This window comes from Paenibacillus sp. FSL R7-0652 (assembly GCF_038595045.1).
Taxonomy (GTDB): Bacteria; Bacillota; Bacilli; order Paenibacillales; family Paenibacillaceae; genus Paenibacillus.
In genome coordinates this window covers 5,661,386-5,719,056 of sequence record NZ_CP152001.1, presented here as the reverse complement: position 1 = coordinate 5,719,056, position 57,671 = coordinate 5,661,386, and the positions used below count along the sequence as shown (strand labels likewise).

The window sequence follows — 57,671 nt, the reverse complement described above, 5'->3', positions numbered from 1 at the left end:
AGCATGGTTGTGATCTGGATGACCCGCTGTGGTCTGCACGTGTGCTGCTGGAGAACCCGGATGTCATCGTGCAGGTGCATGCTGATTATTTCCGTGCTGGAGCAGATTGTGCAATCACCTCCAGTTATCAGGCATCCGTAGAAGGTTTCCGCAAGCGCGGAATCGAAGAGCGACCTGCACTGGACCTGATTCGCAAAACGGTAGAGCTGGCTGCCCAGGCGAGAGATGAGATGTGGGCAGAAGTACAGGCCAGTGGAGCGGGCACCCGGCGTCCGAAGCCGATCGTTGCCGGTTCTGTTGGCCCTTACGGTGCCTATCTGGCGGATGGTTCGGAGTATGTGGGACATTATGGCGTATCGGATGAAACGTTGGCGGCACTCCATCGTCCGCGCATGGCAGCGCTGATTGAAGCGGGAGCAGACATCTTGGCCTTTGAGACCATCCCTTCACTACAGGAAGCACGGGTGCTGGTCGAACTGCTTAAAGAGTTCCCGGATGCGTATGCCTGGCTTTCTTTTTCCTTAAAAGATGGAACAAGCATCAGCGAAGGAACACCGCTTGAGGTATGTGCACAAACCTTCGGCTCCGAGCCGCAGATTGCGGCAATCGGCCTGAATTGCGCTCCGATGGAAGTGGTCACGGAAGCCGTCGGTATACTGCATCGTGCCAGCGATAAACCTGTGATCATATACCCGAATTCGGGTGAGATTTACGATGCTGAGACGAAAACATGGAGCGGCCAGGGTTCCTGCAGCAGTATGAAAGATTCATCTGAGGCATGGGTTGAGGCAGGTGCCCGAATAATTGGAGGATGCTGCCGTACCACACCGCATCAGATTGGCGAACTCGCGAAAAAGTGGCGGGGCCAAGGCTAGGGATAAGATAAGAATTAGGAATTTGCCGTACAGGGCGAGCAGAAGGATATGAATATAGATAAGAACAGAAACAGCCCTTCCTATCTGGTGTGATAGGCAAGGGCTGTTTTAGGTTGTTATCCCTGCAAAGGCCGTAATTGCTACACATGTTCGAGATCATCGATCGGTTCATGCTGTCTCGATCTCTGGTACTCTGCCGGAGATACGCCAAAATGCGCCCGAAACACCCTATGGAAGTAAGAGTAGCTTGCAAAACCGCAGGATTCAGCGATATGCTCCAGTGTCATTTCGCTGTATTTCATACGCTCCAGGGCTGCATTCAGACGGATTTCAATAGCATACTGGATCATGGTTTGATTATAGTGTTCCTTGAATAAACGCACGGCCCGGGACAGACTGAGTCCGGCATAACGGGCAGCCTCCTCCAGTTTAAATGTAACGGTGGCATGTTCTTCGATAAAACGCTTCAGCTTAAGTGCTGAGGAGACGGCCCGGTCCGTCTGGATATTCTCCGTAATGGCCCGGTCAATGTACAGGCATAACCCCCGCAGCAGTGCATCCTTCAGCTCCGCGTTCTCTTCCAGCGGCCCGCGCCGTTTTTCCAGGAGCATATTGCGCCACAGGCTGATTAATTTGTCATCCAGACCAATACGACTTACGGTCGGACGCTGCTGGCGTTTCCACCACTTTTCAATCCAGCGCCCTTCACAGAATAGATAGTAGTCACCGCTGGACAATCGTCCTTCCTTATGCGGTTCATCTACGACAAGGCGGTAATCATCCCCGGGTTTAAGCAAAAGCAAATCACCGCTGCTCATGCGGAATTCCTCTTCCTGTACATATACTTTGCACGAGCCTTCCGTCTGCAAGCGGAACAGATAGGTGGACAGCTCGCCTTTCATATTATGGGTGAATGCCTTGTAATGATAGGAGTAGTCACAGATCAATACGGATGTGTCCAATGTATCCAAAGATGTCGCCTCCCATACGCTCGCGCTGTTAACCAGCGGATGATAGTGCTGCTCATGTGCAGCCATGCCAGAATTCATGAGATAAATCAGGGTCGAAATAAAATTTGATCAGATAGTTCATGTTCTGACTATATTGTATATGTTCATTCTAGCCTGTTTTGCGTTAGGATGATACCAGATAGAGCAATGCAAGCAAATTTGAGAGCAGAGGAGTATCTGTCATGAAAAAATTGAACATTGGTTTGCAACTTTTTACACTCCGTGATGAAACTGCAGCAGATTTTCGTGGTACACTGCGCAAAGTGGCCGCGCTTGGATATGAAGGCGTAGAATTTGCCGGATATGGCGACATTCCAGCAGAGGAAATGAAAGCGCTGCTAGATGAGCTTGGTCTGAAAGGTTTCAGCAGCCACGTGTCCCTTCATGCGATGCGAGAAGACCTGCAAAAACAAATCGACTACCTGAAAACGATTGGTGCACAATATATGATCTGCCCATATCTGATGCCGGAGGATCGCCCGGACAATGCAGAGGGCTGGACAAAGCTGTTTGAAGAACTGCAGCAGTATGGAGCCGAAGCGGCAAAACAAGGTTTGATCTTCGGTTACCACAACCATGACTTTGAATTCCATGGTCGGGTTGGGGACGCAAATGCTTTTGATGCCATGTTTGCTCAAACGACACCTGAAGCAGTACAAGTGGAAATGGATGTATGTTGGGTTCAATTTGCGGGACAAAATCCGATCGAGTATATTAATAAATATGCGGGACGTTTGCCGCTGCTTCACTTGAAAGATTTCAGTAAAGACGAGCAGGGTCAGATGAAAACACTGGAGCTTGGACAAGGCGAAGTGGATCTGCCGGCCGTGATTGAAAGCGCAGCACATGCAGGTGTAGAGTGGTTGATCGTCGAACAGGATGTATGTCAGAATCCGCCGCTTGAAAGCGTGGAGAACAGCCACAACTGGCTGAAACAAAATTACCTGAACCAGTTCTAAGAAGTTAGATACTTAATGCGTCTATTTAAACTGAATCTAATCGTCAAAGGAGACTTTTGTACATGAGTAAAATTAAAGTTGCTGTATTCGGTTGTGGAGCCATCGCTCAGCGCAGACATATTCCAGAGTACGCTGCCAATGAGAACGTAGAACTTGTCGCATTTGCTGATCCGGTTGTGGAGCGGGCGCAGGAAATGGCTGAAATGTACGGCGGTAAAGCGTATTCCAGTTATGAGGAATTGCTTGCAAACGAAACAACAGTAGAAGCGGTGAGCGTATGCACACCGAACTATCTGCATGCACCAATGACGATTGCCGCTGCCAATGCGGGCAAGCATGTGCTGGTTGAGAAGCCGATGGCGGTTTCCACTGAAGAAGGCGAGCAAATGATTGAGGCGGCTAAGAAAAACGGCGTATATCTGATGGTGGGTCACAACCAACGTCTGATGCCTCCTCACGTGAAGGCAAAAGAAATTCTGGATTCCGGCCGACTGGGCAAAGTGCTGAATTTCCGTACTGCTTTTGGTCACCCGGGTCCAGAAGGCTGGAGTTTAGACGGGGCAGGCAGCTGGTTTTTCCGCAAAGAAGAAGCCATTATGGGCGCCATGGGTGACCTCGGCGTGCACAAATCCGACTTTATCCGTTATTTGCTGAATGACGAAGTGTCCGAAGTAGCTGGTTTCATCAGCACGCTGCACAAAGAAGGTACGGATGTAGATGACAATGCCACCTGTCTGCTTCGGATGAAGAGCGGTGCAATCGGTACACTCGTAGCCAGCTGGACACAATACAGAGCGGGCGATAATAGCACGGTACTGTGGTGTGAGAACGGCGTGATGAAAATTGGTACTGTAGATGGTGATGAGGTCATCGTCGAATTGACTAATGGTACGGTTGAAACGTACAAAGTCGGGGCAATGGCAACGAATGAGAAACAAGTACCGAGCGGCGTAATTGACGCATTCGTAGAATCAATCTTAACCAAAACGCCTCCAACCATCTCTGGTGAAGAGGGCTTGCGTTCCCTGCAGGTCATCCTGGCTGCATTTGAATCTCAGAAAACAGGTCAAATTATCAAGCTGTAGTACATTTTTGATTTGATATACAGGTCTTTAAGCTAATCTTTGATTAATTCTGTTCCTGCATATTGTGCAGACAGTCTAAGAATTAACAAGTTAATAATTATATTCAAGGACATTCTCCCGTGCAGTACGTTGGAGGATGTCCTTTTTATATGAGCGTGCTGGATCGGGGAGGTAGACATCTGTTAGTGAGATAGCGGCACACATGGAGATCGATCAGAAAAGCGTACACTTACGGTTAGGTACATAGGTGGGATGCGTTGATTTATTATTTTGCACTGCACTTTTGCTGTGGACTTACACTGTACTTTCCACTCTGGTTAATGCTCCATTCTGGCCCATTCCCGTTCGATTCTTACTTTACTGCACTAACGATCTCAGAGGAGCTTATTTGCTTGATTTAGGGGTCAGAGAAATGTAACGATCCCCAGCGACGCTATTTCCTCCGAAATGCCTCAAAAGGTGCTGATTCGAGCGTAAAATGTGAAAATAACGTTTCTCTGAATTGTTACGTTTCGGAATAGGCTGAAATGGGGCGAATAGCGTTATCTGGAATCGTTAGAAATCTGACGCAAACTTTTGGATGCAGCTGCTGGTTCCAAAAGGTATACATAAGGATTTGTATCCAGATCTCCCTCTTATACAGCACCGTTCAGCACCGCGACTGTGGTGATCGCATCAATAAACAGCGGGACCCAGGCCGATAGTTACCTGCCTGGGTCCCGCTGTTTATTTGCGGCAATCTGCTGCTAAAATTAAACCGTCCATTATTAGAGTGATTGCCCGTTAATTAGTTTGTTCTCTGAATGTTTATCCCGCTGCGTGCTATTTTCCGCCAAGCTGCCGCAAGATGCATCGTCAGATTTGTTCACGGTTATTAATAGACATGAGCTGGAGGGTTTAAAGCCGCAGTATGGGCAGCATATTATAAGCCAGCCGGCTTAACCTCACTCGCCAGATCAATCCATGCGATCTCTTCAGGTGACAGTGTGATGCGGGAGCCTTCGTCACAGGAGAGCAGTTCTGCCTGATTCTGTGCTCCAATCAATGCGCAGGTTGGGAAGGACTGATTCAATACATAAGCCAATGCAATCTGAATCGCTGTTGTTTTCTTGGATGCAGCCAATTCCCCGGCACGGCGCAGTCTCTCCCAGTTACCATCGCTGTAGAATACACGCACCAGGTCTGCGTTGTCCCGTACCTCAGGTGTGAATCGTCCAGTGAAGAAACCGCGGGCCTGGGAGGACCAGGACAGGAGCGGCAGCTTCGTCTGCTCATGCCATGCGAGCGTCTCGGCATCCGCTGATACACAGCCTGCCCAGAATGGCTCGTTCGCTTTGGCGAGACTGAGATTCGGGCTGCTGAACGTGAATCCCTTTAGACCATGGGATGCGGCATAAGCGTTAGCTTCCTCCAGCCGCTGCCAGGTCCAGTTGGAGGCGCCGATGGCGCCGATTTTGCCAGACTCGATATGGTCGTTCAGTGCTTCCAGAATAACAGCGACAGGAACGTTGGGATCATCCCGATGCAGGGCGTACAGCTCGACATGGTCCGTCTGCAGCCGCTCCAGACTATCCGTTAGGTCACTGCGAATAGCGTCGGCATTTACACGGGGGCCGTGTTGATTATGATGCGCTCCTTTCGTCAGAATGACCATCTGATCGCGATTGCCGCGTTCTTTCATGTACCGTCCTAGAACCTCTTCGCTCTGTCCTCCGCAATATATATGTGCTGTATCTACCGTGTTACCGCCAATGGCCAGAAAGGCATCGAGATTTGCTGCGGCCTTCTCATAAGCATCATGCACAAAGTAGTCTGTTCCTTTGATGAGTCGGGAGATACGTTTGCCTGCACCGGCGATTTCAATATATTCCATAGATAAACCATCCTCTCTTATATCAAAGTGAAATCTGCAATGAAGGGTTAGTTAATCGTATTAAAGAGTTAAATTCGTCGTTACTGCTTACCCGCTTCACAGCGTAATTCGTGTACGTTCTTCAGCTGAGCGAAGACAAGCTTCGAGCACTTTCATATTGGCTGCCGCATCGGAAGGAGCGAAACGAAGTTCTTTCCCTTGAAGTACAGCGCGAGCCATATCATCCCCCTGGAGTGCATAGTGATTCACCTGCGGTACCTCCACCTCTCGGCGTTCACCGCCTGCTGTAACAAAGAAATTGGAACTGCTGTCCGGACGAGCAATGTAAGCCGAAGGTACTTCAATAATACCGTCAGAGCCAAGTACCTCCAGCGTATTACGGAAGGCTGCCCACATGCTGCTGTCAAATGTAACACCAACATGGTTATCGAATTCAAGCAATCCGGAAGCCATCATATCGACCTGATCATGCTCTGGTGAGAACATACCGATGACGGTTACCGCCTTAGGCTCATGTCCCAGCAGGAGGCGAGCCGCACTGATGGAATAACAGCCAATATCGTACAGGGCGCCGCCGCCCCATTCCTTACGGAAGCGAACATTGCCGGACGAACCGGAATTGTTAAATGAGAACGTACTGTGGATACCGCGAATTTCACCAATCTCGCCGCTAGCTATAATCTCCCGAATCTGGTCATAACGCGGGTGATGACGGTACATGAACGCTTCAGCCAGATGGACTCCCTTATCATCACACGCCTGGACCATCTCCAGTGCTTCCTTTTCCGTGAGGGCGAGTGGTTTTTCGCATAAAATATGTTTTCCGGCCTCTGCCGCGCGAATCGTCCATTCCCGGTGCAGATGATTGGGCAGTGGAATGTAAACGGCATCAATTGAATCATCTTCCAAGATCGCTTCGTAACTTCCGTAAGCCTTTTCAATACCAAGTTTATCAGCAGTTTGCTGTGCTTTATCGAGGTCCCGGCTGGCAATGGCAGTGACTTCGTTCAATTCCGATTGCTGTAACCCAGGAATGACGGAACCTATTGCAATGTTGGCGCTGCCAAGAATACCCCAGCGTAACTTTTGAACAGAATTCATAACTTGTTTCCTCCTGTATTTGAATGTATATTGTGATTATAATGAATAGATGATTGAATTAAAATGATAATATATTGAATTGAATTAACACAATATTGTTTAATGAGGTGAACGGTAATGATGAGACAGACCGTGCTTCTCACGCTGCAGGATATCCCCTATTTCTGTTACCCGGAGTCTGTCGGACATTATACGAATCATGTGCAGCACGCTGTTCTGCGGGAGGCAGGCGTACTCAATAATTTTAACATTCACTATGTTGCGGCAGGTAAAGGATACGTGGAGGTTGACGGGGTGGTGCATGAGCTTCGGGCAGGCCAAGCGGTGCTGTATTTCCCCCATCAACGGCAGCATTACTACAGCAGTGAAGATGAGCCTTGGGATGTACGTTGGGTTCATTTTTATGGCGAACGGCTTCATGACTATATGCTGGAGAGGGGCCTGCACCGCAATCTGTTATGGACGCTGAGACAGCGGACTTCCTGGGAAGACGCTCATTTGGCACTGCTTGAAGAGGCGGAGCAGAACAGGATGCTTCGTCCAGCCCAGTTATCCACGCTAACCTACGCTTTGCTGGCAGAATTCGTCCAGCATGCCGTGCCGCTCAAGAACACACGAACGACGAGCAAAACGGAGAGCCGTGTGCTTTCGTTACTGCCGCAGATGCAGCAGGAGGCATGTGAACCGTTTCTATTGCAGGACTGGGCGGATCGCGCAGGGGTGAGTACCTATTATTTTTGCAAAATATTTAAAAATGCCGTCGAGATGACTCCGATGGAGTTTATTACTCGTTCACGTCTCCAGATGGCGAAGCAGTGGCTGCTTGAACGCCCGTCGGCCAACATCGGACAGATTGCGGAGGAAGCAGGATATCCGAATGCCAGCTATTTTAACCGTCAGTTTATGGCGCATGAGGGTATGACACCTACAGATTACCGTGGGCTGTATCATAACTGATCATGGTGAAGAGGAAACTTTTAGCGGTTGTAAGAGGTTTGAATCGGTGAAGCAGGTACTTTATTGAGGTCATCACGACTGTATGTATTGCTGTGCTGTGTTTATCCCCGTGTCGCGACCTGTCCCTTTGGGAGCTGTCCCCTTACAGCTTCTAGGATGGAGTCGTTTGACAGAGCGGTTAATCAGGTCTATTATGGATAAATTAAATCCGTATATAATGAGGTGTCCTCTCATGAAATATTCCAAAGCGACAAACTATGCCCTGCATACGATGTTATATCTTGTCAGCACAGCGCCTGAGCAGCTGGTAAGTGTGCATCAACTGGCCGAGTTTCAGAAAGTTTCGCCAACATATCTGTCCAAAATACTAACCAAATTGGTGAAGGCCGGCATGATCGAATCCACTTCCGGTGCCAATGGCGGTTATCGGCTGAGCCGCAGGAACCCTGACCCTTCTTTCCTGGAGATCATTCATGCGATTGAAGGCAGAGCCTCGTTATTTGAGTGCTCGCAGAACCATAACGCAGCCTGTTTGATCCAGCAGGTCATGGTTCAGGCAGAGGAAGCTATGGAGAGTTTCCTGCATCACAAAAAAATGTCAGAGCTGGCTTCTCAAATGAGGGATGCCCATTCCTTGTAATGAAAACAGGATTTCTATCCCCCACGTCTCATTAGAGATCTGGGGGATTTTCGATATGTCCAGGGGGCGATGAACAGATTGATCAACTAGGCCGTACACCACTAAGATAAATTACTTCTTCATAATATTTTTTATGGTATAATAAGTAAATTATTCATTGATAACCCATTTGGAGTTTTGCGTTATGAATATAATATTGAAAAAAGGGGTGACCTATGAAGTACCAACAGCTTACAATCCCGTTAATGCTAATCTCCCTACCGGGTATTTTTCTATGGGTGCTGCTTCCGATTTATATCAAAGAGTTGGGTTATACTACCTTTCAATATTCAATAACCATATCGATTCTATCTTTTACAAAAATTATATTGAAGCTTGTCCTCGGTAAAGTATCAGATCGATACAGCCGTCATCGAATATGTCTGTATGCGCTGGTAAGTTACACAGCGGCCTACTTTATCTACGCAGCAGCCACCACACTATCTACTCTAATTGCTGCAATCATCGTTCATGGAATTGCTGGCATTCTGCTTACTATGGCATTAATCGGGCTTGTTTCGGACAGCAATCACAAGTTAGGTCAGCAGATGGGAGCTTTCGACAGTAAACAGCAAATCGGAAGCCTAGCGGGCGTAGGCATATGTTATCTCGTATTAAGCAGCTTTGGATTTATTCAAGGCTGGGGTGTGTTGTTTCTGATTTGCGGAGCTGCTTCGCTGCTGGGCTGTATCTACATATTTAAATCGCCGGAAGTCCCCAACACAAAAGAGATGGCAATTCAAAAAAAAGAGAAATCCAAACTATCTGTTAAGCAGCGAAAAATATGGGTTTTTAATTTAGGTCTTAGTACCGTATCTGCCATGTCTGGAATCATTTTTATTCCATATATGCAGCAGGTGTATGGAGCCAGCATTGAATTAATAACGGCTGCATTCCTTGTCCCTATGCTTATTTTTCCATTTGTAAGTTCGAAATTGGGGAGGGTAGGGGATCAGAGAGGGTATCGAAAAACCATAATTCAGTACATCCCCGTATTGTGCATGGGTGCTCTCGGTTTGGCTTTCTCACCAAGTCTGCTTTTGTTTGCGATCATCTATACGATCATGGATCTGTTTTCCTCTATTCAGGCGTACGCATTGGATGGGGTATTCATTAAGGGGACACCGCAGTCTCATATTGGGGATGCGTATGGCAAGTTCACGATCAGTGCTAATCTGGGAGGGATGGCTGGTGCAGCGCTGGGAGGATATCTATTTGATGCATTTGGTCCGAGCGTGCCCTACATCGTGTTTGCAGTGAGTATACTTTTATTTTTACCATTGGGATTGTACCTGATTCCTGCGAGTAAAGAGCAGAGTGTTCAGGAGCGCCTGGTCTAGTATTCTATGAAGACTAAATGCTACAATAAGGAAGATGCCGTATATACATACTTAATCGGACTAACATCTCTGGAGGGAATACACATGAGTCAAACGACAACGATGACGGAACTGGAGCAGCTGCTCGCACTCGAAAATATTAGAAATACCAAGGCGCGTTATTGCCGATATATTGATACGAAAGCATGGGATGAGCTTGGTGATGTATTTGCCCCGGATGCTGTCGCCGACTTTAGCACAGAAGGCAACCCGATTCCGGTTTTGACTGGACGTGACACCATAGTACAAGTGTTCCGTGACCTTGTAGACCCAGCGGTAACTGTGCATCATGTACATAGTGCAGAGGTGGAGTTCATATCCGCGACCGAAGCAAAGGTCATTTCCCCGATGGAGGACTGGGTGACGTTTCCTGAAGGTAATGAGAATAAGTCTTTTCACGGATTTGGACATTATCACGAGACATTTGTCAAAATTGAGGGACAATGGTGCATTCAGCATACCAGCTTGAAGCGTCTTCGCCTCGATTTGTTTGAATAAAAAAAATAGAAAAACGTTATAAATCACCTGCAGAAATTTGGGATGCAGGTGATTTTTCTTATCTATTTGGGATGCAGATAGCTGCCTGAGGACCTGACAGAACAAGATATATTTATGTAAATTAAAAGATTAAATTACAAAAAAATGCAATAATAGCATTGACGATCCAATAATTCATGAGTTAAGATAGCAATAATTAAATAATTACAAAAAATTACATGGATTGAAGCGTAGAGTTTTGTTTCTCGATTATGTATTCTTCTGTTCGACTACTCTGCAAATCAAAGGATGACGCGATGAACTGGTACGCATTATTCGTGCATACAGGAAGCGAAGAAGTCATTAGGAGATACCTACATATGTATCTGGGAACTTCCATCCGTGTTTTAATCCCCAAGAGAAAAGTCCCGGAGAAGAAATCAGGTATTTTTAAATCCTCTACCAAAAAAGTCTTCCCTGGTTATGTACTTATCCAAGTCAATATGACCGCCGAAACTTACCACTTGATCTGCTCCATACCTCATATCATCAAGATGTTGGGAACCAATGCAAGCTGCACTCCGATCCCGGATCATGAAATGACCACGCTGCTAAATCTTATTAATCCGGAAGACATTATCGATTATTCAACCGTTTATATGGAAAATACCAAAGTTGTTGTGCTCGACGGTCCCCTGAGGGGCCATGAGGGTATTATTAAGAAAATTGATCGACATACGCGCAGAGCCAAGATTTGGCTTCAGCTAACAGGTGATGAAGAACCTCGGATTATCGATTTAGGTGTAGATATTTTATATGCAAGTCACATGGAAAAGTAATTCTGTAATCTGTAAAAGTACAAAACTGGAGGATCAAAATGAAGCTTAGGCACATTTTGTAACCAAAGGGGCCATACATCTTTTATTATGAAATACACATCGTGGTGTGTATCAACTGGGCGAAGCTGTGTACAGGGTAACGATGCTGACTTTAGATCTTAATACCACTATGCCGATGGCAGTGAAGCGCAAAGGAGCGGCTGAACTGTTTTTTTTGTTGTCTCCAAAGAATCTGGTATCCGCAGATCAGGGAAAGGAAGATGCGAAACATGAGACAAATGATCGTCAAAGGTATGGGTATGTATGTGCCGGATACGGTGCTGACGAATCAAGCGCTTGAGGCTATGGGGATTAACGCTAACGCTGACTGGATTTACCAGAATCTCGGCATACGTGAACGGAGAATTGCAGCGCAGCATGAGCATACCAGTGATCTGGCGGCAGAGGCTGGAAAACGGGCTGTTCAGCAAGCCGGACTGGATCAGGAGGATATCGATCTGATTATTATGGCAACGTTCACACCAGACCGACTGGTTCCTCATTCAGCTGCACTTGTAAAACAGAAGATAGGTGCCAATCAGGCCAGCTGTCTGGATATTCGGGCCGGTTGCGCCGGTTTTAGTTATGGCATCATGAATGCGTATTATACGCTTCAGGCAGAGGAGGATATAAGTAATGTACTGGTCATTGGAGCAGATACTTACTCAAAGGTGACCGATTGGCAGGATCGTGCAGCATGCTCCAGTGTGGGCGACGGTGCAGGAGCTTTTGTTTTACAAGTATTGAATGAGGAGGATAACGCCAGTCACGGCGTTTTTATGGATGGTATTATGCATCATGAAGTAATGGAGGATATCGAACACGGAACGCTGCCGGTGCATTATGGCCGCATCCAAGAAGGGGCTGTTTCTGTTTATACATCCAACGGGAGATATCTGTACGAGCAGCTGGCCAGAGGTATTCCAAGACTCGTTAATCGGCTGCTGCGCAGAATAAAATGGGATATCCGGGACGTTGATCTGTTTGTCTTTCCGCAAACGAACAGCAATCTGATTCGTGAACTCGCAGTTTCTCTTGGTATTTCTCAGGATAAAGCCTATATGGCGATGGAGAAGTTTGGATATACCTCGAATGCCTGCCTGCCGATTGCAGTTAGCGAAGCCGTGCGAGAGGGCGTGTTGAGACCAGGTGCACGTGTAGTCATGGTTGGTGCAGGAGCAGGCACCTATTATTGTGCCACAGCCATCCGATGGGGCGAGATCTTGTAAACCGAGAGGAGATTATATGTCCAAGATTCGACTATATTGTGTTCCATATGCAGGGGGTTCGGCATCCATCTATCACAAATGGAGAAAAGGACTGTCCGAAAGTATTATACTGACTCCTGTTGAATTGGCAGGAAGAGGATTGAAATTTTCTAAACCTTTGTATGAAAGCATTCACCAAAGTGTGGATGACGTTTTTCAGTATATAGCTCAGGATCTGCCGGAGGGTGAGCCTTATGCTTTGTTTGGCCACAGCCTGGGGAGTCTGATTATTTATGAATTGTACAACAAAATGCATAAGCAGGAGTTTCAGAAACCTGTGCATATGTTTTTCTCTGGTCGGGAGACACCGGATTACAAAAAAGAACACGTCTACTATCACCTGCCTGAGGGTCAGTTCATTGATCGAATGAAGGAAATGGGCGGGACGCCGGATGAGTTTTTTGAAAATCGGCAGCTCATGGATATGTTCATTCCTGTCCTGCGGAAAGACCTGGAGATCAATGAGACTTACGTCTATGAAGAGAAACCATTCAAACTGCAGTGTGATGTTACCGTACTGAACGGAGCGGATGATGAAGAATACATTTTGGACAGTGCCGAGCATTGGAGGGATTTTACGCAGCAGGGCAGTGCTTCCCGAATCTACAAGGGAGGTCACTTTTATCTGTTTGAAGGGAGCATGCACCGGGTCGTCAGCATGGTTAATCAGACATTAACGAGTTATACCGAGTAAATCCAAAATCTACACGGAGGTGTCCTATGAATCAACGACAGATCACATCGCCACAGCAGCTGGAAGAGAGCATTTTGGGTGTTTTTCAACAAGTACTGGGAACGGAAGCAGGTATTACAACGACTAAAAATTTCTTCGATCTGGGTAGTGATTCCATGCTTCTTGCCCAAGTATACAATCAACTTGAAAAGTTATTTCCCTCTCAAATTACGTTAACCAATATGTTTGCCTACCCCAGCATTGCCAGATTGGCTCAATTCATCGCTGAACAGGAAGGCATGATCCTGGAGGCATATCCTGTTCCGCCAGAATATATGAAACATTCCGGACAAGCCGTACAGGATAATCGATATGAATTCGTAATCGAGAAGGAGCGGTTGGGTGAGATCAAAACATTCTCTGGGCAGGCAGGCATCACCCCGATGGAATGGTTATGGTCCTTGTTTGCATATCTGCTGACCGAGATTGGCAGCCGTTCGCAGCTCCATGTGTTTACATTAATCTACCGGATGAATCACATTAGTTCCATATCCCTCGATGTACAAAACGTCGGAAACTTTAACGAGCTGTTTGCTGCAGCAAAACAAGCGCTGCGTTCGGTGGACGAGCAGCCGGGGTATCATATTCAGGATTTAATTCGATCAGAAATGAAGTCCAGGCTTGATGCGATCAGGCCTTTATTTTGTGATGCGGATTACTTCAGCGGAGGGAGAATTGCGCTGGAAGAACAGTTTGATATCATCTGTGAAATGCAGCAGGAGAAAAGAAAAATACTGGTAACAATGTATTGTCAACCTATATTGAATGCTTCATTATGGCATACGTTTTTCCGAACCTATGACCGGATGTTAGACAAAGTCATTGAAAATCTCCGTTCAGCGGAAGCGAGGGGATGATCCAGTGAAAAACAAACTGATGGATTTCAGTGAGCTGCACGTTCAGGACACAAGTCAGATGGAAACAGGTGGTCAGCAGACTGCTGCTCCCGTTACATCGCGCGTCCGCTCACAAGATATCGCTATTGTTGGCCTGGGTGTGCGAATGCCGCTTGCAGACAATCCGGAGAAGTTCTGGGATAACCTGCTGCATGGTCTGGACTGTACCCGGGACCTGCCGGAACATCGTCGCCGGGATGCCGATGATTTCGTGTACCGCAAGATGAGCACGGCAGAAGAGGTTAAGTATCTGGATGGATCATATCTGGATCATATAGATACGTTTGATTATCCTTTTTTTCGTTTTTCTCCAAAAGAAGCAAGTTTGATGAATCCGGCACAGCGTATTTTTATGGAAACAGCATGGGCAGCTTTGGAGGACGGCGGATATACCCAAGAAAAACTGGCTGGCAGCAATACAGGGGTATATGTTGGACTGGTCTCCGATCTGGAGGGATACCGGTATAAAGAGATGATACATGAAGTGGACCCGGAGTCTCTTCCCATTTCGGTGACCGGCAATCTGTCCTGCATTTTGCCAAGCCGATTATCGTATTTGCTTGATTTGAGAGGACCAAGTATGGTGGTGGATACGGCTTGTTCCTCGTCTCTTGTTGCTGTCCATCATGCCTGTAATGCGATACGGCTGGGCGAATGTGATATGGCTCTTGCTGGAGGTGTGAAGCTCAATGTCCTTCCGCTGGATAAAGAATATTACCGCATGGGCATCGAGTCTTCGAATGGCATGACCAGACCCTTTGATGACAGTTCGGATGGCTCGGGCATAGGCGAAGGGGCGGCAGTAGTCATGTTGAAATCGCTGCAGGATGCTTTGAGGGACAAGGATCAGGTATATGCTGTTATCAAAGGCAGTGCGATCAATCAGGATGGCAACTCTATGGGGATTACGGCACCTAATGCCAGGGCACAGAGTGAGGTTATCGTAAAAGCATGGAAAGCAGCAGGGGTAGATCCGGAGAGTATTCATTATATTGAAACACATGGTACCGGAACCATATTGGGAGATCCGATTGAAATCGACGGGATTAAAGGTGCCTTCGCACAGTACACCGACAAGAGGCAGTTTTGTGCCATTGGTTCTGTGAAATCGAATATTGGGCATCTCTACGAAAGTGCAGGCATAACCGGGCTGGTAAAGGCAGTCATGTCTCTGAAAAAAGGAATATTACCTGCGATACAGCATTTTGATCGTCCGAATCGAAATATCGATTTCAGCGGTACACCTGTGTATGTGAATACACGCAGCCGGTCGTGGCCTTCTGGCGGAGAGCCGGTTCGTATGGGCATTAGTGCATTCGGATTCAGCGGAACGAACTGTCATGTCATTGTGGAACAGGCCGAAGAGTCCTGGAATGATGAGGTTCAGATTCAGGACACGGACACGGAGAAGGGGACGGGGACGGCAAAACGTGAATATCTCTTTCCTCTTTCAGCCAAAACATCTTCATCCTTGCAAAAGTATATTTCCAAATATATAAATTTTCTGAGCAGCACCCCGCATACGCTGGCCAATATTTGTTATACAGCTGGCACGTCCAGGAATCATTACGAACATCGCATCGTTCTCACTGCTTCGAGCAAAGAAGATCTCCTTGCCCAGTTAATGGAGCTGGAAGCAGATGATCTGGGCTCGCTTCGGGATAAAGCTGTTTCAATGCCCGATCACCCCGACTTGGGGGCACACTGCAGAACGTATCTGGACGGTGGCGAAGTGAACTGGACAAGTCTTTATGTTGGTGAAGAGGTACGGCGGGTCAGCATTCCAACGTATGCCTTTGACGCTCACCGATGCTGGATTGACCTTGGTTCTCGTCAAACTCATGTCGATTCCAATTCTGACATAGGCACTGCCGGAATAGAAGACGTGCATCACTACGAGATGGGCTGGATTCATGATCCGGAACGCAATACGGATCGGAAGAAACCGGAGGGACCTGTGATCATCTTTATAGATGAACAGGAACTTAACCATCCCTTGAAAGAAGCACTGCACAAACAGGGACAGTCCATAATTACGGTGGTTCATGCTTCTTCCTTTGCGTGTGTAACGCCCGAGCAGTACAGGGTCTCACCTGAACGAGAAAGTATGGAAGAGTTATGGTCTCATCTGGGTACATTGAACGTGCAGCGAATAATCTATATCCAAAAAAATCAGCCTGTTGAACCATTCTTCCACCTGCTGCAGCAGCTGCTGCGTGTGTGCTCATCTGCTGCATGTGATCTGGTGCTGCTGAGCGATCCCATCTATGCCATCACAGGCATGGAGGATACGCTGAATCCCGGGCATGCGCTGATGTTTGGTCTGGGGCAGGCTGCGCGGAAAGAAGATGCACGTCTGCAGTGCCGTTCTGTTCAGGTGGACAAACAGACCTCGCTTGAGCAGGTTCTGGCCGAACTGGAGCACGACGGTGAGGATTATGGTACAGCCTACCGCAGTGGAAAAAGATACGTGCAGCAGTTCGGTATACTTGATCCGGCTCAGTATCCAGAACGCCCTCAACCGATTCGCAGCGATAGTCTCTATCTGATTACCGGCGGACTGGGAGGCATCGGACTTGAAGTCGGCAACCGGCTCGCCGAGAGATATCCGGGTATTACACTCGCTCTCGTAAACCGAACTTCGCTTCCGGCACGTAAGGAATGGGATCGGATTATTGCTGTAGATTCGAATCATTCCATCATTCAGAAAATAAAGTCAGTGCAGCAGATGGAAGCACTCGGAGCCCAGGTCCTCGTGTACCAGGCCGATGCTGCGGATGAAGTATCGATGGAAGGCGTGCTTCGTGAACTTCGTCAGCAGCACGGCCGGATTGCTGGAGTTATCCATGGTGCAGGCGTTGCCATTGGAGGGGATCATCCGCTAATGGACAGAACGATTACAGAGGCTGAGCAGGTCTTTCGCTCCAAAGTACAGGGAACGCAGGTCGTGGATCGGTTAACCCGGATAGACAATCCGGATTTTTTCATTCTTTTTTCTTCGATCGCAACTTTGTTCAGCGGACCAGGACAAGCAGATTATGTCGCAGCCAACGCATATCAGGATGCCTATGCGGCGTACCGCAATCGCGAAATGAGCGGTACCATGACCGTAAACTGGTCTACCTGGAAAGAGACAGGTGCTGCGGCCGCAACCGGCTATGGTGTGGATACCTTGTTTAAAGCGATGACCAATGAAGAGGCACTTTCCTGGCTGGATCAGGTGTGGGGACGCCAGGTTGAGCGAGTACTTATTGGACACATGTCCACAGACCGCGGTATGCTGCAGCTGATTCGGAAGTATCCATTCAGACGGTCTGCTGAAGTGGAGAATTGGATTGAGTCGCGATTAAAACGGTCAACCGGATCACATGCCCCCGCTGTGCAGGCAAAGACGGCAGGACAAACAACGGCATTAAGCGGATCAGATGGCGGTGAATACAGTCCGTGGGAACGCCAGGTTGCGAATGTATGTCAGGCTGTTCTTGGTTTCCACGAAATGGATATCCATGACAGTTTCTTTGAGCTTGGAGCCGATTCTATTTTGATTAAACAAATGTATGCGCAGCTGGACCGGGTGTATCCGGGCATTCTTGTAGTTGCGGATCTGTTTGAGCACCCGTCAGTTCATAGACTGGGCGCTTATCTGGCTGATAAAACGGAGGGCACCCGGGAGAAGGAACAGACGGATACTGCGGCCTCAACCGAAGTGACGGGGCTTGGTGAAGAGGTCCATTCTCTTTTTGACCAATTGGAGGATGGCACAATCAGCATGGAAGATATGCTCAAAGGACTAAAACATATCTGATATGTAAGGGGAGGATACATTGGAACAGCTGCTTAAATACATTATTGAGAATACGTCCGGCGGCAAAATTGACAAAAAGACAGCGATAGATATGATTACACTGCTCAAACAGCAGAAACAGAATCAGCGTGAGGATATTGCCATTGTGGGCATATCTGCGCATATGCCGATGGCGGATCACGTCGAAGCCTTCTGGCATAACATTGAGAACAAAGTAAATTCTATTGTGGAATTTCCTGAAGCGAGACAAGCGGATGTTCTTAACTACGTGCGTTTCAAGCAGCAGGAAGAAGTCGGGCTTCGTTTTATTAAAGGTTCCTATTTGGAAGAAATAGACAAGTTCGATTACCGCTATTTCAAGCTGACTCCCAAGGAAGCATCACTGATGAGTCCGGATCAGCGGATTTTTCTCCAGACAGCCTGGGAAGCTGTAGAAGACGCCGGGTATGGAGGGACTAGCTTATCAGGCACGAACACCGGATTATATGTAGGATATTACAGCAGTACGCGTGACAATTACGCCAACATCATTGCTGATGTGGAGCCTGAATCCATCTCCATGTCGGTGACGGGAAATGTGACTGCTGTACTGGCAGGGAGAATATCCTACCTTCTCAATCTGAAAGGTCCAAGTATGGTGGTGGACACGGCATGTTCATCCTCTTTGGTAGCAGTGCACATGGCTTGTCAATCCATCAGAAGCGGAGAATGCGACGCCGCGATAGCCGGTGGAGTGAAGGTCAATACGCTGCCTGTTTTTAATAAATACGAACAATTTGGCATTGAGTCTTCCGACGGAGAGACCCGCACGTTCGACGATGCTTCGGATGGAGCCGGTGTAGGTGAAGGGGTGGCAGCCATTCTGCTGAAACCTTTGAGCCAGGCTTTGAAAGATGGGGACCATATCTATGCCGTAATCAAGGGAACCGCCGCCAATCAGGATGGGACATCCATTGGACTTACCGCTCCGAATCCGCGTGCCCAATCGGAAGCGATTATTAGAGCCTGGGAGGAAGCAGGGATCGACCCCGAAACCATTCGATATATCGAAGCGCATGGTACAGCAACAGAGCTTGGTGACCCGATCGAAATTAAGGGGATCACCAATGCTTTCGAGCAATTTACGTCACGAAAACAATTTTGTGCGATAGGTTCAGTTAAATCCAATATCGGACACTTGTATGAATGTGCAGGTGTCACAGGGCTTCTCAAAGCAGTGATGGCTTTGAAACATCGGAAACTTCCGCCCTCTCTTCATTTTGCCAAACCTAACCGCAATATTCGCTTCGAGCAGACACCGGTATATGTGAACACAGAACTTCGGCCGTGGGATACGGAAGAAGGCGTACCGAGAAGATGTGGTGTGAGTGCCTTCGGGTTCAGCGGGACCAACTGTCACGTGGTACTTGAAGAAGCTCCTGAAGCTGCAGCTGTACAGGAGTCCGGAGATGCATCTGTCTCCAGCTCGCATCTGTTTGTATGTTCAGCACAGACGGAAAAAGCCTTGAAACGGCTGATCCAGAGTTATGGCGGCTTTCTGAAGGAACGTCCGGAAATTCCGCTTGAAAACATATGTTATACGGCAGCAGCCGGTAGAGGACATTACGAATATCGCATGTCTGTGGTTGTAAAGGATACAGGGGAACTGATGCAGCTGCTGGAACAGCCTTGGGAACAGCTGAAAACGCAGCGAGGGGTGTATATCGGTGGACAAGTCGTCCACGCTGCGGGGATTGAGGATACGGCAGCGGAAGAGCGGGCACGTATCCGCCGTCATTCCACCCAGGCGCAGGAGCGAATCAAGCAGCTCGGAGAACCCCCCTCCGCTTGGGATGAAGCAGTTCTTGGGGAACTTGCTTCTAGCTATGTACAGGGAGCCAATGCCGATTGGGCACAGCTGTATCAAGGAAGAAAGATACGGAAGCTGAGTCTGCCGACGTACCCGTTCGAACCCAGCCGATGCTGGATTGATATTCATGACCCTTCTGCCGTCCGTTTACAGGATTATTTCCATACTGTGAAATGGGTGGAGGATCAGGGCTCAGCTGCTGAGGCCGTCTCCACAGATTCATCCACGAATTCGATCCTGATTATTGGAGATGGAAACGAGTGGGAGCAGAATCTTGCTGAAGCACTGAGAAATGAAGGCTGCCAAGTCATTCAGGTGCAGCCGGGGAGCCGATTCGAGCAAATATCGGACAAACGGTATGCTGTTGGCAGTCCCGGACCGGATATGTATACCGAACTGCTGGAGAAATTTTCAGACGGGGATATCGCTGAAATTATCTATTCATCCATGGTTGGCAAATCCGCTTACCCGAGTGATCTGGATTCACTTGAGGCTGTGCAGAAGGAAGCCTTCTACTCGCCGGTGTATCTGATCCAGGCATTAATGGCTAGAGGGTTTGCCGAAGAGATTCGATTGACCCTGCTTGCTGAATATGCCGGTCAAGTTACAGGAAGCGAAAAGGCGATCGCACCTCACAATGCACTGCTGATGGGACTCGGGAAAGTCATTCAGCAGGAATATGGACACATACAATGCAGGTTTATTGATATGGATACGTCCGCCTCTGTTGAAGATATTTGCAGGGAGAGAGGTATCCGTGGTGAAACGTATGCTGTTTCGTATCGTGATGGAAAACGGTATACCGAAGTCTTTACAGAAATTGACTTGAATGAAAAAGAAAATGTACCCTTTCAGATCAGACCTGGGGGATTATATCTCGTCACAGGTGGTACAAGCGGGATTGGTCTGGAGACAGCCAAGTTTCTCGCTCGCTCATCCAAGTCTGTAAAGCTTGCGCTGATCGGACGAACGATATTGCCGTCAAGAGAGCAGTGGAAGGACCTGCTGCATGCCGGGGACAATCCGCATTGTGCCAAGATGCAGGGTATTCTTGATCTTGAGGCTGCAGGTGCTGTAGTGGAATATTTCAGCACCGATCTGGCTGATGAGAAGGGGATGGCACAAGTCATTCGGGACATTACCACGCGTCATGGAAACATCCATGGCGTTATTCATGGTGCGGGTATTCCCGGTGATGGCTTTATATACCGTAAAAGCAGTGAGGAATTTCAGACGATTCTGGGACCGAAAGTGAAAGGGACCTGGATGTTGGAGAAACTTACACAGGATCAGGATATGGATTTTATGATGATATTCTCATCGGGGATATCAGTGATTGGTGAGATTGGGCAGGGGGATTATACAGCAGCCAATTGTTATCTGGATTCTTTTGCCGCATGGCGTTCAAGCACAGGACGCAGAACATTATCGATCGACTGGGTGTCATGGAAAGAGACCGGGATGTCGGTAGACTTTGGCATCAACGTGGACGGGATGTTCAAAACGATTCCTACAGCGGACGGTATTAAAGCTATAGAAGCAGCAATGAATAGAAGTCTCTCACGCATATTTATCGGGGCGATGAATTACGGAAGCAAACATTTGGCTGCACTGGGACAGTTCCCGTTTCGGCTTTCTGACAAGCTGCAGGCTGGGGTGAAGCACAGCAAAGAGCTGGCCGATCAAGGAACACAGCGTCATGCAAACCGGACTGTACCACAGGAGAAGCATACTGGTCCTGTAGATTTGTCAGGTAAAGAAGCTGGAGCCTATTCCGAAACAGAGCAGCAGGTCGCCCGCATATACAGTGAAATCCTAGGTTATCAGGAGATCAACATTTACGATAACTTTTTTGATCTTGGCGGGAATTCCATCATGCTGATTCGTATGCACGAAAGACTGAATGAGGAGTTTCCGGGTAAAGTGAAGATTGCTCATTTGTTTGCGCATACGTCTATCCACAAACTGGCTCTGCATGTGAATCAAGGAAAAGAAAAGCAGGCTGCATCGGCAAATACCCCTTCGCCGGGAGAGGGAGAGGTCAAGAAGCAGGTGGCGAAGGAAGATGAGGCAATTGCCATTATTGGCATTGCTGCTGAAATGCCGATGGCCGATACAGCGCAGCAGTACTGGGATAACGTTGTGAACGGCGTAGACTGCACGGTTGATTTTCCAGATGCCCGAAAAAAGGATATGGATGCGTATCACCGATGGATGAATGCCAGGTTGGGTTCTGACAAAGAAGTCCAGTATCTGCAAGGCGCTTTCCTGGACAACATTGATCAGTTCGATTACCAATATTTCAGACTTTCTCCCAAGGAGGCCGGTCTGACGGACCCAATCCAGCGTTTATTCATGAAGACATCATGGCATGCGGTTGAAGATGCGGGGTACGGTGGACGAATTGAGGGAACTAACACAGGCGTTTACATGGGATTTGCAAGCAGCTTGAATGATTCCTATCTGAAGATGATCTGTGATTTGGACCCCTATCAATACCCGATGTCCATTGTGGGAAACATCACCGCCATGATGCCTACTCGCATTGCTTATCCACTGGATCTCAAGGGACCAACCATGGTGATTGATACCGCCTGCTCGGCGTCTCTTGTGGCGACACATCTGGCCTGCCAGGCTCTGCGTAACGGAGACTGCGAGATGGCTATTGTTGCTGGTGCCCGAATTAGTCTCAGTCCGCTCGATCATGATTACCTGAAAGTAGGTATCGAATCTTCGGATGGTTTAACCAGACCTTTTGACCAGGATGCAGATGGTTCGGGCCTCGGAGAAGGCGGTGCAGCAGTGATCTTGAAACCGCTGAGCAGAGCAATAGAAGACAAGGACAATGTTTATGCGGTCATTAAGGGCAGTGCCATTAATCAGGATGGTGCCTCCATCGGCATCACCGCCCCTAATCCCGAAGCGCAGACAGAGGTTATTGTGAAGGCATGGGAGGATGCCGGAATTGATCCCTCGACAATCGGTTACGTGGAGACTCATGGTACAGCAACCAAACTGGGTGATCCGATTGAGATGGATGGGCTTACTACAGCTTTGCGGCGGTACACGGATAAGAATCAGTTTGTTGCCATCAGTTCAGTGAAGTCCAACGTAGGGCATTTGTTTGAAGCTGCTGGTGTAGGCAGTCTGGTAAAAGCGGCGATGGCGCTGAAGCACCGGGTGCTGCCTCCGACCCTTCATTTTGAGAAACCTAATGCGGTCATTCCGTTTCAGGATTCGCCGCTTTACGTCAACACCAAGGCAAGGTCGTGGGAAGGGAACGGAGCACCTCTTCGCTGCGGTGTAAGTGCGTTTGGTTTCAGTGGAACGAACTGCCACCTGGTGCTTGAAGAACCTCCAGTTATACAGGAGCGCTTCATCCCGAGGAAAGCAGAGATATTCACGTTGAGCGCCAAGAACCGTCAATCTCTGTTAGCCATGATCGATCAATATATACGTTTTATTTCTGAACATCAGCAGACAATTTCGCTCAAAAATATATGTTATACGGTGAATACCGGACGCTGGCAGCATGTCCACCGCATTGCTTTTGCAGTGGTGGATATCTCTGATCTGCTCCGAAAACTGCAATCGCTCGCTGTTTCCGGCTTTGCATCCGAGTCAACTGGCGAACAGTTGTATTACGGAATGCACAAAGTCGTCACAGAGAAAAGTGATGCTGCGGGCAGTGAATTAACAGGGCAGGAGAAGTCGGAATTGAATCGGAAGGGGAAGGACTGTCTGTCCCGTTATCTGGAATCCTCTGATGAGGGGCTGATGCAGGAGCTGACACAGAAGCTGTGCAGCATGTATGCTGCGGGCAGTGATCTGGATTGGAAGCTGCTGTATGAAAACGAAGAGATTCGTAAGATCAGTCTGCCTCTGTATGTATATGACAACACACGATGCTGGGTGGATCTTCCCGAGCCATCTTTGGTGTCTTCACATGTCGGTGTCCACGCAGTACCTGAAGCTTATGAGCTTGTGTGGAAGCCTGCAGCAGGAAATAGTGATGCAGCAGTCGGTTCGCAGCTGACTGACCCGGCTGAAGGCAAAACACTCGTTATTCTCGATGGTTCTGATGCGGCATCACGGATTGTATCCCATATGGAACAGACAGGTGTGGAGGTCTATTCGATTCTTCAGAACGATACGCTGCTCTCACTTCCAGATACTCATGATATATCTGATGTCGATATATACATCCGGGCTTTACAGCAGGCAGGCATCGAGCAGGTGTCGAGAGTGATATATTTGAACGGTGCTGGTGATGACGACTCTTCCGAAAACGATGCATCCGATGTAGATGTAGAAAGCTTTACTTCAATACTAAATAAACGTGTATATGCGTTCTATCGATGGATTCGAGCCTTGGTATCCAGTAACTTGAGCAGTCCTGTCGATCTGGTATTGATCTCCCGCGAGGTGAACAGCATCCATGGCAGAGAACGTATCAGGCCGTATCTGTCCTCGGCGTTTGGCATGGGGCGGGTCGTCGGCAAGGAGAACCTGCATATTCAATGCCGCTGCATTGACATGGATGCGGCCACGCCTTTGGATACGCTGGTGCAGGAGATAACGACCCCATCCGCTTATTATGAGGTTGCCTTCCGGGATGGGGTCCGATATGTGCAGCAGTTCAGGGAGCTTCAGGCACCAGAAGCTGCACCAGCCAACATTGTATTTGATAACGATGGCGTATACGTGATTACAGGCGGCACAGGTGGAATTGGATTGGAGACGGCCAAATACATGGCTGCAGGTCAACCGGTGAATCTTGCGCTGATCAGCCGTACACCTATGCCGGCACGTGAGGACTGGGATGCGGTAGTGGCAGCACAGAGCAGCCTGAAAGTTATACATCAGATTACGACCATTCGTGATCTCGAAAGTCGGGGACACCATGTCAGCTGTTATGCTGCAGATGTATCCGACCTGAATTCGATGCGTGTGCTTCTGGACCAACTGCGGGACCAATACGGAAGGATCAGAGGAATTGTTCACGGAGCAGGTGTGGGGAGTTCAGAACTGATCATTAATCGCTCGCAGACCGGATTCAATGAAGTGTTTTATCCGAAAGTTTACGGGACATGGGTGCTGGATCAGCTTACCCAGCAGGATCAACTGGATTTCATGGTGCTGTACTCGTCTATTGCTTCTATCTTCAGTGCACCAGGTCAAGCGGATTATATTGCAGCCAATGCTTATCTGGATGCTTATGCCGATTACAGAACCAAACTTGGCAAACGCACATTGACCGTGCAGTGGTCCACCTGGAAAGAGACCGGGATGTCCGCAGACCATGGTTTTGCTGTAGATACGCTGTTCAAAGCCATGCCAACGGCACAGGCGATACGACAGTTGGCTCATGTCATGCAGCAGCCAGCGGTGAAGCGGGTATTGATCGGAGAAATTCATTATGAAGGTCAGCTGATTTCTTCACTGGCCAAAAGTCCATTTGATCTTTCATCCGAAATTAGGCTGCAGCTGGATCAGCGGATCAAACAGCTGGAGAGCAAACGTGCTGCTTCTTCCTTGAAAACGAGTGTCACGGGAGAAGTGACGTTAGTCGGAAAAGCGGACGGTGTGTATACGGAAACTGAGCGGACCCTTGCATCCATCTGTCAGACCATGCTGGGCTTTCAAGAAATCCATGTGGGAGACAGTTTCTTTGAGATGGGTGCTGACTCTATCGTTCTTATACAGGTTCATGCCCGGATTGATCAGCAGTTCCCTGGTCTGACCAAAGTCACCGATTTGTTTGCCAACTCCAATATAACCCGGCTGGCCCGATTTATGGATGAACAGTCTGAATCGAAGGCGCAGGATATGGAACAGGATTTGAAGCGTGTCATCGATCAGATGGAAAGCGGCGATGTGACGCTGCAGCAGGCGCTGAACAATCTGATTAACTTGTAAAGGAGAAATGAGATGGAGCATGTATACAAGTTCATCATGGAACATCTGCAGGATGGAACGCTGGACAAGACGGTTGCGGTGCAGCTTCTTCAGAAACTTAAACAGGAAGAGGATACCTGCAAAGCGTCCGGGTCCGTGCAGGGAACCAAGGATATTGCCATTGTAGGCATGGCTTTAAAACTGCCTCAGGCCGACTCGCCGGGAGAATTCTGGAACAACATGATCAGTGGAACGGACAGCATCCGTTCCTTTCCGGAATCCAGAAGACCGGATATCCATTCGTATCTGGAGTATCTGGGCATGAATCCGGATGAGATTGCTTTTAATGAGAATGCCTATCTCGATGAAATCGACAAATTCGACTATGCCTATTTCAAAATGTCTCCCAAAGAGGCCAGTCTGACAGACCCCAATCACAGATTATTTCTTGAAACAGCCTGGAAGGCGATAGAAGATGCAGGGTATGGCGGCGGTAAACTTACGGGCAGCCGAACAGGCGTATATCTGGGGCTCTCCAATAATATAAGGGACCTGTATTCCCGCTTTATTTATGATGCGGAGCCGGAAAGCTTCGCTTATTCCCTGGTCGGTAATCTGGCATCTGTAGCCGCAGGTCGGCTGTCTTTTCTGCTGGATCTGAAAGGGCCGAGTATGGTGGTAGATACGTCCTGTTCTTCCTCTCTGGTGGCAGTTACACTGGCCTGTCAGGCGATTAAAGAGGGGCAGTGTGATCAAGCACTGGTAGGGGGAATCAAAATCAATCTTGTGCCACTGAAGAGTGATCACATCAAGATTGGCATTGAATCTACAGACTGGCGGACCAAAGCGTTTGATGATGATTCCGATGGATCAGGGATCGGTGAAGGGGCAGGAGTCGTGCTGCTGAAACCGCTGGAGAAAGCACTGGAGGATCGGGATCAGATTTATGCGGTCATCAAAGGGTACGGTGTAAATCAGGATGGAAAATCAATCAGTATCGCGGCTCCGAACCCGGAAGCACAGACGGAAGCCATACTGCAGGCTTGGGCTGATGCTGGTATTGAACCCGAAACGGTTTCTTATATTGAAACCCATGGCAGCGGCACGATGCTGGGCGATCCGCTTGAGGTACAGGGGATAGAGCAGGCTTTCCGTCGTCACACCACGAAGTGCCAATTTTGCGGAATTGGTTCGGTCAAAACCAATATTGGTCACCTTTCAGAGGCAGCGGGAGTGATCGGTTTGATTAAATCGGCACTTTCCCTGCATAACCAGCAGATTCCCGCTTCAAAACATTTTCACAGACCGAATCGTTCCATTGATTTTGCTTCATCTCCTGTTTATGTGAACGCCCGTTTACGGCATTGGGAGGCAGAAAACATGCCGCGGCGCAGCGGTGTAAGTGCATTTGGAATCAGCGGAACCAATTGTCACATTGTACTGGAGGAGGCACCCGCTGCAGCATTAGCTGATCCGGTAATTCATGGAGAGCATCTCTTAACGGTATCAGCCAAAACGGAGGAGGCCCTGCGCATTCTGATCAAGCAATATGTGGATGTGCTTTCCGCAGCCGCTCCTTCGGAGCTATCTTCCATCTGTTACACCGCGAACACGGGAAGAGGGCATTATGCATATCGGCTGCTGGTTTCGGGTCAGAATGCAGGCCAGCTTCAGCTTCGACTGATGGAGGCAGAGCATCTTCTGGAGAACGCAGCAGAGGATAACAAAGGAAGTACTGCGATGGGCAATTCATCGGGGAAATCCCCGAAAACGGGAAGCCAGGGGTTCTATTACGGCTATCATAAACCTGGAAGCAGTGAACCTGGCTGTTCCGATTCGCCGGAAACAACCGGTTTGAACCCGGAACTCGCAAGAATAGGAAAGGGGCTGGCATCTGCCTCAGATGTAATGGACCGAATCGGACTGCAGTATGTACAGGGCGCTGATCTGAATTGGGAGCTTCTATACACCGAAGACGGGCTGCGAAAAACAAGTCTGCCGACGTACCCGTTTACACGAACCCGCTGCTGGTTCGAAGTACCAGAGGGGGCGCGAGCCCGGTCAGTAAGGACGGAAAATATCACTTTAAATGAACCATGGTCAGCACGTTTTTATCGGATGAACTGGCGCAGGGCAGACATACCGGAGATGGCAAGCCAGCAAAATTCGGGAGCAGTACTGGTCCTAAAGGATGAAGGACGCCGGGGGAGCGAATTGACGGAACTCCTTCAAGCTTCAGGGCGTCGTGTTATTGAAGTTAACTTCGGTGAATCCTTTCATCGTGAAAAGGACGGGGCATTTACAGTAAACGGCTCGGAGGATGATTTCGGAGCACTCTTTACCGCACTGGGTGAGACGTCTGTAAGTGACATTGTGCATTTGTTTGCTGCATCGGCGTCTTCTGAGGTTCGCACGATGCAGGAGCTGGAGCAGCGGCAGCAGAGAGGCGTATACAGCTTGTTTCATCTCGTTCGTGCACTCATTGAACACGGAAATGATAATGCCTTAAACATCATGCTTGTCTCGGAGCTGCTTTACGAAGTCACAACAGAAGAGTCACGGCTTTCCCCGGATGCGGCTTCTTTGACGGGACTTGGCAAAGTGCTTGCCCTGGAGTATCCGCATATCACCTGCCGAAGCATTGACCTGGATGAGAATATCGGGACAGAGGTGCTTTTTCATGAGATGGGTTCACAGGATCAGAGCTATACCTCGGCGTATCGAGATGGCATGCGATATATCGAGGAGCTTGGCGAAGTACTGGCTGATGATCTGGCAGATTCACCTGTGGCCATCAAGGAAAACGGTGTATATGTCATTACCGGTGGTACGGGCGGGATTGGACAGGAGATGGCTAAATATTTTGCTTCGCAGGCCAAAGTCAAACTTGTTCTGCTGGGCCGCAAGCCGATTCCGCCAAGAACAGAATGGGAGATGCTCCTTGAGGACCCGACATTGGATCTTAAGATGGCCGCCCGTCTGCAGAACTTTCTGGAGATTGAACAGCAGGGATCGGAAATTTCCTGTTATGCGGCGGATACAGCGGATTATGAAGCGATGCAGCGTGTCCTGGCTGATGTCAGAGACAGATACGGGAAGATTACGGGGGTAATCCACGGTGCAGGTGTGCCGGCTGTAGGATATCTGATTCGTAAGACGCGGGAAACCTTTGACGAAGTGCTGCATCCCAAAGTGCATGGGGCCTGGATTATAGATCAGCTGACCCGGCAGGACCAGCTCGATTTCCTTGTTTTCTTCTCATCCGGGCTATCGTTGTCGAGTGAGGTGGGGCAGGGAGACTACTCCGCAGCTAATGCCTATCTGGATGCGCTGGCCTATGCGCGCAGCAAAAGCGGGCTGAAAACGCTGTCCATCAACTGGTCTTCGTGGAAAGAAGCCGGTATGTCGGTTGACTACGGATTTAATGTGGATGCCATCACCAAGGCGCTTCCGACAGAACAGGCAGCTGCCGGATTTATGCAGGCACTTCAGAAGGAAGTCTCGCGTGTATTAATCGGGGAGTTCACCTACCATCCACGCTTTGCCAAGGCGCTGCTGTACAAGTTTCCGTTTCGTTTCTCTGAAGAGATGACGGAGAGACTGCGGGAGGCTGAGAAGCAGGAAGAACTTAAGCAGACGTCGATGGTAACAACCACCAAGAAAAACAAGTCTTCTGCAAACACCCAGGTGGAACTTAAGGGTAAAGAAGGCGAGGATTACAACAGCATCGAGCGTCAGATTGCGAGTATGTATCACGAAGTGCTTGGTTTTGAGGAACTGGATATTCACGACAGCTTCTTCGATCTGGGTGGAGATTCCATTTTGCTGAACAGGCTGTTTGCGCTGCTGGAAGAGGCCTATCCAGGAAAAATGAAGTTAATTCATCTTTTCTCCTACACAACCGTGCATGCACTGTCTCAATTCATCATGACCAAACTGGACGTGAAGCCGGCTGTTCCGGCATCCCGGGCAGAAGATGATTTTGAACAATTGTTTAAAGATATTGAAGCCGGGAGTCTGAGCATTGACGATGCTGTCAAGAGCTTCGAAGATCGTTGAGGAAGGAGAAGCTAATGAACCAAACCAGCCAAATGTTAAGAATGATTATTGAGAACGCGGCTGCAGGTAAAATTGACAAGCAGGTAGCAGCCCAGCTGCTGAAGGGATTGAAAGCAGAAGGAAGACGGAAGGATTCGGAAGGCATAGCCATTGTAGGCATCTCGGCAATGCTTCCCTCAGCAGATACGATTGACGAGTTCTGGGATAATATTCGGGGACGCTGCGATTCCATTGCCAATTTCCCGGATTCGCGTCGTCAGAATATTGAAGCTTATCTTCAATATGCAGGATACGGAGATCACATCAAGTTCAGCAGCGGCTCTTATCTGAAAGAAATTGATCAGTTTGATTACAAGTTATTTCGGATTCCTCCCCGGGACGCAGCGCTGATGGACCCTTTTCAGAGGTTGTTCCTGCGGACAGCCTGGAGTGCTCTTGAGGATGCCGGTTATGGCGGGAAAAGTCTGGCAGGCAGCCGCACGGGTGTATATCTGGGGTTTGCGAGTAATATCAAGGATAGTTATCTGCGGATGCTTCAGGATATCGACATTCATCTGACGTCCGATGCAGCCGTTGGCAACATTTCGGCTATGATGCCTGCCCGGATCTCGTACCTGCTTGATCTGAAAGGTCCTTCGATGGTCGTCGACACAGCCTGTTCTTCATCTTTGGTAGCTGTTCATTTGGCTTGTCAATCGCTGTTAAATGGAGACTGTGACATGGCTCTTGCGGGGGGCCTGCGCGTAAATCTCATGCCGCTGGATACAGAATATTACCGGGGAGGACTTGAGGCCTCGGATGGTCGGACAAGAGCCTTCGATCATTCTTCGGACGGGGCTGGTATCAGTGAAGGTGTGGCTGCCGTCGTTCTTAAACCGCTCAGCAAAGCGCTGAAGGATCATGACCAGATTTATGCTGTAATCAAAGGCAGTGCAATTAATCAGGACGGGGCTTCCATCGGGATAACGGCTCCCAATCCTGAGGCACAGGCCGACGTTATATCCAGAGCGTGGGATCAGGCCGGTATTCACCCGGAGAGCCTCTCCTATATTGAGACGCACGGCACAGGAACGAAGCTTGGCGACCCGCTGGAATTGGAAGGGCTGGAGCTTGCTTTTCAGAAATATACCGACAAAAAACAGTTCTGTCCCATTGGAACAGTAAAATCCAACGTAGGTCATCCTTATGAAGCGGCTGGGCTGGTAAGTCTGATCAAGGCGGCACTGGTGATCAAAAATCGTGAAATCCCGCCATCTCTTCACTTTGATCGGCCAAACGGACAGATTGACTTCAAAACTTCACCTGTGTATGTAAACACACGGCTTCGTAAATGGGAGAAAACAGCGTCAGAGCAGCCTATGCGCTGCGCAGTCAGCAGTTTTGGCTTCAGCGGTACCAACTGTCACCTGGTCCTGGAGGAAGCGCCAAGTGGGAGTGTGACGGCTGCTGGACCTTCGGATAGGTTTTCCGGACTGCTTGTATTATCCGCAAAATCCGAGATGGCTTTACGTGAGCTTGTCACAGCCTATGAAAATTTCATTCAGAAAAAGGAACCCGACTGTCACCTGCAGGATATATGTTATACCGCGAGTTCGGGCAGAGGACATTATAATTTCCGGTTAGCTGTAGCCGCAGACAGTATTGCAGACCTCGAATGGAAGCTGCGGGAACTCTCGTCCAGGGAGAGCTGGAGCGGGGATAAGCCATGGTTCCACTTCGGGGAGCATAAGATCGTACCTGCCAGCAAAGCGAAGCTTGAAGCCGGAGATATGACAGAGGCTTCACGGAGGAAACTGGATCAGCAGGTGCAGCAGCAGGTGCAGGAGGTGATTCGATCCGGGGCGGCAGATGAAAAGGAGCTGCTCGAACTGGGCTCGTTATATGTTCGGGGAGCAGACGTGAACTGGTCAGAAATGTACAGCGAGACTGGTGCAAGACGGGTCAGTCTGCCAGTGTATCCTTTTGAGCGTCATCGCTGCTGGATTGATTTGCCGGAGGAGATGACTTCCAATCGAAGAAGTCTTGGACAGGGAACGCTGCCCTTAACGAGTGAGGAAGAGTTTCACTATACGATGCAGTGGAAGGCAGCTGAGCGCAGACGTCAGGAAGGCGGAGATACTCAATTTCCGTCCGCTGTGCTGCTGATTGAGGGAACACCTGGTGCGGGAGACGCCGCCGCTCTTGTACTTGAAGAGAATGGAGCTGCCGTAATCCGGGCTGCCTTAGGTGCTTCTTATGAACTAAAGGCGTCCGGCCAGTATGTTCTGGGAGACCAGGAAACGGATTACGATCGGCTGTTCTCCAGCCTGCAGGGAAGGACTCTGGAACACATCATTCATGTTGGCAGTGCGGTACAGCATCATCGTGCATCCGGTATTGAATCCCTTCACGAATTAAGGGACTGCCAGCGCAGAAGTGTATACAGTGTGTATTACCTGGTACGGGCTCTCATGAGAAGTAAGTTCGCATCCATTACAGGCATAACACTAGTGGGGATGAACGCCCATCGTGTTACAGGTACCGAGCATATTCAGCTGCCGGAGCATGCCGCGTATCTGAGTCTGAGCAAGGTGCTGAGCCGGGAGCATCCCGACATAACGTTCCGATCGGTTGATGTGGACCATGAAACGACTGCAGCCGTTTGGTTAGAGGATGTCCTGGGAGCAGATTCGGCAGGGGACCATCTGGCAGCTTACCGTAATGGACGGCGATACGCCGAAGAGTTTACCCGCATCGACGTGAAGCATGATGCTCCCCTAACAATCCGTGAACAGGGCGTATACCTCATTACCGGGGGCGGGGGCGGCATTGGTCTGGAGACGGCCCGTTTCCTGGCTTCGAAGGCAAAAGTCCGGCTGGTGCTGGTTAATCGTACTCCCATACCCGAACGTACAAGCTGGAAGGATGTGCAGCATCAGCCGGGGCAATCGAAACTTCGGCGTTTCATCACAGCCGTTACGGAACTGGAAGCAGCGGGTTCGGAAGTATTCTGGTACAGTGCTGATGTTGCAGACGAGAACACGATGGCAGATGTGATCGGTGATATACGAACACGTTATGGGGCGATCCATGGCATTATCCACGGAGCAGGTGTTGGGGGAGACCAGCTCCTGGTGGACCGAAGTGAAGATCGGTTTACCGAAGTGCTGGCATCCAAAATAGATGGAACATGGAATCTGGATCAGCTTACGTGTAACGATGATCTGGATTTCTTTGTCATGTATTCTTCTGTAGCCACAATGTTCAGCGGTGTGACTCAAGCAGACTATGTGGCAGCCAATGCTTATATGGACGCTTATGCTGATGAGCGCAGCGCAAGAGGAAAACGTACACTTACGGTGAACTGGACAACCTGGAAAGAGACAGGCATGTCCGTAGATGCAGGGTTTACTGCCGATACAATCTTCAAAACAATACTCACCGCTCAAGCTGTTGCAGGTCTGGAGCAGGCGATGAACTCCTCTATTCGCAGAGTGCTCATCGGGCAGCTGAATTTCAGCGGAGGCGGTGTGCGGCTGCTGGATAAAATGCAGGTGCGTTTATCCGCTGAACTCAGCAGCAGCGTGGCTGCATATTTGCAGCGCGCGGCCTCCAAAACCAGATCGGCCAAGAAGGCGGGAGGCGTATCCAGCGGTGAAGTCATATTGTCAGGCAAAAGCGAGGGCGGGTACACCGCGACAGAACGCCATGTTGCCAGCGTATGCAAAGAGGTTCTGGGCTTTGATGAAATTGATGTCTATGAAAATTTCTTTGAGCTGGGTGCAGACTCCATTCTGCTGCTCCGGATTCATGCAGGGCTATCCAAACGATATCCGGGTGTTCTTGCCGTAACGGATTTATTTGAATTTTCGACCATTCATAAGCTTGCTGAATTCATCTTCAAGGAACACGGTGAGACAGAGGAGATCGAAGAAGCTGTGCCGCCGCAGGAGCAGGTAGACATTGCCTTGGAGGCAGATACAGAACCCAAGGGCAGTATGAAATCGGACGCCTTGACTACAACGAAACCGGGAGATCTGGCTATTGTAGGCATGGCACTGAATGTTGCCTCCACAACCGATGTTTCCGAATTCTGGGATCATATTCAGGGCAAGGTTGATCATATAAGGCCTCTCCCGGACCGGAGGCAGCAGGACCTGGACTGGTATCTGCAAAATACAGCACTGGATCTCCCGGAGCTGGGTTCCAAGGCAGGTGCTTTTATTGAGGATATTGACTTGTTTGATTATTCCTTTTTCAAGTTATCACCGAAGGAAGCGAGTTTGACCGACCCTAACCAGCGCCTTTTTCTGGAGACGGTCTGGAGGGCTATTGAGGATGCGGGATATGGCGGTGGGCAGCTTGCGGGGTCGGATACCGGTGTTTTCTTGGGATATTCAACGAACACGGTGGATATGTATTCACGATTTATCTATGAAACAGATCTGGGTGCGCTGCCTGATGCTGTGGTGGGCAATACACCTTCCATCATCCCTGCCCGCATTTCCTATCTATTAAACCTGAAAGGACCGAGCATGCTTGTCGATACGGCCTGTTCGTCCTCTCTTACAGCGGTCCATATTGCCTCACGAGCTTTGCTGAGCGGCGAGTGCCGTATGGCTGCAGTCGGAGGAATTAAGATTTCGACGATGCCGATCACCAAAAAGAATGAAAATATGCTCCAGGGTCTGGAGTCGGGTGACGGTAAGACACGTGCATTTGATGATGAGTCTGACGGTGCAGGTCTTGGTGAGGGGATCGGGGTTGTGATGCTCAAGAGACTGGAAGATGCATTGGCGGATGGTGATCAAGTCTATGCCGTTCTCAAAGGAAGCGCCATGAATCAGGACGGCAGTTCAGCCGGTATTACGGCTCCGAATCCGGCAGCGCAGCAGGAAGTAATAACGAAAGCTTGGCAGCAGGCAGGTATTCAACCCGAGACTATCACATACATGGAAACGCATGGTACAGGAACAGCCTTGGGTGACCCGATTGAGATTAAAGGGATTCAGAATGCCTTTCGGCAATTTACGGACAAGCGTCAATTCTGCGCGATCGGATCGATCAAAACGAATCTGGGACATACTTCGGAAGCTGCCGGTATGATCAGTCTGATTAAGGCAGCACTGGCGGTGAGGGATGGCATTATTCCGCCCAATCTCCATTTTAACCGTCCGAACCGGAATATCGATTTTCATGCTTCACCCGTATATGTAAATACACGCTTGCGGCAGTGGAAGGTGGAAAGCGGCCCGCGCCGGTGCGGAGTCAGTGCCTTTGGCATCAGCGGTACCAACTGCCATGTCATTTTGGAAGAACCGCCAAAAACGGCACCTGTGATGCCCGAAGCAACTGGTCCTCATCTCCTGGTATTATCTGCCCGTTCGGAGGATGGATTGCGCCGATTGGTGGATGATTATATAAAGCTGTTTGAACGCAGCCATTCAAGTTCTCTTGCAGACATTTGCAGTACGGCAAGCACAGGCCGCGGCCACTATTCATTCCGGCTGGCCTTTACTGCTGCAGATGGCGAGAGCATGCTGAGCATGCTTGTCCAGGCATCAAGAACGCGTTTTGGGTCCGACACGGCACCTGGACTTGAATTTGGAGAGCATCGGATCGTTCCCAAGAGTAAGAAGGAACGATCCGCAGGTGATATGACGGAGTCAGAAAAAACGGGCCTAAGTCAATTATTACGTTCTGCTATTGAGAACTTTGTCCAAAACGGACGGGAATCCGTGTATTTGCTGAAACAGATCGCTCATCTCTATGTTCAGGGAGCAGATGCAAATTGGGCAGACCTGTATGCAGGTGAGCTGATCCGCAAAGTAAGCCTGCCATCGTATCCGCTGGAGCGGAAACGATGCTGGATCGACATTCCCGAGCGCAAGCGTTCGGCGGACATGTCCAGTCACGACAAGGCGGTTCCCCTGCACTATGCCGCACTTTGGAAAGAAATGAGCAGGCCGGTTTCCGGTACAAAAGCAAGCGGAACGGAGCCGGTCGTCATATTCATGGATGAAAAGGGCACGGCTTCGTCCGCTGCCGCCAGACTGGAGGCGGAGGGCAGACTCGTTATCAGGGTATACCGGGGTGACTCCTATACCAATCAGTCCAACGCAAAATTTACAATCCGGCCATGCGAAGAGGACTATGAGCGGCTTGTACGAGCGATAGAGCCGTATAAAATCTCACAGCTGCTTCATTTTTTTGCCATGGATATTTCAGAAACAGGCACAGTGGATGGACTGGAGGACTCCCTTGAGCGAAGTGTGTACAGTCTATTTTACCTGTCCAAAGAGATGTCCAAGGTTCACTTCAAACGTCCGGTTGATCTGGTGCTGATGACAACCTGCAGCCAGCGTGTTACGGGCAGTGAACCGTATATCCATCCAGAATACGCTCCAATGGTGGGGCTTGGCAAAACCATCTGTCATGAAATGAATCAGTTCCGCTGCAGGGCGGTTGATATTGATTCCGAAACACCGATCGAGCAGTGGCTTCAGGAGATCCGTGAGCCGGACACCTTGTATCTGGCTGCATATCGAAACGGACGCCGATATGTTCAGGAATTGGGAGAAATGCCGATGTCGCTGCTGCCAGAGCAGCCGGTCCAGATGCGCGAAGGTGGTGTGTACCTGATCACAGGGGGAACCGGAGGCATCGGTCTGGAAACGGCTGATGCACTCTCCATGTCTTCAGCGAAAATCAAACTGGTGCTGATCAACCGATCTCAGTTCCCTGAACGTCATATGTGGAAAGAACTGATGTCTTCGGAACAGAACGAGAAGCTGTCCCTTCAGATTGGACGAATTCAGGAGATGGAGGCACGTGGTACAGAGGTTCAACTCTACAGTGCCGATATTGCAGATCCGATTCAGCTTGCTTCGGTGCTCAGCAGTGTCAGACAACAGCATGGCCCGGTTTCAGGTATTATTCACGGCGCAGGTGTAGCCGGTGAAGGGTTTCTCATGAACAAGGAACGGACAGCTTTTGAACGCGTGATGCGTCCTAAAGTGCTGGGAACATGGAGTCTGGATCAGCTGACACGTTCAGATCGACCAGACTTCTTTGTGATGTTCTCTACGGCGACCACGTTTTTTAGTGAACCCGGGCAGGGAGATTATACAGCTGCGAATGCCTATCTGGATTCGTTTGCTGCCCAGCGCAGACAAGAAGGACTTCCCACTCTCACGGTGAACTGGACCGCCTGGAAAGAAACAGGCATGGCTAAGGATTTCCATGTCAATGCAGACGGCGGCTTCAAGGCTATCAGCACAGCGAGAGGTATTCAGGGACTGCAGGAGGCAATGCGTAAGGATATTACACAGGTCCTGATCGGAGAATTGAACCGGGAGGCAATCTATCAGCATGTATCGGATGATATGCCGCTGATGCTGTTTTCGGATAATATTCGTGAAGCCATTGAGCAGGGGCGCAGAGCAGATTCAGATTACGGGAAGGAAGAGCAGGGGGAACTGCATCTGCAGGGAAGAACGGACGGCACGTACTCGGCGATGGAAATGAAACTGGGAAGCGTCTGGAGCCGCGCTCTCGGCGTCACTGAATTAGGCATATACGATGACTTTTATGAACTGGGAGGAGACTCGATCATTGGGCTCAAGATTGCGAACAGTCTCACCAAAGCTTTATCAGTGCTTGTCAATACAGCCGAAATTCTAATGTATCCAACCATTGCAGAATCGGCTGCTTATCTGGAAGAGACGTACGGTCCTGCAGTGGATACCGGTGCTGCAGGCGTGACAATCCCTGTCCTGACCCCGGTAGAGCAGCGAGCCTATTATCCGGTGTCTTCGGCTCAGAAGAGATTCCTTGTTTTGGACCGGCTGGAGGGCCCCAACACCAGCGCGAACATTCCGAGGGCATCCATTATGGAGGGGGACTTCGAGCACGGCATTTTTGAAGGGATCATTCGACAGTTAATCAAGCGCCACGAGGCATTCCGAACGTCGTTCGAAATCCAGGATGGTATCCCTTACCAGAAGATATGGGATCATGTGGACTTCAGCGTTGGATATTCCGAGTGTACCCGGGAAGAACTCACGGACAGACTTCTTGGTTTTGTGAAGCCATTTGAACTGGATCAGGCACCGCTTTTCCGATTTGAGGTGGTCAAGCTTGCGGAACGAACACATGCCGTATTCTTTGACATGCATCACATCATCACAGACGGCATGTCCATGGACATCATTATGCAGGAAATTATTGATTTGTATGAAGGGCGCGAGTTGAAACCTCTCTCTATACAGTACAAAGATTTCTCCGAGTGGCATAATACGCTTTTATCCTCCGGGGCTTTGCAGAAGCAGGAAGAATACTGGCTGAGCCTGTACAGGGATTCCATACCGCAGCTTCATCTGCCTACTGATTATGTTCGCCCTGCTGCCAATGAGTTTGAAGGGGATCAGGTGGTCGTGATGGGCAGTGAATCGTTAACTCTGGAACTGGAACGTATGGCTTCGAGGACAGGAACGACCCTGTTTATGCTGCTGCTCGCTGCATATAACGTGCTGCTGGCGAAATACGCGGCCCAGGATGACATCGTTGTTGGCTCTCCGATCGCCGGTCGATCACACGCCGATCTGGAAGATGTAGTGGGTGTTTTCATTAACATCATAACCATCCGTACGAAGCCGCAGGCGGATAAAACATTTCTTGAGCTGCTTGCCGAAGTACGGGAAGGTGCATTGAAATCATATGAAAACCAGCAGTTTCAGTTTGAGGATCTGGTACGAAAACTGAATCTGAACAGGGATATTCATCGGAACCCGTTATTTGACGCCATGTTCGCGCTGCAAAATGTGGGTACGGTCGATGTGACCGTAGGGAAGTTTACAACAACACCGTACGAGTTCGGGGCTTCTGAAAGCCGATATGACGTTTATCTTGAAGTGATTCAGAAGCATGACAAACTGAAGTTTAACCTGGAATACCGTACCAAGCTGTTCAAGCGGGAAACTGCCGAGAAGATGCTTCGTGATTACATGCAGCTGCTTCATCAGGTACTGCAGCATCCGGATCAGAAGCTGGGAGAGGTCGAACTGGAGAGCAGCAAACATGTGCAGATCACCCCGAATACAGACACAGATACCCTTGATTTTGATTTTAATTTCTAACTCCGAAGAGGCATTCTCTTCAGACATATAAGGAGGCAAGACATGAAAACCATTGGAGTTATCGGAGCGGGTGTAATGGGCCGCGGCGTAGCACAGAGTTTTGCGCAAGCAGGGCATAAGGTGATCTTGGTGGACATCAGCGAAGAAGTGCTGGATACAGCCGCAGAGGAAATCTACAACCAGATTCGTATGCTGATGCTGTTCAAAAAAGTGGAGGGGCTTGAAGCCCCCGAAATTATTCTGGAGCGAATTCATCGAACTACTTCTCTGGAGGAGCTTCGTGAAGCAGATATCATTGTGGAAAATGTAAATGAACAATGGGAAGTGAAAAAGGAGGTGTATGTCCAGATTGATCCGATTTGCCAGGAGGATTGCATTTACCTGGTAAACACATCCTGTATCTCCATTACGAAAATTGCAGCACTTACGAAACGGCCTGATCGGGTCATCGGCACTCATTTTATGAATCCGGTACCTCTTAAATCTGCTGTTGAAGTGATCAAGGGAATGGATACATCCGAGCAGACGATCGAAGTGGTGACAGAACTCCTCTCATCCATTGGCAAAGAGACTATTTTGGTCAACGATTATCCGGGCTTTGTTTCGAACCGTATTTCACATCTATTTATGAATGAGGCCGCTTTTGTGCTTCAGGATCAGGTAGCATCTGCCCGTGAAGTGGATGATATTTTTGTGAAATGTTATGGACATACGATGGGACCGCTGGAGACGGCTGACTTGATTGGTCTGGATACCGTTATGGATTCGCTTGATGTACTGTATGAAAGCTATCAGGACCCCAAGTTCCGCTGCTGTCCGCTGCTCAGAAAGATGGTGCATGCGGGCCGAACAGGCAGAAAGTCAGGAGAAGGCTTCTACAGTTACTAATACACTGATGAATTCACATTGTGAACTATTAATGGCATAACCCATTACGAATGGACTCCATTAAATCGTCGTTTTCTTTGCTTCAAAAATAAATGGAATGAGAGAAAGGGAGTTATCCGAATGAAAGAAGTTAAAAATGAAGTTCGCGAAATGGAAGAAGTTAAAAGTGAAGTTCTTAAGATGGAAGAAGTTAAAGGTAAAGTTCGCAAATTTTTAGGGCGTTTTTTCAAAAAGCATGAGCTTCAAGATCATGAAGATATTTTTGCCCTGGGTTTTGTAAATTCCCTGTTTGCCATGCAGCTCGTGATGTTTTTGGAAAAAGAATTCTCCATCCGTGTCGACAATCAGGATTTGGACCTGCAGAACTTCAAATCGATTAATGCCATTACGGAACTGATCGAGAGCAAAATGGTGAGTTCCTGATTCCGATATGCTGTCTAACGATATTTCACCAATAGGAGGTTAGCGCGTTGAAAATGGAATTGAACGAGCAGCAGCTTCGCTGTAAGCAGGAGGCTGCCTCATATACGAACCAGTATGTTATCCCCTACGCGGCTTTTCATGATCGGGAAGAAAGGCTTCATCCTGAAGTGATTGAATCGTTGAAATCTTCAGGTTATCTAGGCTCCATGATTCCGAAGGAATATGGCGGGCTGGGTCTTGATCCGATATCAGTTGGTGTGCTGAATGAGGAGATTGGACGAGGCTGTTCGTCTGTACGAAGCCTGCTCACCGTGCATGGTATGGTTGCCATTGCCATTTTGAAATTTGGATCTGAACAGATGCGTTCCCACTGGCTTCCGCGGCTGGCATCAGGTGAGGTTCTCGGCGCTTTTGGACTTAGTGAACCGGGTATCGGGAGTGATGCGAAAAGCATTGAAACGCAGGCCGAACCGGAGGAGGATAACTACCGCCTGAACGGCAGGAAGAAATGGATTACGATGGGGCTCATAGCGGATGTGTTCCTGATCTTTGCCCAAGTGAATGATAAACCTACGGCATTTCTGATTGAACGGAAGAGCCCGGGATTTGGCGTACAGCCTATACAGGGCATGCTGGGGGTTAAAGGTTCGATGCTGGCTGAGCTGCATCTGGAGGACTGCCGGGTCGCCAAAGACAGCATGTTAGGCCGGCCGGGAATGGGCGTATCCATGGTTGCGCTGCACTGTTTGGATTATGGACGTTATACCGTAGCATGGGGCTGTGTTGGGCTTGGTCAGGCATGTCTGGAGGCTTCCTTAAGCCATGCTGGCAGCCGCCAACAGTTCGGGGTGCTTTTACAGGATAATCAGCTGATTCAGAAGATGCTTACCGAGATGATCGTCGAAGTCAAGGCAGCACGGCTTCTGTGTTATCAGGCCGGATATTTAAAAGAGGTGATGGACCCCGATTCCATCATGGAGACATGGACAGCGAAATATCATGCAGCAGACATGGTCAACAAGGCGGCGCACCGGGCGGTGCAGATTCTTGGGGCCAAAGGCTGCAGCACCGAGTCTCCGGTTGAACGCTTCTACCGCGATGCCCGGGTGAACGAAATCATAGAAGGCACGACACAGATGCATGAGATGGTTATTGCTTCATATGCTGCAAGCACCCACCAATCCGTACAAGAGGAGGCTGTACATTCATGAAAAAAATCAAATGTGTCATTTGGGACCTGGACCATACGATCTGGAACGGAATTTTGCTGGAAGATGAAGAGGTTACGCTGAAGGACAATATTGCCGAAGTGATCCGCACACTTGATGCGCGTGGAATTCTGCAATCGATCGCCAGCCGTAACGAGCACGATCTCGCTATGGCTAAACTCGAGCAGTTTGGGCTGCGCGAATATTTCATCTATCCGCAGATTAACTGGAATGCCAAATCCCGGTCCGTCAAAACAATTGTCGAGGCTATCAATATCGGTATGGACACGATTGCCTTTATAGATGATCAGCCGTTTGAGCGGGAGGAGGTACTGTACTCCCATCCGGAGGTGCTGTGCATAGACGCACTTCATTACCTTGAGATCACCCAGATGGAGGAGATGAATCCACGTTTTATTACCGAGGATTCTGCACTGCGCCGTCAGATGTATATGAACGATATTGTTCGCAACGAGAAGGAAGAGTCCTTCGACGGTACGCAGGATGAGTTTCTTGCTTCCCTCGGGATGATCTTTACCATCTCGGAAGTGAAGGAGGGAGATCTGCAGCGTGCGGAGGAACTGACGGTACGAACTCACCAGTTGAACGCTACCGGATACACCTATTCATATGAGGAACTGGACGAGTTCCGTTATTCGCCGCGCCACAAACTGCTCATTGCCGGGCTTGAAGATAAATATGGTACGTACGGGAAGATTGGTCTGGCACTGCTCGAGCTGAACGAAGAGATTTGGACGCTCAAGCTGCTGCTGGTATCGTGCCGGGTCATGTCGAGAGGCGCGGGCACGCTGCTGCTCCACCATGTTATGCGCATGGCCAAGGATGCAGGGGTTCGACTGCAGGCCGAGTTTGTGTCTACAGACCGTAACCGGACCATGATGATTACGTATAAATTTGCCGGATTCCAGGAAATTGAGCAAAAGGATAATTTCTATCTGTTTGAGAGCGACCTGAGCGTGATTCAGGATCAGCCTTCATATGTATCCCTGGAAGTCACTGCATAAACCAATCCTATAAGCGAGGTGTTCCTTTTATGGAAAAAATAGCATTTCTATTCCCTGGCCAAGGCTCCCAATATGTAGGCATGATGAAAAACTTCTTTGATCAATTTGAGATTGCGAGACGAACTTATGAAGAGGCCAGCGATATCCTCGGCTTAGATCTGGCCAAGATGAGTTTCGAAGGCAGTTTGTTTGATCTGAATAAACCGTCAAACATGCAGCCCGCGCTGCTTACGGCAAGTGTGACTGCATATCGAGTATACATGGAGGAGATTGGCATTACCCCGCAATTTTGTGCAGGTCACAGTTTGGGTGAATATGCAGCACTGACCTGCTCTGGGGCGATGGCATTTGGTGACGCGGTTCGGATTACGAAGCGGCGGGGGGAATTGACCGAACGGGTCGCTGAAGAGAGCGACGGGGCCATGACGATTATTGACGGGGCAAACGAAGAGATGATTCGTAAAGCTTGTGAGCAGGTTTCATCCGATACAGCCTGGTCTGCAATCTCTTGTTACAATGCCATGAGTCAGTATGCAATTTCGGGTCATCAAGACTCGATCGAACAGGTGGAAACGATCTTGCTGGAGCAGGATGCACAGACAACCCCGCTGATGATGAGTGCGCCATTTCACAGCCGCTTGATGGAGTCTGCAGGTGAGCAGCTTGGCGCTGCACTCGCTGATTACCGTTTCCATCCTTTTAAATGGCCGGTTGTGTCCAATGTCACAGCGAGTCCATATACCGAGGCTTCTCGCATTCCCGGATTACTGCAAAGACAGCTGTCCGAGCCGGTGAAATGGACCCAGACGATGCAGTATCTGAAGAAACACGGGGTGACATTAACCATTGAACTTGGCCCCAAAAATGTACTGAGCGGGCTGGTAGAGTTGGACAAACTCGGCATGAAATCGTTTGCTTATGGGCAGAAAGAGGACAGAAAAGCGCTCAAGACACTGCTGGAGCAGGCAGTTGTATCCAGGCCAAGACCGACCGTAGTGACCAAGTGTATGGCTGCTGCTGTAGCTACACCGAACCGCAATTGGAATCAGGACGAGTATCAGAAAGGTGTCGTGGAACCTTACAAACGGATCCAGCAGCTTCAGGAAGAACTTGAGGCTGCCGAAACCGCGCCAACGACAGAACAAATGAAGCAGTCTCTGGAATGGCTGGGGACAATCTTTGAAACGAAACAGGTGGATCAGGAGGAGCGTGAGGACTGGTTCCACCAGATCCTTGATGAAACAGGACAATATTATCTGTGGACCGATCATAAAGTGACTACAGCTTAAACGAATTCAAACTAGGGTGTGTCTGAAAATGCTCACGCCCTAATCACCGGCCGGTATGATGATGTGCTCGGGCATGTGACATACCGGTCTATTATGTATTCGAGGTGAGATCATGGATATCCATCTGCTCAATATTATGATGTCGAGCGACAAGTTCAAGGAAGAACGAACCTATTGGCAGGACAAACTTGCAGGCGATATTCAGATCGCAAAAGCTTTGGAACGAATGGGCCCGCTGGCTGATCATGCCGATAGTTCAACAGCAAACGTATACTCGCAATCTATCCCTCACGAATTATCCGTCAGACTAATCCATATGAGCGGCGGTTCAAACCTGGCGTTATATATACTGCTTCTAACCGGATTTCAGCATCTGCTGTACCGCTATTCCGGAATCCCTGATCTGCTTATAGGTATGCCTCTAACCTTGGAACAGGCTGAAGAGCTTGATCAATCTCACCTGCTCGCGATCCGTGGTAAGGCCGATGGTAATGCTTCCTTCAGAGAACAGGTGCTGCATGTAAAATCCGAGGTCATGTCTGCACGGACCTACTGGCATTTTCCTTTTGACAAAATAGCCGAGAAGCTTGGACGCCTCCCAGAGGAAAGTAGGCTGCAGACTGCTGTATATATGAAAGGAATTCATGCAGAACCCGCAGCTGATTCCGAGCTGCGCACCGTTCTTGAAATAGAGCGAACCGATCAGCAGATTGAGATCCATCTTCACTACCAGGGAAGACCTGTGGAACCGAGCCAGTCTGAGCGTTTATGTTCCCATTACATACGGCTGCTCGAACAAGCAGTACAATCACCGGATGAGTCTATGTTTCCCCTCCAGCTGCTTTCAACAGAGGAAGAGCTTGAGATCATGGAGTGGAATCAAGGGGCATTTACTTTCGCGAGTGCAGAGCGTTCCATAATCTCCAGGTTTCAGGAGCAGGTCAACAGAACGCCTGAACAGATAGCGATAATAGATGGAGAACGGCAGATCACTTATCTTGCATTGGACCGGCAGTCCAACCAGTTGGCCCGTCTGCTGATGAGCACTGGGGTTACCTCAGGTACGATGGTACCCGTAATGATGGATAACTCCATCGAGCTGATCTTGACTATACTGGCTGTTTTCAAGTTAGGTGCAGTGTATATTGCGCTGCACCCGGAATATCCAGCTGCACGGATACGCCGCATTCTTGAAGAAACTGAAGCGGGTGTTCTCATTACAGGGCGGATGGAGGAGAGCGGGCTGCACACATGGGCAGATACCGCTCAGAGCTTATCTTCAACAGTGGACATTATCCATCTGCAGGATACATCCTGGACCGGACAAGATGAGAGTGCATTGGAATACGAGGGTGACCTTGGTGACCTGGCCTATGTTCTGTATACTTCCGGTTCGACGGGCCAGCCCAAAGGGGTTGTTGTAGAACATCGCAGCTTGAGTGCTTACGTAAATGCGTTCCAGGCCGAATTTCAATTGAGACCAGGGGACCGGATGCTGCAGCAGGCCGTCAGCACCTTCGATACGTATATGGAAGAGGTATTTCCTGCGCTGACTGCCGGTGCATCTTTGGTCGTTGTTGATCGGCAGCAGCTGCTGGATATACACGGGTTGGTCGATCTGCTGGACAGCTGTGAAATCACACATGTGTCGACCACCCCTCATATTTTGCGAGAACTGAACCGGATGCCTCGGCTGCGGACTGTGCGAACATTCATCAGCGGCGGAGATGTATTAAAGATGGCAGATATCGACCAGCTGCTCACGTATGGAGATGTATACAATACGTATGGACCAACCGAGACAACCGTATGTGCCCTTTACGAGAAACTTTCAGAATCATCTGTGGAACCAATCCCTGCAGGAAAGCCGATACAAGGTTATTTTGTCCATATCGCAGACCCACATGGCCGGATGCTGCCCGTCGGTGTACCCGGAGAAATTTGTATTTCAGGACCGGGGGTGGCACGGGGGTATTACAAGCTGCGTGAAATGACCAATCAGAAGTTTGGACGTTCTCCCTATGCTGAAGGAGAGCGAATGTTTCGCACAGGTGACATCGGAATGTGGAGTGCTGAAGGGCAGGTGCTGTTTCTGGGACGGCAGGATCATCAGGTGAAAATCAGAGGACATCGAATTGAACTAGTTGAAATTGAGCGCCATCTGGATCGCCATGCCTCTGTCAAGGAAAGTATTGTTATTCCGGTCGGAAGCAAAGGTGAAAAAACGCTGACAGCGTATCTGGTGTCGGAAAGTGAGCTGTATGTCTCGGAGATCCGGGGCTATCTGCGTTCATGCCTCCCGGAATATATGCTTCCGTCCAAGTATATTCGCATCACGCAAATCCCCCGAACGATTCACGGAAAGATTGATGTCCAGGAATTGATGAATCAGAAACAATCGTTGGAATCCGGTACGCTGTACTCCCCACCTGAGAGTGAACTGGAGCATCAGCTTGTACAGGTGTGGAGTGAACTGTTTCAGACAGAAAGTGTCGGCATAGACGATGACTTCTTTCAACTCGGAGGGCATTCCCTGTTGGTAATTCGCATGGAGATTGAATTAGAGAGGGTTGGACATCATGTGCAGCCTACCATGATATACGATCATCCTACCATCCGAGAGCTTGCTCGAGTACTGGAAGAGAGGAATGAGGCTGCACTGCAGCTTGGCGGGAATCACGATTCTTTGCAAGACTCCGGACCAGGTCAGTATTCCAAGACTCTTCTGACTAACGGGAATGGTTCAAAGACCGCAGGCACGTATGGGTACGTTCCATTTAACGACGTTTTTTTCAAAGTGTGCTTCTACAATTCATTGTTCCCAATCATTATGCAGCAGAAAAAAAGCATCTATCCATTTTTCATTCATCATGTGGATGAATATCTCTGGTCTGACCATCAGCAGTTTATCGTGAACGGATGGATCATGTGCAGGAACGACACGGACATTTTGGAGGAACTGGGTGTCGGATTCGAAACGAAAGTCATCAGTGAGGATATTATTCAGGATGTCGAACAATCTCTTCTGGACGCCAGACCGGTTATTATCTGGGTGGATGCTTATTATGCCTCCATTCGAACGGATGCCTATCTGAAAAAGCATATTCCGCATACCTGGCTGATTTATGCTGTAGATCCCCTGAACCAAACATTTACGATCATGGAACACAAGCATCACGACAACCTGTCCTATGAAGAGAAAACGATCAGTTATCAAGATCTGAAGGACAGTTATGCGGGATATATCCAACAATTCAACATGGAAGCTCATACATTTTATTCATTTCATAATCGGCACCAGCCTGCACTGCATCAGCTGCATGCTTCACCTGAACAACTGGACCACTATTGGCAGACGTATGCAGACCATCTGGAGAGAGAAGAGGCTCGGGTGGACAGCAGCCTGGAACGACTTGAGCAGAGTGCAGACGCGTTTGAGAATCTGGTCCATAATCCGGACAGTCTGTTCTCAGCTGCAGAGGAATGGGTAACGGCACTGCACAAACTGGTTAATGCCAAAAAAGCAGAGCTGTACCGCTGTGCCCAGCTGACTGGTTCAGGTTCTCCGCTGACGGTGATCCGCGAACAGATTACAGCCGAGTGGAGCAGTATTCGAGCAGTACTGGCCAAGTACGTATTAACTTCCACGTATAAACCGTCATCCTTTCATAAACTGCCTGAGATATACAGACGTATAGCTGTGCTTGAACGCGAATTTTACGACAAGGTGTCAAGCACACCTGCGATAGGGAGGTTCTGAATGAGCGGAATGATAACGGTGGAGCAGCGAATCCTCCAGGCTGTCGATAAAATTATGGCATGCGGTACCCCTATCCCGATGGATCAGACGTGGTTCGAACTGGGTGTGAATTCAATTGATTACATCAAAATTATGGTTGAGATCGAAAATGAATTGGACGTGGAAATAGATGATGAGCGTCTGGCTTATGGACCATCCGAGTTGATTGGAGACTTCAGGGATTATGTTGTAAGTCTGATTAAAGGAGAGTCTGGACATGAAACGGACTAAACGATGGACTCATCTTTGGTTCCGCCTCTCTGTACAGCTGCCCGTGGCTGCGCTTCTGGTTATCGGTCTGACCGCAGCGATTCTGGTGACACTTGCCATGCAGTTTCATACGACCTCTTATCTGCGCAGTGAGAAAGCAAGCGCATATGCAGATGTGAATGCCCTGCCTGATGAAGGTAAGACCGTTCGAATTGAGGCAGCATTTACAGAACTGCCTCATGCGGGTCTGCAGGAAGGAGATGTTCTCATCTGGTATACGGAGGAACAGGGAAAGCGGTATGCAGCCGAGATTGTGAGTGTGATCACAGATCTGGACACCAGCATCATCCAGGTTACTGCCGAAGGAGCCTGGAATGAAGAATTGCAGGAGCGTATACATGCTGCTAGCGCAGCAGAAATTCCGATTATTACGGAGGTACAATCCCAGAGCCGAACCGTATTTGAGAGCTGGATCTCCTAGAGGAGGAAGGTATGGGGAAGAATACTTTAAAGGAAGGTATGGGGAACATTTTAAAGGAAGGTACGCGGAATATTTCAAAAGAAAATACGGGGAATATCTCATTAGGCAGGCGGGTGCGCCCATTTGTTAAACCCTACCGGATTAGTTTGATCACAATGCTGTTCTGCGAGTTGATTATGGTCCTTGTAGATCTGATTGGGCCGCTTATATTTGCAGTTATGATTGACGAAGTGTTCTATCATCGGAATCTTCATTTCTTTGGTTATGTGATTTTGACGTATATTGCATTGTACTTGGGTGTTCGGGCACTAAGCTGGATCATCAAATCCATCTGGATCTATTTAAATGTAAAGTTTCTGTTTGATATTCGGAGAAAACTGTTTGATCGTATCCTGCATTTTAAGGCATCCAACTATGAGAAAGCCAAAACAGGCGATCTGATTACACGTCTCACCAGCGATGCGGAATCGATCATGCAGTGGATCGAAGTCATGATTTTTGAAATGGCTGCACCGCTAACCAAATTGTTGATTTCGTATGTGTTTTTATTCTACCTCAATCCGTATATTGCGCTGGCTATGATGGTACTGGTGCCTGTTTCGGTATGGGTGTCCCAATATTTCAATCGTAAAATGACCAGGCAGCAAACCGTTTTACGCGGGAAGTACGGGCACTTTGTCAGTTGGATGCTGGAAATGCTCCAGGGCATGAGGGATATCCGTCTTTTAGGAAGTGGGAAAAGAGCTTCTCTGCTGTTCGCCGGGCAGAGTGCAGATGTCATTCGACTGGACAACCGGACAGAGGTCATGAAGTGGATGTCTACCCGTTCGAATGCATTTATATTTTTGCTGTCCGATCTGTGCATTTATGCTGTTGCAGGAGTGCTTATCGTGCAGGGGCAGCTGACTGCAGGCATCTTTGTTGCCATTATGTCCTATCTGAGCAAGAACAATCAGTCCATGATGATGATCTATGAGGCGGTTGTGAACCTTCCCAAACTAACAGTACAGTCGCACAAAGTATTTGATCTCCTGGAGGAAGAAGTAGAGCGGACAGATGGCCATCCCGAACTGGATCTGCAGCATGGAGAAATTTCCTTCGCGCAGGTGCGGTTCCGCTATGAAAATGGACCTCGTGTGCTGGATGGTCTTGATCTACATGTCGGTGCCCGGGAGTCGGTTGCCCTCGTAGGAAAAAGCGGCTCAGGAAAAACAACGCTTGTGAATATGCTGCTTGGTTTCTACACCCCCGAGGAAGGAGAAATCCGGATTGGCGGCAGGCCGATCGGACAATATACACTGACGTGTCTTCGCAAACGTGTAGGCATTGTGCAGCAGGAGTCCATTCTGTTTAATGAGAGCATTCGTTACAACCTGCTGCTGGGCAGTGCACATGCAGATGATGAGCAGCTGTGGGAGGCTTGTGACCAAGCCTATATCGGGGATTTTATTCGTTCGCTTCCGGAAGGGCTGGACACCCAGCTCGGAGCAGGGGGGATGGAGCTGTCAGGAGGACAAAAACAGCGCTTGTCCATAGCCCGCATCTTTTTGAAGCAGCCTTGTTTGATTATATTTGATGAGGCAACATCAGCACTGGATTATGAGGCCGAACAAGCTATTCAGCAGTCTTGGCAGCACTTGAGCAGAGACCGGGCTTCCATTATCATTGCTCACCGTCTGTCTTCTATATTGAATGCAGACCGGATCGCGGTACTGCATGAAGGACGTATTGTGGCCGAAGGTACACACGGATACTTGTTGGAGAACAGTGAGCACTACCGTGAACTGTTTGTAGAAGATTTCATTCGGAAGGAGGGGATGATGTCTTGATGAAGACACCTGCCTCTTCCCGCTACTCGCTTTTCAGGAAAATTCGACCCTTCATCCGTAATGCCAATCGTCAAATATGGATTCTTGGATCTTTGAAACTGGCTTTGACTGTCATTGCACTTATGATCCCTTATCTGTACAAGCTGCTGATTGACCATGTTATGATTGGGCGTGATCTGGGGGTACTGCCTTATATTTTAGGGGGTTATCTCGGCCTGTTTGCACTGGAGACAGCAGCCACCGGTCTTCAAACGATGTACAGAAACCGTCTGCTCGGGCGGACCAAACTTGATCTGCAGCTGGGCATGTGGAAACGCCTGCTTCGGATGAAGCCGGCCTCCTATGAGAGCTATCGCACGGGGGATTTGAAGAACAGATTAGACGGTGACGTTACACTGGTTAAAGATTTTATCTTCCTGCATCTGATTGATTATACGTTCAAATGGATCAGTGTAGGCGCCTATGCCGTTATTTTGCTGTCTTTAAATTGGAAGATGGCTCTTTTCGGTTTTATTATGCTCCCCGTGTCTTTTATCATTAGTACCCGGCTGGGCAAACGGGCGAAGATGCTGGTATCCGAATTTCGTCAGACTACCGGAGAGTACGAGACATGGATTTCGAACAGTTTCAGGCACTGGAAAGAAATTAAGGCCCTGAATATGCAGCGGAAAGAGTCTATCCGATTTGTAGGCTTTTGGAAGCGATTCAGCAGGATCAAGTTTCGCCACCTGGCCTATACGTACGCCAACGAACTGTATTATACGTTCCAGGATGATTTTATTAACAAGATGAATTTATATTTTATCGGGGGATTGTTAATTTTTCAGGGTGAGCTGACGATTGGCGGGCTGCTTGTCTTCCTCACCTATTACCAGCAGATGATTAACAATATTAACGAAATTAATACTTCGAATGTACAGCTTCATGACAGTACCCCGTCCATTGAACGTATCGTGGAACTGCTTGAACTTCCAATAACCTATGAGAGGAAAGTGGAGGTACTGCCGCCATTCCAGGGACATTTTGAATTTAAAAATGTCTCTTTTCGTTATCCGAATAACCCTGAAGTGGTCCTGAACGGGCTTGATCTGAACATTAAACCTGGAGAATATACAGCTATTGCAGGTCGAAGCGGATCAGGGAAAAGTACGCTGATTAAACTGATCTTGGGACAATATGAAGTACAGCAGGGTGCAGTTCTTGTAGACGGAGTACCTGTGGAGGATGTGGGATCAGGGTATCTTCATCGTCATATTGGTGTGGTTATGCAGGAGAACACACTATTCAATATGTCTATTCTCGATAATCTCAGGCTGGTTCGGCCCCGGGCCTCAGAAGAAGAGATTCGTGAAGTCTGCCGAATGGCCTTGATTGACGAATTCATTGAAAGTCTGCCGGATCAGTATCATACGATGCTGGGAGAATCAAGTATTAATCTGTCCGGAGGACAGAAACAGCGACTCGCGCTGGCAAGGGTGCTCCTGACCAAACCGCAAATGCTCATTCTGGATGAAGCGACATCGGCACTCGATAATGATGCTGAAAGGAAGGTTAATGAGGCTGTTCGTGAGATTGCAGACTCCATCACCGTGCTGGTTATCGCTCATCGTTATTCCGCCATTCAGGATGCAGAGCGCGTCATCGTGCTGGACCAGGGTGAGATTGCAGCTGACGGAACTCATATGGAGTTGGCCGGACGGCACGAAATATATGACTTATTGTTTCGAGATCAGCGTCAGGGAATTGGCTCTATGACTACATGATTCAGGTTTTTATATTTTCAGGAGGTGCAGCACATGACCATTTACTGTCCACTGCGTTTGGATGAACATTACAACAATAATGGCTTCAGTTATCCCGGTACCGGGAATATCGGAAATTTCACGACATTTGGATCATCGTATCCGGCGGATGAACTGGCTGATCAAGGAAATATGCAGTGGAAGGATGTCCCTTTCGTTTTCCCTGACAGCACGCAGCGGTTTAACAACATCGAACTGGAGAGCCAGCGCATTCAAGTGCCGGATGGTGAGTACACTGCATTGTATATTTTGGGTGCGGCAGATAATGGATCATATCATGAATTTATTTACTTTGAGCGGAACGAAGAACGGGTAGGGAAGGCTTCTCTTGCACTGACGAATTGGACCGAAACGACCGCCAAGTTCAAGGAAGAGATGATGCATCGTTTTCGCGGCATGTATACCCAAAAAGGGGCACTGCTTACCTCGGTACATCCGATCATCTGGTTTCAGCAAATCCAGCTAGAGGAAGCACTATGTTTTGACACAATGATCATGTCGGACAATCCATGTATGCATATCTTCGCATTGACACTGGGAAAGGAGCGATCTGAATGAATATTCAACCGAGGGAAAGCAGTACAGAAGGCGAAGATTGTTTTACGCTCTGTGTGAGCAGTATTCTGAATTATAAAGAGTTCAGTCCTTTTTTGGCCGTGTGGAAGCAGTGCGGCTTATTGTATTCCGAGGACCCTGAGCGGGGGACTCCGAAGCTGGCACCAAGCTACATGACCGTGGAGCAGGAGTTACGACACATCCATCGGATCGATCTTCAAATTCGAAGAGAACATGATCAGACTGACGTGGTTAAGCAGATCATGACACATCTCCATCAAAATGAACCTGTCATTGTATGGGTGGATGTATTTTATCTGCAGTACAATTCACTGTACCAGGTGATGCATTCGGCACACTGTATTGTGCTCTCGGAATATGCGGACGGGAAATTCGGTTTTATTGATGATTTCTATCATCTGAAGGGAAATATGGATGAGCAGGACTTGATTCAGGCACTTGATCTGGGAATGACACCACTCATCCGTGAGGGGACACGGTTCCGTTATGCGACACTGGATATTACAGATGCTGTCCGGAAAGTTCCGGAACGAGATTTCTATGCAATGCTTCATCACAATCAGACGATTCTGGGTGGAGAGTCCGAAGAACTGCGCAGTCAGAGTGGTTGGCAGGAGTTGGTTCGTCCGCTTGCGGGCATTGCAGCGATTGAGCGGTACGTGCAGTCTACACGCAGCTATATGGAACACGTGACGGAACTGACGGAAGAATTCCTCGATAATATGTATAGTGATTTGGCAGGGATCAGCAACAATCGATATCTGTATGGACACTTCCTCAGGGAAGGGATCCCACATGACCCCGAACTGTCCAAACTGATCGACAACTATGATTATGCTGCCCAGCGGTGGAATCTGGCAGCGAATATGACGCTGAAAAGCCTCTATCAAAACGTTGATCGGCGCCATCAGATGTTAAATCGGGCCCTGGGCAAAGTGCAGGAGATCATCGCTATTGAACATCAAGCGTGTGAAATGGGGAAATCTCTGGTCGCCAATTCGGGCTTCAGTATGATGTCCTGATACCCAAAAAACCGTGAAAGCAGAAGCCTGCTCTCACGGTTTTTTTATGCCGTCGTATCCACTATCCTTTGTTCAGGATTTGTTTTCGTGACTGCATTCTCAGATAAATTTGCGAAAAGATAACGGATGCGAGTCCGACCACAGTCATGCCCCCGAATATATAGCCGTATGCCGAAGACAAAGGCAGGTTCTGCATGGCAGTCAAAGCAACGCCAGTCACAGCAACGCTGAATGCACCGCTGAAAAATTGACTGAGCTGGAACAGTCCCATACCTGCGCCCACCTGATCCATGGACAGATTGCCCGACAATTCGTTGGATACGCTGGTCGTCAAGGAAGAGAACCCGACGCTGAGCAGCATATATATAACCATGATGGCGTAGATGCTTTGGTCTGCCAGCAAAGCGAACAGTCCGGCAGCAGCCAGCAGCAGCCAAGGTGCGAATTTCAGGAGCAGCGTATTGCCATGACGGTCAATCATGCGGCCAATCCGGTTGGACAGCAGCATAGATATGAGTGCACCCGGGAAAATGACGAGTCCTGACTGTGCAGGGGTCAGCCCATAGAGATGCGCCAAAACTTGCGGCAGCAGGAACAGAGTAGCGAAGTTGTTAATGTACGATACGATGCCCAGCGAGCTGAGAATCATATATTTTTTGTCTTTGAACAGTGCCGGCTGCACAAACGGATCGGCCGCGCGGCGAATACGGAACCAGAACAGCAGCAGTGCGCTTACCCCGACGATCAGTGTAACGGCCTGCCGGGAGGTCAGGAATAACAGAATACCGGTTGTACCGATCGCGAGCAGGACGGCGCCAAGCAGGTCAAAAGAACCCTTTTGCGGCATCTCCCGAGGCAGCAGTCTGTAGAAAACTGGAATTAAAAACAGCGTTAACCCTGTAACGATAAACAGATCATGCCATCCCAAAAACTGTGTGATGCTGCCGCCAAGTACCGGACCAAGTCCAAGACCCAGCGAACTGGCAGACATGATGACAGCCATTGATTTGCCCCGGCGTTCGTTCGGAATGTAGCGGGTAATCAGCACAATGGCAAGTCCTGGAACCGAAGCCGCGCCTGCTGCTTGAACGAGACGGGCAATGAGCAGAAGAATAAAGTGGTCACTGAAAAATCCCAATACCGAGGCAGTTCCAAGCAGTGTAAGTCCAGTGGTAAACAAGGTGCGGATCGGCACAAAATCGGATAAACGGGAGAACGTAATTGAAGAAATCGCAAATACAATGGAGTATCCTGTAACAATCCAGGAAGAAGCGACGGAAGTCAGCTTGAATGCAGCGGCAATTTGTGGCAGGGCCAGATTGAACATCATCGTATTCATTACGACAAGTACAACGGTAAAGCCCAGCAGTCCAACGATCAATCCTTCCTGTATTCCTGTCCGTTCCATCGGTGATGCAGCTGCGGTGTTATTCATAAAAACCTCCTATCATGATGTGCATTTCGCAACATTTCAGAAACGGTTTGTAACATTTACAAAATGGTGTATAATGTCAGTCCCTGTGCTGTACAGCAAGGGATACATTCGAAATGATGTAAGTTCGATTGGTGTCGAACATTAGAAATATATCATGAACTTATGTTAGAATACAATGCATAGACTGAAAAAGGGAGACTGCCGTATGAAAATTTTACATCATCCCCAGGCAGCCGATATCGAGCTTTCCTCCGTGCTGTATGCGCTCAGTGATCCGACCCGGCTGGGGATTGTAGAGGAAGCGGCGAGAAGCGGGGAACAGCCGTGCAGTCATTTTCATGCCCGTGTTGTGAAATCAACGATGTCGCACCATATCCGCACGTTACGGGAAGCGGGTGTGATTCGGGTCAGAATACAGGGTACACAGCATTTTATCACACTGCGATCGGAGGATCTGGAAGCGCGTTTTCCAGGGCTTCTGCAGTCTATACTTCAAGCCGCGGCACAGATTAGTGCAGATTCATCAGAGTGAATGTCCTTTCCTCTATAGGAAGAAGGGGCATTTTTGTATTGTTGGATAGATGAGTGCAATTGACTCCATATTGACTTGATAAAAGATCGCTCCTGATGCGACATTCTATGTCGTCCCAATGCCTCTATAATGATGGTGAACAAAAACACATAAACCCTATTGAAAAGAGGTTCACAATCATTGGCTAAAACAAAAAGAGGTCGCGTGCTGTGGAGTCTTCCGTCCAGAGGACGGGGAACATGTCCAATATGCAGGAGTACCCGGATTAAATTGTTGTATACACAAACGAAAACCGACGGTACAAGTCTGAAAGTCTGCAAAGGCTGCTCCAAAGCCGCGCAGTCCAGAGTCGATATGGCGGAAGCTAACGCTTAGCGCAGAAGCAGATAATTTTTATAAGTGAAAGATCATAGTTTCCATCCGTCCAGCCTGTTCTTCGGAACAGGCTGTGGCTTTTTGATATAATACAAAAAAGTAGCGTTGGAATGATTCAGGGGGTGATATCGCTTGAGCAGCATGCATCGGATTCATTGGTTTGACGAACAGATTCGAAGCGGGCGTTTTCCGAACAGCGGCAGCCTTGCACGACAATTTGAAATTTCTCGGCGTCAAGCCCAGCGTGATATTGAATATATGGTGAATACGCTGCGTGCTCCCTTAATGTATGCAGCCAAGTACCGCGGGTATTGTTACGAGGATCAGACGTTCCGGCTGCCGCACTTATACATGACGGAGGAGGAGCAGCGTGTCCTGAAGTATCTGGCCTATCGTTATCGGCACTATGACTATGATCAGTCGGATGCGGTGAAGCGGGTAGCGCATTTGCTGGAACGTTTTACGGCGGAGGAGCATCTTCTTGATCAACAGCAGTTCCCGGTATTTGCGGCACAGCCGAGGCAGCTGCAGTGGTTTGAATTGTTGACTCATGCCGCTGCCGATGCCCGAAAGACACATATTTATTACAAGGATCATGAGGGAGAGCATCAGATCACCTTTTGTCCTGTGAAGATAACCTCTCAGTTTAATGCAGATTACGTTGTTGGTTATGAGACAGACCCGCTGCTGCAGACAGCAATACGGCTTGAGAGCATAGTTCAGCTGAAAGTGCTGGATGAACACTTTGAATGCAGTCAGGATGCATGGATCAGCAGTTGGGAAGATGCACTGCCTGTACGGAAACCGTTTACAGCGCAGATTCGTTTTCATGAAGCGCAGCGATCAGAGCAGTGGCAGGGATATCGTATTCGGGAGCAGCAGGGACAGATTTGCTGGATCGAATTTTATGATGCGGACGTGTTCCTGCAGCATCTGTATGCTTCGGAATGGGAGGAGCTGATCTCCCCAGGATGGCTCAGACGCAAGCTTATGAAACGGACGGAAGAGATTGCGCAGCGGCTGAGCATACAGCATCAAGCAGAGAAAGAATAAGGATCGCATCTTAGAGGTTTTTAGAAGAAGGCTGGTTATTGTTCTGGATTGTCATGCATGAAACGGGGGAGAACATTTTGGCTGAAAAAATGCTGGCACATATGATGATGAAAAGGGAATCGAAGTCGTACGTGGACAGCCTGCATGCGATATTAACGGGGACAGGACAATTTCAGGGAGAGAAATATATGCTTGCAGGCTATACCGGCATGGCCTTTAAACTATCGGTTCATAAGCGATTACTTCCGATGTCAGTAACAGCTTACGGACAGTGGGGAGTGGCCCATCAGGGCGGGATCAACAATCTCGGCCTGTTTACGATATATGACGGGGGACGAAGTCGGCATCCGACATTTGCTTATTATCAGCAGGATGCCGTGAACTGGGTTAGACGCAGTCTGGATGAAGGAAAAGGTGTCATCTACTGGATTCCCGAGTTTGGTGTCATTTATGGATATGATGATGCAGATCAGGTCTTTTATGTGCAGGATGGCTGGAGCAAAGAGCCGCAAATTTTACTGTATGACAACTTTGGATTGAATTTCACCGGTTTCTGGTACTGCCAGATCTTTGGTGATCAGGTGCAGCTTACAGAGCAGGAGATGGTGATCGAGTCTTTGCGACTGGCGATTGAGGACTGGGATATTCCATACCGTTTGTTACCTGATCAAAATATAGCCTCCGGCCGGCAAGCATATGATGTTTGGATTGAAGCACTTCACTCTGGAGATTACGATGGTTCAGGAGCAGCTTATCTTCTGGATTCGTACTGCCAATCGCGTACCGAGATTCGAATGTATTTACATGATGTTCGTGGCTTATGGACT

At 48.9% G+C, this 57,671-nt stretch carries 35 protein-coding genes (2 of these 35 running past the window's edge); 31 read left to right on the top strand and 4 right to left on the bottom strand.

Annotated elements, in window-relative coordinates; translation table 11 throughout:
• A protein-coding gene (mmuM, locus tag MKY97_RS25115; protein ID WP_342552927.1) for a homocysteine S-methyltransferase crosses the window boundary here: on the top strand, window positions 1-875 show its 3' portion. Its footprint begins 112 nt before the window's first position; only the last 875 of its 987 coding nucleotides appear in the window; its start codon lies beyond the left edge, outside the window; the stop codon is at window positions 873-875.
• A 140-nt stretch (window positions 876-1,015) separates the two neighbouring features.
• Here mmuM and MKY97_RS25110 read toward each other — a convergent pair whose 3' ends face one another.
• A complete protein-coding gene (locus MKY97_RS25110; protein ID WP_342556453.1) occupies window positions 1,016-1,837 on the bottom strand; it encodes an AraC family transcriptional regulator in 822 nt (273 codons plus the stop codon).
• Window positions 1,838-2,067: 230 nt separating this feature from the next.
• Between MKY97_RS25110 and MKY97_RS25105 the strand changes: the two genes are divergently transcribed.
• Both MKY97_RS25105 and MKY97_RS25100 read left to right on the top strand, forming a co-directional pair.
• A complete protein-coding gene (locus tag MKY97_RS25105) occupies window positions 2,068-2,844 on the top strand; it encodes a sugar phosphate isomerase/epimerase (RefSeq protein ID WP_342552926.1) in 777 nt (258 codons plus the stop codon).
• A 62-nt stretch (window positions 2,845-2,906) separates the two neighbouring features.
• Complete coding sequence (locus MKY97_RS25100; protein ID WP_342552925.1) at window positions 2,907-3,929, top strand: Gfo/Idh/MocA family oxidoreductase; 1,023 nt, start codon at window positions 2,907-2,909, stop codon at window positions 3,927-3,929.
• 922 nt (window positions 3,930-4,851) lie between these two features.
• Here MKY97_RS25100 and MKY97_RS25095 read toward each other — a convergent pair.
• Both MKY97_RS25095 and MKY97_RS25090 read right to left on the bottom strand, forming a co-directional pair.
• The gene (locus tag MKY97_RS25095) at window positions 4,852-5,802 is read right to left on the bottom strand and encodes an aldo/keto reductase (RefSeq protein WP_342552924.1); all 951 of its coding nucleotides are present in this window, start codon (window positions 5,800-5,802) and stop codon (window positions 4,852-4,854) included.
• A gap of 96 nt (window positions 5,803-5,898) precedes the next feature.
• Window positions 5,899-6,903 (bottom strand): Gfo/Idh/MocA family oxidoreductase, encoded by a 1,005-nt coding sequence (locus tag MKY97_RS25090; RefSeq protein ID WP_342552923.1) that lies wholly within the window; start codon window positions 6,901-6,903, stop codon window positions 5,899-5,901.
• 117 nt (window positions 6,904-7,020) lie between these two features.
• On the opposite strand from MKY97_RS25090, the gene MKY97_RS25085 reads away from it, so the two are divergent.
• The 24 genes from MKY97_RS25085 to MKY97_RS24970 all read left to right on the top strand — a co-directional run bounded on the left by MKY97_RS25085 (window position 7,021) and on the right by MKY97_RS24970 (window position 53,449).
• Entirely contained in the window at window positions 7,021-7,860 is an 840-nt protein-coding gene (locus tag MKY97_RS25085; RefSeq protein ID WP_342552922.1) for a helix-turn-helix domain-containing protein, read from the top strand.
• Window positions 7,861-8,092: 232 nt separating this feature from the next.
• Window positions 8,093-8,500: an Rrf2 family transcriptional regulator gene (locus MKY97_RS25080; RefSeq protein ID WP_342552921.1), complete on the top strand. Its 408-nt coding sequence runs from the start codon at window positions 8,093-8,095 to the stop codon at window positions 8,498-8,500.
• Between the two features lie 215 nt (window positions 8,501-8,715).
• On the top strand, window positions 8,716-9,879 hold the full coding sequence (locus tag MKY97_RS25075) for an MFS transporter (RefSeq protein ID WP_342552920.1): 1,164 nt from the start codon (window positions 8,716-8,718) through the stop codon (window positions 9,877-9,879).
• 84 nt (window positions 9,880-9,963) lie between these two features.
• On the top strand, window positions 9,964-10,416 hold the full coding sequence (locus MKY97_RS25070) for a nuclear transport factor 2 family protein (protein ID WP_342552919.1): 453 nt from the start codon (window positions 9,964-9,966) through the stop codon (window positions 10,414-10,416).
• A gap of 251 nt (window positions 10,417-10,667) precedes the next feature.
• On the top strand, window positions 10,668-11,234 hold the full coding sequence (gene loaP, locus MKY97_RS25065; RefSeq protein WP_342552918.1) for an antiterminator LoaP: 567 nt from the start codon (window positions 10,668-10,670) through the stop codon (window positions 11,232-11,234).
• A 269-nt stretch (window positions 11,235-11,503) separates the two neighbouring features.
• Window positions 11,504-12,502 (top strand): ketoacyl-ACP synthase III, encoded by a 999-nt coding sequence (locus MKY97_RS25060; RefSeq protein ID WP_342552917.1) that lies wholly within the window; start codon window positions 11,504-11,506, stop codon window positions 12,500-12,502.
• Between the two features lie 16 nt (window positions 12,503-12,518).
• The gene (locus MKY97_RS25055; protein WP_342552916.1) at window positions 12,519-13,235 is read left to right on the top strand and encodes a thioesterase domain-containing protein; all 717 of its coding nucleotides are present in this window, start codon (window positions 12,519-12,521) and stop codon (window positions 13,233-13,235) included.
• Between the two features lie 26 nt (window positions 13,236-13,261).
• Entirely contained in the window at window positions 13,262-14,131 is an 870-nt protein-coding gene (locus tag MKY97_RS25050) for an acyl carrier protein (protein ID WP_342552915.1), read from the top strand.
• Between the two features lie 4 nt (window positions 14,132-14,135).
• A complete protein-coding gene (locus MKY97_RS25045; RefSeq protein WP_342552914.1) occupies window positions 14,136-17,975 on the top strand; it encodes an SDR family NAD(P)-dependent oxidoreductase in 3,840 nt (1,279 codons plus the stop codon).
• A gap of 19 nt (window positions 17,976-17,994) precedes the next feature.
• Window positions 17,995-25,743, top strand: a complete 7,749-nt coding sequence (locus tag MKY97_RS25040) for an SDR family NAD(P)-dependent oxidoreductase (RefSeq protein WP_342552913.1) — start codon at window positions 17,995-17,997, stop codon at window positions 25,741-25,743.
• A gap of 12 nt (window positions 25,744-25,755) precedes the next feature.
• Window positions 25,756-29,781: an SDR family NAD(P)-dependent oxidoreductase gene (locus MKY97_RS25035; protein ID WP_342552912.1), complete on the top strand. Its 4,026-nt coding sequence runs from the start codon at window positions 25,756-25,758 to the stop codon at window positions 29,779-29,781.
• A 14-nt stretch (window positions 29,782-29,795) separates the two neighbouring features.
• Window positions 29,796-38,897, top strand: coding sequence for an SDR family NAD(P)-dependent oxidoreductase (locus MKY97_RS25030; protein ID WP_342552911.1), 9,102 nt, complete (start codon window positions 29,796-29,798; stop codon window positions 38,895-38,897).
• Window positions 38,898-38,939: 42 nt separating this feature from the next.
• Complete coding sequence (locus tag MKY97_RS25025) at window positions 38,940-39,785, top strand: 3-hydroxyacyl-CoA dehydrogenase NAD-binding domain-containing protein (RefSeq protein WP_342552910.1); 846 nt, start codon at window positions 38,940-38,942, stop codon at window positions 39,783-39,785.
• A gap of 120 nt (window positions 39,786-39,905) precedes the next feature.
• Window positions 39,906-40,208 carry a phosphopantetheine-binding protein gene (locus MKY97_RS25020; protein WP_342552909.1) on the top strand — a complete coding sequence of 101 codons (303 nt, stop codon included), beginning with the start codon at window positions 39,906-39,908 and terminating at the stop codon, window positions 40,206-40,208.
• 53 nt (window positions 40,209-40,261) lie between these two features.
• Window positions 40,262-41,419: an acyl-CoA dehydrogenase family protein gene (locus MKY97_RS25015; protein WP_342556452.1), complete on the top strand. Its 1,158-nt coding sequence runs from the start codon at window positions 40,262-40,264 to the stop codon at window positions 41,417-41,419.
• Complete coding sequence (locus tag MKY97_RS25010; RefSeq protein WP_342552908.1) at window positions 41,416-42,441, top strand: HAD-IIIC family phosphatase; 1,026 nt, start codon at window positions 41,416-41,418, stop codon at window positions 42,439-42,441. The genes MKY97_RS25015 and MKY97_RS25010 overlap by 4 nt, the downstream gene beginning before the upstream one ends.
• Before the next feature lie 29 nt (window positions 42,442-42,470).
• Complete coding sequence (gene fabD, locus MKY97_RS25005) at window positions 42,471-43,730, top strand: ACP S-malonyltransferase (protein WP_342552907.1); 1,260 nt, start codon at window positions 42,471-42,473, stop codon at window positions 43,728-43,730.
• A gap of 112 nt (window positions 43,731-43,842) precedes the next feature.
• Window positions 43,843-47,490: an amino acid adenylation domain-containing protein gene (locus tag MKY97_RS25000; RefSeq protein ID WP_342552906.1), complete on the top strand. Its 3,648-nt coding sequence runs from the start codon at window positions 43,843-43,845 to the stop codon at window positions 47,488-47,490.
• Entirely contained in the window at window positions 47,491-47,760 is a 270-nt protein-coding gene (locus tag MKY97_RS24995; RefSeq protein ID WP_342552905.1) for an acyl carrier protein, read from the top strand.
• Window positions 47,747-48,220 carry a hypothetical protein gene (locus MKY97_RS24990; RefSeq protein ID WP_342552904.1) on the top strand — a complete coding sequence of 158 codons (474 nt, stop codon included), beginning with the start codon at window positions 47,747-47,749 and terminating at the stop codon, window positions 48,218-48,220. Before MKY97_RS24995 ends, MKY97_RS24990 begins: the two co-directional genes overlap by 14 nt.
• 11 nt (window positions 48,221-48,231) lie before the next feature.
• Window positions 48,232-50,049: an ABC transporter ATP-binding protein gene (locus tag MKY97_RS24985; protein WP_342552903.1), complete on the top strand. Its 1,818-nt coding sequence runs from the start codon at window positions 48,232-48,234 to the stop codon at window positions 50,047-50,049.
• Window positions 50,049-51,812: an ABC transporter ATP-binding protein gene (locus tag MKY97_RS24980; protein WP_342556451.1), complete on the top strand. Its 1,764-nt coding sequence runs from the start codon at window positions 50,049-50,051 to the stop codon at window positions 51,810-51,812. Before MKY97_RS24985 ends, MKY97_RS24980 begins: the two co-directional genes overlap by 1 nt.
• A 33-nt stretch (window positions 51,813-51,845) precedes the next feature.
• Window positions 51,846-52,409 carry a hypothetical protein gene (locus MKY97_RS24975; protein WP_342552902.1) on the top strand — a complete coding sequence of 188 codons (564 nt, stop codon included), beginning with the start codon at window positions 51,846-51,848 and terminating at the stop codon, window positions 52,407-52,409.
• Entirely contained in the window at window positions 52,406-53,449 is a 1,044-nt protein-coding gene (locus tag MKY97_RS24970; protein WP_342552901.1) for a BtrH N-terminal domain-containing protein, read from the top strand. Before MKY97_RS24975 ends, MKY97_RS24970 begins: the two co-directional genes overlap by 4 nt.
• A 61-nt stretch (window positions 53,450-53,510) precedes the next feature.
• Here the strand turns inward: MKY97_RS24970 and MKY97_RS24965 are convergent, their stop codons facing one another.
• Window positions 53,511-54,884 (bottom strand): MFS transporter, encoded by a 1,374-nt coding sequence (locus MKY97_RS24965; protein WP_342552900.1) that lies wholly within the window; start codon window positions 54,882-54,884, stop codon window positions 53,511-53,513.
• 205 nt (window positions 54,885-55,089) lie between these two features.
• On the opposite strand from MKY97_RS24965, the gene MKY97_RS24960 reads away from it, so the two are divergent.
• The 4 genes from MKY97_RS24960 to MKY97_RS24945 form a co-directional block, all read left to right on the top strand.
• A complete protein-coding gene (locus MKY97_RS24960; RefSeq protein WP_342552899.1) occupies window positions 55,090-55,416 on the top strand; it encodes a helix-turn-helix transcriptional regulator in 327 nt (108 codons plus the stop codon).
• A 180-nt stretch (window positions 55,417-55,596) separates the two neighbouring features.
• Entirely contained in the window at window positions 55,597-55,791 is a 195-nt protein-coding gene (locus MKY97_RS24955) for a hypothetical protein (RefSeq protein ID WP_342552898.1), read from the top strand.
• A gap of 141 nt (window positions 55,792-55,932) precedes the next feature.
• Entirely contained in the window at window positions 55,933-56,844 is a 912-nt protein-coding gene (locus MKY97_RS24950) for a WYL domain-containing protein (RefSeq protein WP_342556450.1), read from the top strand.
• Between the two features lie 77 nt (window positions 56,845-56,921).
• Window positions 56,922-57,671: the 5' portion of a hypothetical protein gene (locus MKY97_RS24945; protein ID WP_342552897.1), read on the top strand. 249 nt of this gene lie beyond the right edge of the window; only the first 750 of its 999 coding nucleotides appear in the window; its start codon is at window positions 56,922-56,924; the stop codon falls past the right edge of the window.

Excerpts from the sequence above, each read along its gene's own strand:
- MKY97_RS25080 (WP_342552921.1), top strand. The coding sequence starts at position 8,093 with ATGAAATATTCCAAAGCGACAAACTATGCCCTGCATACGATGTTATAT.
- MKY97_RS25050 (WP_342552915.1), top strand. The coding sequence starts at position 13,262 with ATGAATCAACGACAGATCACATCGCCACAGCAGCTGGAAGAGAGCATT.
- MKY97_RS24965 (WP_342552900.1), bottom strand. The coding sequence starts at position 54,884 with ATGAATAACACCGCAGCTGCATCACCGATGGAACGGACAGGAATACAG.
- loaP (WP_342552918.1), top strand. The coding sequence starts at position 10,668 with ATGTATTCTTCTGTTCGACTACTCTGCAAATCAAAGGATGACGCGATG.
- MKY97_RS24995 (WP_342552905.1), top strand. The coding sequence starts at position 47,491 with ATGAGCGGAATGATAACGGTGGAGCAGCGAATCCTCCAGGCTGTCGAT.
- MKY97_RS25100 (WP_342552925.1), top strand. The coding sequence starts at position 2,907 with ATGAGTAAAATTAAAGTTGCTGTATTCGGTTGTGGAGCCATCGCTCAG.
- MKY97_RS25010 (WP_342552908.1), top strand. The coding sequence starts at position 41,416 with ATGAAAAAAATCAAATGTGTCATTTGGGACCTGGACCATACGATCTGG.
- MKY97_RS25070 (WP_342552919.1), top strand. The coding sequence starts at position 9,964 with ATGAGTCAAACGACAACGATGACGGAACTGGAGCAGCTGCTCGCACTC.
- fabD (WP_342552907.1), top strand. The coding sequence starts at position 42,471 with ATGGAAAAAATAGCATTTCTATTCCCTGGCCAAGGCTCCCAATATGTA.
- MKY97_RS25060 (WP_342552917.1), top strand. The coding sequence starts at position 11,504 with ATGAGACAAATGATCGTCAAAGGTATGGGTATGTATGTGCCGGATACG.
- MKY97_RS25030 (WP_342552911.1), top strand. The coding sequence starts at position 29,796 with ATGAACCAAACCAGCCAAATGTTAAGAATGATTATTGAGAACGCGGCT.
- MKY97_RS25020 (WP_342552909.1), top strand. The coding sequence starts at position 39,906 with ATGAAAGAAGTTAAAAATGAAGTTCGCGAAATGGAAGAAGTTAAAAGT.
- MKY97_RS25055 (WP_342552916.1), top strand. The coding sequence starts at position 12,519 with ATGTCCAAGATTCGACTATATTGTGTTCCATATGCAGGGGGTTCGGCA.
- MKY97_RS24985 (WP_342552903.1), top strand. The coding sequence starts at position 48,232 with ATGGGGAAGAATACTTTAAAGGAAGGTATGGGGAACATTTTAAAGGAA.
- MKY97_RS25090 (WP_342552923.1), bottom strand. The coding sequence starts at position 6,903 with ATGAATTCTGTTCAAAAGTTACGCTGGGGTATTCTTGGCAGCGCCAAC.
- MKY97_RS25035 (WP_342552912.1), top strand. The coding sequence starts at position 25,756 with ATGGAGCATGTATACAAGTTCATCATGGAACATCTGCAGGATGGAACG.
- MKY97_RS25105 (WP_342552926.1), top strand. The coding sequence starts at position 2,068 with ATGAAAAAATTGAACATTGGTTTGCAACTTTTTACACTCCGTGATGAA.
- MKY97_RS24990 (WP_342552904.1), top strand. The coding sequence starts at position 47,747 with ATGAAACGGACTAAACGATGGACTCATCTTTGGTTCCGCCTCTCTGTA.
- MKY97_RS25000 (WP_342552906.1), top strand. The coding sequence starts at position 43,843 with ATGGATATCCATCTGCTCAATATTATGATGTCGAGCGACAAGTTCAAG.
- MKY97_RS24975 (WP_342552902.1), top strand. The coding sequence starts at position 51,846 with ATGACCATTTACTGTCCACTGCGTTTGGATGAACATTACAACAATAAT.
- MKY97_RS25075 (WP_342552920.1), top strand. The coding sequence starts at position 8,716 with ATGAAGTACCAACAGCTTACAATCCCGTTAATGCTAATCTCCCTACCG.
- MKY97_RS24980 (WP_342556451.1), top strand. The coding sequence starts at position 50,049 with ATGAAGACACCTGCCTCTTCCCGCTACTCGCTTTTCAGGAAAATTCGA.
- MKY97_RS25085 (WP_342552922.1), top strand. The coding sequence starts at position 7,021 with ATGATGAGACAGACCGTGCTTCTCACGCTGCAGGATATCCCCTATTTC.
- MKY97_RS25025 (WP_342552910.1), top strand. The coding sequence starts at position 38,940 with ATGAAAACCATTGGAGTTATCGGAGCGGGTGTAATGGGCCGCGGCGTA.
- MKY97_RS25095 (WP_342552924.1), bottom strand. The coding sequence starts at position 5,802 with ATGGAATATATTGAAATCGCCGGTGCAGGCAAACGTATCTCCCGACTC.
- MKY97_RS24960 (WP_342552899.1), top strand. The coding sequence starts at position 55,090 with ATGAAAATTTTACATCATCCCCAGGCAGCCGATATCGAGCTTTCCTCC.
- MKY97_RS24950 (WP_342556450.1), top strand. The coding sequence starts at position 55,933 with ATGCATCGGATTCATTGGTTTGACGAACAGATTCGAAGCGGGCGTTTT.
- MKY97_RS24970 (WP_342552901.1), top strand. The coding sequence starts at position 52,406 with ATGAATATTCAACCGAGGGAAAGCAGTACAGAAGGCGAAGATTGTTTT.
- MKY97_RS25015 (WP_342556452.1), top strand. The coding sequence starts at position 40,262 with ATGGAATTGAACGAGCAGCAGCTTCGCTGTAAGCAGGAGGCTGCCTCA.